Annotated in this window: 44 protein-coding genes and 2 tRNA genes (2 of these 46 only partly in view); 13 read left to right on the plus strand and 33 right to left on the minus strand. The window is 51.8% G+C overall.

Going from position 1 to position 57,671, the window contains the following annotated elements; genetic code table 11:
* From ACTUJZ_RS08245 to ACTUJZ_RS08280, 8 genes are all read right to left on the minus strand, one after another.
* Nucleotides 1-420, minus strand: partial view of an electron transport complex subunit E gene (locus ACTUJZ_RS08245; RefSeq protein ID WP_463635816.1) — the 5' portion only. 273 nt of this gene lie to the left of the window's left edge; the window shows 420 of its 693 coding nt (coding positions 1-420); the start codon lies at nucleotides 418-420; its stop codon lies beyond the left edge, outside the window.
* A gap of 8 nt (nucleotides 421-428) precedes the next feature.
* A complete protein-coding gene (rsxG, locus tag ACTUJZ_RS08250; protein ID WP_463635817.1) occupies nucleotides 429-1,070 on the minus strand; it encodes an electron transport complex subunit RsxG in 642 nt (213 codons plus the stop codon).
* The gene (gene rsxD / locus ACTUJZ_RS08255) at nucleotides 1,070-2,161 is read right to left on the minus strand and encodes an electron transport complex subunit RsxD (protein WP_463635818.1); all 1,092 of its coding nucleotides are present in this window, start codon (nucleotides 2,159-2,161) and stop codon (nucleotides 1,070-1,072) included. The genes rsxG and rsxD overlap by 1 nt, the downstream gene beginning before the upstream one ends.
* Nucleotides 2,162-4,507, minus strand: coding sequence for an electron transport complex subunit RsxC (gene rsxC / locus ACTUJZ_RS08260; protein WP_463635940.1), 2,346 nt, complete (start codon nucleotides 4,505-4,507; stop codon nucleotides 2,162-2,164).
* Nucleotides 4,507-5,079, minus strand: a complete 573-nt coding sequence (rsxB, locus tag ACTUJZ_RS08265) for an electron transport complex subunit RsxB (RefSeq protein ID WP_463635819.1) — start codon at nucleotides 5,077-5,079, stop codon at nucleotides 4,507-4,509. The genes rsxC and rsxB overlap by 1 nt, the downstream gene beginning before the upstream one ends.
* Nucleotides 5,079-5,660 (minus strand): electron transport complex subunit RsxA, encoded by a 582-nt coding sequence (gene rsxA, locus ACTUJZ_RS08270; protein ID WP_463635820.1) that lies wholly within the window; start codon nucleotides 5,658-5,660, stop codon nucleotides 5,079-5,081. Before rsxA ends, rsxB begins: the two co-directional genes overlap by 1 nt.
* Nucleotides 5,661-5,886: 226 nt before the next feature.
* Nucleotides 5,887-5,963 (minus strand) — tRNA-Asn (locus ACTUJZ_RS08275).
* 26 nt (nucleotides 5,964-5,989) lie between these two features.
* Nucleotides 5,990-6,066: transfer RNA gene (locus ACTUJZ_RS08280), tRNA-Asn, on the minus strand.
* 1,224 nt (nucleotides 6,067-7,290) lie between these two features.
* Between ACTUJZ_RS08280 and ACTUJZ_RS08285 the strand changes: the two genes are divergently transcribed.
* The 3 genes from ACTUJZ_RS08285 (at nucleotide 7,291) to ACTUJZ_RS08295 (ending at nucleotide 11,790) form a co-directional block, all read left to right on the plus strand.
* Nucleotides 7,291-8,679, plus strand: a complete 1,389-nt coding sequence (locus ACTUJZ_RS08285; protein WP_463635821.1) for an MATE family efflux transporter — start codon at nucleotides 7,291-7,293, stop codon at nucleotides 8,677-8,679.
* Nucleotides 8,676-10,691, plus strand: a complete 2,016-nt coding sequence (gene uvrB, locus ACTUJZ_RS08290; RefSeq protein WP_463635822.1) for an excinuclease ABC subunit UvrB — start codon at nucleotides 8,676-8,678, stop codon at nucleotides 10,689-10,691. The genes ACTUJZ_RS08285 and uvrB overlap by 4 nt, the downstream gene beginning before the upstream one ends.
* A 172-nt stretch (nucleotides 10,692-10,863) precedes the next feature.
* A complete protein-coding gene (locus ACTUJZ_RS08295) occupies nucleotides 10,864-11,790 on the plus strand; it encodes a LysR family transcriptional regulator (RefSeq protein WP_463635823.1) in 927 nt (308 codons plus the stop codon).
* Nucleotides 11,791-11,868: 78 nt separating this feature from the next.
* Here ACTUJZ_RS08295 and queC read toward each other — a convergent pair whose 3' ends face one another.
* Entirely contained in the window at nucleotides 11,869-12,528 is a 660-nt protein-coding gene (gene queC / locus ACTUJZ_RS08300) for a 7-cyano-7-deazaguanine synthase QueC (protein ID WP_463635824.1), read from the minus strand.
* A 93-nt stretch (nucleotides 12,529-12,621) separates the two neighbouring features.
* Between queC and queE the strand changes: the two genes are divergently transcribed.
* Together queE and ACTUJZ_RS08310 are read left to right on the plus strand one after the other, a co-directional pair.
* Nucleotides 12,622-13,296: a 7-carboxy-7-deazaguanine synthase QueE gene (gene queE, locus ACTUJZ_RS08305; protein WP_463635941.1), complete on the plus strand. Its 675-nt coding sequence runs from the start codon at nucleotides 12,622-12,624 to the stop codon at nucleotides 13,294-13,296.
* A 23-nt stretch (nucleotides 13,297-13,319) separates the two neighbouring features.
* Complete coding sequence (locus ACTUJZ_RS08310) at nucleotides 13,320-14,207, plus strand: amino acid ABC transporter substrate-binding protein (RefSeq protein ID WP_463635825.1); 888 nt, start codon at nucleotides 13,320-13,322, stop codon at nucleotides 14,205-14,207.
* Nucleotides 14,208-14,307: 100 nt separating this feature from the next.
* Here the strand turns inward: ACTUJZ_RS08310 and ACTUJZ_RS08315 are convergent, their stop codons facing one another.
* From ACTUJZ_RS08315 to ACTUJZ_RS08325, 3 genes are all read right to left on the minus strand, one after another.
* Complete coding sequence (locus ACTUJZ_RS08315) at nucleotides 14,308-16,734, minus strand: hypothetical protein (protein ID WP_463635826.1); 2,427 nt, start codon at nucleotides 16,732-16,734, stop codon at nucleotides 14,308-14,310.
* A gap of 215 nt (nucleotides 16,735-16,949) precedes the next feature.
* A complete protein-coding gene (gene asnB / locus ACTUJZ_RS08320) occupies nucleotides 16,950-18,617 on the minus strand; it encodes an asparagine synthase B (RefSeq protein ID WP_463635827.1) in 1,668 nt (555 codons plus the stop codon).
* A 303-nt stretch (nucleotides 18,618-18,920) separates the two neighbouring features.
* Nucleotides 18,921-20,588, minus strand: a complete 1,668-nt coding sequence (locus ACTUJZ_RS08325) for a M28 family metallopeptidase (RefSeq protein WP_463635828.1) — start codon at nucleotides 20,586-20,588, stop codon at nucleotides 18,921-18,923.
* Nucleotides 20,589-20,745: 157 nt separating this feature from the next.
* Here ACTUJZ_RS08325 and ACTUJZ_RS08330 point away from each other — a divergent pair, with 157 nt between their 5' ends.
* A complete protein-coding gene (locus ACTUJZ_RS08330) occupies nucleotides 20,746-21,519 on the plus strand; it encodes a DUF3025 domain-containing protein (RefSeq protein WP_463635829.1) in 774 nt (257 codons plus the stop codon).
* Here the strand turns inward: ACTUJZ_RS08330 and ACTUJZ_RS08335 are convergent.
* Complete coding sequence (locus tag ACTUJZ_RS08335; protein WP_463635830.1) at nucleotides 21,511-22,215, minus strand: Yip1 family protein; 705 nt, start codon at nucleotides 22,213-22,215, stop codon at nucleotides 21,511-21,513. The two genes, ACTUJZ_RS08330 and ACTUJZ_RS08335, sit on opposite strands and share 9 nt — an antisense overlap.
* 167 nt (nucleotides 22,216-22,382) lie before the next feature.
* On the opposite strand from ACTUJZ_RS08335, the gene ACTUJZ_RS08340 reads away from it, so the two are divergent.
* The gene (locus ACTUJZ_RS08340; RefSeq protein WP_463635831.1) at nucleotides 22,383-23,162 is read left to right on the plus strand and encodes an ABC transporter ATP-binding protein; all 780 of its coding nucleotides are present in this window, start codon (nucleotides 22,383-22,385) and stop codon (nucleotides 23,160-23,162) included.
* A 2-nt stretch (nucleotides 23,163-23,164) separates the two neighbouring features.
* Complete coding sequence (locus tag ACTUJZ_RS08345; protein ID WP_463635832.1) at nucleotides 23,165-24,358, plus strand: ABC transporter permease; 1,194 nt, start codon at nucleotides 23,165-23,167, stop codon at nucleotides 24,356-24,358.
* A 61-nt stretch (nucleotides 24,359-24,419) separates the two neighbouring features.
* On the opposite strand, the gene ACTUJZ_RS08350 is transcribed toward ACTUJZ_RS08345, so the two are convergent.
* The 15 genes from ACTUJZ_RS08350 to ACTUJZ_RS08420 all read right to left on the minus strand — a co-directional run bounded on the left by ACTUJZ_RS08350 (nucleotide 24,420) and on the right by ACTUJZ_RS08420 (nucleotide 42,262).
* A complete protein-coding gene (locus ACTUJZ_RS08350; protein ID WP_463635833.1) occupies nucleotides 24,420-26,144 on the minus strand; it encodes an SLC13 family permease in 1,725 nt (574 codons plus the stop codon).
* Between the two features lie 18 nt (nucleotides 26,145-26,162).
* Complete coding sequence (gene cysN / locus ACTUJZ_RS08355; protein WP_463635834.1) at nucleotides 26,163-27,578, minus strand: sulfate adenylyltransferase subunit CysN; 1,416 nt, start codon at nucleotides 27,576-27,578, stop codon at nucleotides 26,163-26,165.
* Between the two features lies 1 nt (nucleotide 27,579).
* Nucleotides 27,580-28,368, minus strand: a complete 789-nt coding sequence (gene cysQ / locus ACTUJZ_RS08360) for a 3'(2'),5'-bisphosphate nucleotidase CysQ (protein ID WP_463635835.1) — start codon at nucleotides 28,366-28,368, stop codon at nucleotides 27,580-27,582.
* Nucleotides 28,368-28,961 carry an adenylyl-sulfate kinase gene (cysC, locus tag ACTUJZ_RS08365; protein ID WP_463635836.1) on the minus strand — a complete coding sequence of 198 codons (594 nt, stop codon included), beginning with the start codon at nucleotides 28,959-28,961 and terminating at the stop codon, nucleotides 28,368-28,370. The genes cysQ and cysC overlap by 1 nt, the downstream gene beginning before the upstream one ends.
* A 1-nt stretch (nucleotide 28,962) precedes the next feature.
* Complete coding sequence (gene cysD / locus ACTUJZ_RS08370) at nucleotides 28,963-29,877, minus strand: sulfate adenylyltransferase subunit CysD (protein WP_463635837.1); 915 nt, start codon at nucleotides 29,875-29,877, stop codon at nucleotides 28,963-28,965.
* Nucleotides 29,878-30,194: 317 nt separating this feature from the next.
* Nucleotides 30,195-31,706 carry a sodium/proline symporter PutP gene (putP, locus tag ACTUJZ_RS08375; RefSeq protein ID WP_463635838.1) on the minus strand — a complete coding sequence of 504 codons (1,512 nt, stop codon included), beginning with the start codon at nucleotides 31,704-31,706 and terminating at the stop codon, nucleotides 30,195-30,197.
* 134 nt (nucleotides 31,707-31,840) lie between these two features.
* Entirely contained in the window at nucleotides 31,841-32,548 is a 708-nt protein-coding gene (locus tag ACTUJZ_RS08380) for a DUF3379 family protein (RefSeq protein ID WP_463635839.1), read from the minus strand.
* Nucleotides 32,541-33,053 (minus strand): sigma-70 family RNA polymerase sigma factor, encoded by a 513-nt coding sequence (locus ACTUJZ_RS08385; protein WP_463635840.1) that lies wholly within the window; start codon nucleotides 33,051-33,053, stop codon nucleotides 32,541-32,543. The genes ACTUJZ_RS08380 and ACTUJZ_RS08385 overlap by 8 nt, the downstream gene beginning before the upstream one ends.
* 210 nt (nucleotides 33,054-33,263) lie before the next feature.
* Nucleotides 33,264-35,114 (minus strand): DUF885 domain-containing protein, encoded by a 1,851-nt coding sequence (locus ACTUJZ_RS08390; RefSeq protein ID WP_463635841.1) that lies wholly within the window; start codon nucleotides 35,112-35,114, stop codon nucleotides 33,264-33,266.
* A 25-nt stretch (nucleotides 35,115-35,139) separates the two neighbouring features.
* Nucleotides 35,140-36,870: a BatD family protein gene (locus tag ACTUJZ_RS08395; RefSeq protein WP_463635842.1), complete on the minus strand. Its 1,731-nt coding sequence runs from the start codon at nucleotides 36,868-36,870 to the stop codon at nucleotides 35,140-35,142.
* Nucleotides 36,871-36,874: 4 nt separating this feature from the next.
* Nucleotides 36,875-38,842: a vWA domain-containing protein gene (locus ACTUJZ_RS08400; RefSeq protein ID WP_463635843.1), complete on the minus strand. Its 1,968-nt coding sequence runs from the start codon at nucleotides 38,840-38,842 to the stop codon at nucleotides 36,875-36,877.
* On the minus strand, nucleotides 38,839-39,849 hold the full coding sequence (locus ACTUJZ_RS08405; RefSeq protein WP_463635844.1) for a vWA domain-containing protein: 1,011 nt from the start codon (nucleotides 39,847-39,849) through the stop codon (nucleotides 38,839-38,841). The genes ACTUJZ_RS08400 and ACTUJZ_RS08405 overlap by 4 nt, the downstream gene beginning before the upstream one ends.
* Nucleotides 39,842-40,351, minus strand: coding sequence for a DUF4381 domain-containing protein (locus tag ACTUJZ_RS08410; RefSeq protein ID WP_463635845.1), 510 nt, complete (start codon nucleotides 40,349-40,351; stop codon nucleotides 39,842-39,844). The genes ACTUJZ_RS08405 and ACTUJZ_RS08410 overlap by 8 nt, the downstream gene beginning before the upstream one ends.
* Before the next feature lie 6 nt (nucleotides 40,352-40,357).
* Complete coding sequence (locus ACTUJZ_RS08415) at nucleotides 40,358-41,302, minus strand: DUF58 domain-containing protein (RefSeq protein ID WP_463635846.1); 945 nt, start codon at nucleotides 41,300-41,302, stop codon at nucleotides 40,358-40,360.
* Nucleotides 41,303-41,305: 3 nt separating this feature from the next.
* Nucleotides 41,306-42,262: an AAA family ATPase gene (locus ACTUJZ_RS08420; RefSeq protein WP_463635847.1), complete on the minus strand. Its 957-nt coding sequence runs from the start codon at nucleotides 42,260-42,262 to the stop codon at nucleotides 41,306-41,308.
* 314 nt (nucleotides 42,263-42,576) lie between these two features.
* Here ACTUJZ_RS08420 and fadI point away from each other — a divergent pair, with 314 nt between their 5' ends.
* From fadI to ACTUJZ_RS08435, 3 genes are all read left to right on the plus strand, one after another.
* On the plus strand, nucleotides 42,577-43,887 hold the full coding sequence (gene fadI, locus ACTUJZ_RS08425) for an acetyl-CoA C-acyltransferase FadI (RefSeq protein ID WP_463635848.1): 1,311 nt from the start codon (nucleotides 42,577-42,579) through the stop codon (nucleotides 43,885-43,887).
* A complete protein-coding gene (fadJ, locus tag ACTUJZ_RS08430; protein WP_463635849.1) occupies nucleotides 43,887-46,109 on the plus strand; it encodes a fatty acid oxidation complex subunit alpha FadJ in 2,223 nt (740 codons plus the stop codon). The genes fadI and fadJ overlap by 1 nt, the downstream gene beginning before the upstream one ends.
* 169 nt (nucleotides 46,110-46,278) lie before the next feature.
* Nucleotides 46,279-46,494 carry a hypothetical protein gene (locus ACTUJZ_RS08435; protein ID WP_463635850.1) on the plus strand — a complete coding sequence of 72 codons (216 nt, stop codon included), beginning with the start codon at nucleotides 46,279-46,281 and terminating at the stop codon, nucleotides 46,492-46,494.
* A gap of 51 nt (nucleotides 46,495-46,545) precedes the next feature.
* Here ACTUJZ_RS08435 and ACTUJZ_RS08440 read toward each other — a convergent pair whose 3' ends face one another.
* The 3 genes from ACTUJZ_RS08440 to ACTUJZ_RS08450 form a co-directional block, all read right to left on the minus strand.
* On the minus strand, nucleotides 46,546-46,707 hold the full coding sequence (locus tag ACTUJZ_RS08440) for a hypothetical protein (RefSeq protein WP_463635851.1): 162 nt from the start codon (nucleotides 46,705-46,707) through the stop codon (nucleotides 46,546-46,548).
* Nucleotides 46,708-47,177: 470 nt separating this feature from the next.
* Nucleotides 47,178-51,710, minus strand: a complete 4,533-nt coding sequence (locus tag ACTUJZ_RS08445) for an EAL domain-containing protein (RefSeq protein WP_463635942.1) — start codon at nucleotides 51,708-51,710, stop codon at nucleotides 47,178-47,180.
* Between the two features lie 198 nt (nucleotides 51,711-51,908).
* A complete protein-coding gene (locus tag ACTUJZ_RS08450; protein ID WP_463635852.1) occupies nucleotides 51,909-54,653 on the minus strand; it encodes an insulinase family protein in 2,745 nt (914 codons plus the stop codon).
* A gap of 173 nt (nucleotides 54,654-54,826) precedes the next feature.
* On the opposite strand from ACTUJZ_RS08450, the gene sixA reads away from it, so the two are divergent.
* Together sixA and ACTUJZ_RS08460 are read left to right on the plus strand one after the other, a co-directional pair.
* Complete coding sequence (gene sixA / locus ACTUJZ_RS08455) at nucleotides 54,827-55,339, plus strand: phosphohistidine phosphatase SixA (protein WP_463635853.1); 513 nt, start codon at nucleotides 54,827-54,829, stop codon at nucleotides 55,337-55,339.
* Between the two features lie 152 nt (nucleotides 55,340-55,491).
* Complete coding sequence (locus ACTUJZ_RS08460; protein ID WP_463635854.1) at nucleotides 55,492-55,671, plus strand: hypothetical protein; 180 nt, start codon at nucleotides 55,492-55,494, stop codon at nucleotides 55,669-55,671.
* 4 nt (nucleotides 55,672-55,675) lie between these two features.
* Here the strand turns inward: ACTUJZ_RS08460 and ACTUJZ_RS08465 are convergent, their stop codons facing one another.
* Both ACTUJZ_RS08465 and ACTUJZ_RS08470 read right to left on the minus strand, forming a co-directional pair.
* Complete coding sequence (locus tag ACTUJZ_RS08465; RefSeq protein ID WP_463635856.1) at nucleotides 55,676-56,968, minus strand: HlyC/CorC family transporter; 1,293 nt, start codon at nucleotides 56,966-56,968, stop codon at nucleotides 55,676-55,678.
* A gap of 117 nt (nucleotides 56,969-57,085) precedes the next feature.
* Nucleotides 57,086-57,671, minus strand: partial view of a cytochrome C assembly family protein gene (locus tag ACTUJZ_RS08470; RefSeq protein ID WP_463635857.1) — the 3' portion only. It continues 209 nt past the right edge of the window; 586 of the gene's 795 nt are visible here — the last part of the coding sequence; its start codon lies off the right edge, out of view; its stop codon occupies nucleotides 57,086-57,088.

The following is a 57,671-nucleotide window of genomic DNA, read 5'->3' on the forward strand; positions in this document are numbered from 1 at the left end:
CATGGTGAAGCCGGCGCCCATCATCACACCGTCAAAGGCAGCCGGGGCCAGCGCATTTTTTGAGGCAAAGGCTTCGGCCCGGCCGATGATGGCGCAATTGGTCACAATCAGTGGGATAAAGATCCCCAGTGCCAGATACAGCTCGTAGGTAAAGGCATTCATCAACAGCTGGATGATGGTCACAAAGCCGGCGATCACCATCACAAACACCGGGATACGGATTTCGTTGCGCACGATATTGCGCACCAGTGACACTGTGACATTAGAGCCGACCAGCACCGCCAGGGTGGCCAAGCCCAGGCCCAGCCCATTAATCACCGTAGCGGTTACCGCCAACAACGGGCATAACCCCAGCAACTGCACCAGCGCCGGGTTGTTTTTCCACATGCCTTCGACGGTCAGGGTTTTGTATTCACTCATGCTGACTCCTAGGTTTGCGTGCTGTCGGCATAGCAGTTGGACGGGCGGTCAAACAATTGCTTTTGATGTTGCTGCACAAAACTCAGCGTACGGCGCACAGCGCCCACTACCGCTCGTGGGGTAATAGTGGCCCCGGTAAACTGATCAAACTGGCCGCCATCTTTTTTAACCTGCCAGGCTTTGGCATTGGATGGCTGATAGGTTTTGCCGGTAAACGACAAGATCCAGTCGCTTACCGCCAGCTCGATTTTATCGCCCAGCCCGGGGGTTTCCTGATGCTCCAGCGTGCGCACGCCCAGCACGGTCATGCTGGTATCCACTCCCATGACCAATTCAATGTTGCCGCTATAGCCATTTGGCGCAGTGGTTTGTAACACCAGCGCTGTAGGCTCACCTTCGCGCCGTGCCCGATAAACCCGATGGGCTTTAGCCGGGCCCAATGCATTGGCATCAATCAAGGTGCAGTCAGCGTACAGTTCGTTGGTATAGCGATCCTGCGCCACAATCTGATTCAGCAGTGCCTGCAGGCGGGTACGCTGCTGGGTTTCGATCCGATCCCGGGTGCCCACATAGGTCAGGCTGATAAGCGCGGTAGTCACAACTGCAAACACTGCCAGCATCGCGCCATTTTTGCCGATAGTCGGTAACATTACGAGCGCTCCTGTTTTGTGTTGGCTTTCGGGCCATGGCCGTAGGTGCGCGGGCGGGTATAATAATCAATCAACGGCACTGCCATATTCATAATGATCACAGCAAAGGCTACCGCATCCGGGTAACCGCCAAAGGTGCGAATAATCACCAGCCAAAAACCGATAGCCGCGCCAAAAATCAGCCGGCCGCGATCAGTGGTAGAGCCTGATACCGGATCGGTGCAGATAAAAAATGCACCGATTAGCAAACTGCCGTTAAATAAATGGAACAACGGCGAGGCAAATTGATCCATGTCTATCAGGTGCAGGATGGTTGCAAACACCAGGGTGCTGGCAATCATTGAGCCCGGCATATGCCAGTTGATTACTTTGGCTTTGAGCAAATACAGGCCACCGGCCAGATAGGCCAGTGCGACCCAGGACCACCCCGCGGCCAGGCTGGCAGCAAAACCGCCATTAAAGATTGGCGCCTGGAGCGCTTCAGAATAGGTTTGCCCTTCAGCCAGGCCGGTTTTCACCGCATCCAATGGCGTTGCCATGGTCATTCCATCGGCCAGGCTGCGCAACTGGGTAACATCAAAGCCAGCCTGCGTATAGCCGGTGAAAATCAGCATGGCGGTATCAATAAAATCGGGGGCGCTCGGCATCAGGGTGACTGGCGGCAACCACATGGTCATGGCGACCGGGTAAGAAATCAGCAAAATCACATAGGCGACCATAGCGGGATTAAACATATTAAACCCCAGCCCGCCGTAGAGCTGCTTGGCAATGGCAATAGCGCAAAATGCCCCAATCACTGTCATCCACCAGGGCAGCGTAGGCGGAATGCTCACCGCCAATAACAATGCGGTCAATACTGCGCTGTAATCGCTTAAGGCTTTGGCTACCGGCTTTTTGCGCAGCGCCAGAAAGCCGGCTTCGGTGGCCAGTGCGGTGGCCACCGCCAGTACCGATTGAATGATCACACCCCAGCCGAACATCACCGCCTGCATTACCAGTGCAGGCAGCATGGCATAGATGACCAGGCGCATGACCTGGCTGGTGGTACGGGTGACCCGCTGATGGGGGGAGCTGGAAAGGGTTAATTTCATCTAGCTGTTATTCTCATCTTGCTGTTCACGGGCCGCTTTTTTGGCCTTGGCTTTAGCTACCGCAGCGGCAATGCGCTGCTGTTTACTGGAGGCCGCGCTATCCTCAGGCGTATCTGCTGCCTCGGTTTGCTGTTCCTCGGGCGCTTGTTCACGGGCCGCTTTTTTGGCCTTGGCTTTGGCGACTGCAGCGGCAATGCGCTGCTGTTTACTGGTGGCCGCGCTATCCTCAGGCGTGTCTGCTGCCTCGGTTGGCTGCTCCGCTGGTTCTTGTTCACGGGCCGCTTTTTTGGCTTTGGCTTTGGCGACTGCAGCGGCAATGCGCTGCTGTTTACTGGGGGCCGCGCTATCCTCAGGCGTGTCTGCTGCCTCTGTTGACTGCTCTGCTGGCTCCTGTTCGCGAGCCGCTTTCTTCGCCTTGGCTTTGGCTACCGCCGCGGCGACACGTTGTTGCTTAGCTGTTGCTGCACTGTCTGCTGGCTCTTCGGATGTTTCTGAAGTATCAGATGCCGGCGTAAACGAAGCAGTTTGTGCTGACTCCTGTTCGCGGGCGGCTTTTTTGGCTTTGGCGCGGGCCACAGCCGCGGCAGCCCGTGATTTTGCATCAGTGGCAGGCGTATTAGGCTGTGTTTCAGTACTATTTTCCGTATTGGTATCTGGAGTAGCCGGTTCGCTGGCATTGGCCTGAGCTGCTTTTTTCGCTTTGGCGCGGGCTACGGCTGCAGCCGCACGGGATTTGGCGTCAGTGGCGGGAGCCTGACTGTCAGCCGCCGTGCTCGATTCCGCCTGGGCTTTTTTGGCTTTAGCACGGGCCAGGGCAGCCGCAACTTTGTCTTTTGAGCCGCTAGAGCTGGCCGCCGGTGCGGCATTTTGCGCCCGCGCTTCTTTGGCTTTACGGTGTTTTTCTTCGCGTTCGATTTTTTCACGCTCGAGCCGGGCCTTGCGGGCTTCGAAGCGTTCTTTGGCTTTTTCGGCTTTGGCTTTTTCATCGCGCTGCTGGCGAATGCTGGATTTTGCCTGGCGATAATAATGCACCAGCGGGATCTCGCTGGGGCACACATAGGCGCAGGCCCCGCATTCTATACAATCAAACAGATTGTATTCTTCGGTCTTATCAAATTCCTGGGCTTTGGCATGCCAGTACAGCTGCTGGGGCAACAGGGTCGCCGGGCAGGCATCGGCGCAGGCACTACAACGAATACACGCGCGCTCGTTATCGCCATCGGTGAGCTCATCTTTGGCCGGCACCAACAGACAGTTAGTGATTTTTACTACCGGTACCGCGGCATCATTGAGGGTAAAGCCCATCATCGGCCCGCCCATGATAACCTGCGGGGTCGCCTGGCGGCTGCCGTCATAGCCGGCCCAGCCTAATAAATGATTGACCGGGGTGCCCAGTAGCGCCATAGCATTGCCCGGCCGGGTCACGGCCTGGCCGGTCACGGTGACTACCCGCTCAATCAGCGGTTTGCCATGAAAAATGGCATCGGCAATGGCATAGCAGGTGCCCACGTTAAACATCAAAATACCAACATCCGCGGGCAAGCCGTCACGCGGCACCTCGCGCCCGGTGACCACCTGGATCAGCTGTTTTTCGCCGCCGGCCGGGTATTTGGTTGGCACCGCCATCACCCGAATATCCGGGTTTTCCTGGCAGGCAATCTGCATCGCTTCCAGTGCCTTGGGCTTATTATCTTCAATGGCCACGATCACCATCGCTGGATTAACCAGATGGCAAAGCACATCCACGCCCTGGCGGATTTGCCAGGCATGCTCACGCATTAAGCGGTCATCAGCGGTAATATAAGGCTCACACTCGGCGCCATTGATAATGATAAATTCAATATCTTTGTTGCCGCCGGCTTTTATATGGGTAGGGAATCCGGCGCCGCCCATGCCCGAAATGCCAGCATCGCACAAGGTTTCCACCACTTTGGCCACTGGCTGGTCGCGATAATCGGCTAACGGGTGCAGGTCACCCCAACTATCATCGCCATCCGGCACCAGAGTAATGGCTTGCTCGGTCAGGCCACTGGGGTGGGCGGTGACATGCGGGCCGATGGTTTTAATCGTACCAGAGGTCGGCGCATGCACAGGAATGGCAAAGGGGTGCGCACTGGAGGTCAACGGCTGGCCTTTTTTAACCGTATCGCCCACCGCTACACATAAACGCCCTTCGGTTCCAATATGCTGACGTACCGGCAGCACCAGTTCAGGCGGCAGCGGCGGGCGGACAATCGCAGATTCGCTGGTCAGGGATTTGCGATCATCCGGGTGAACACCCCCGGGAAAGTCATATAACTGACCCGCGTCCAGTTTTTCAACAATAGATGTGTAGTCTGGGAACATCATGACGACACCATTTTAATCGGGATGTCACCCTTGGGCGATTTATCAAAATCCCAGGTCCAGGATGACGTAGTAGGCTTCACCGGCACCATATCGATGCAGTCGACCGGGCAGGGGTCTACACACAGATCGCAGCCGGTGCATTCCTCGGTGATCACGGTGTGCATTTGTTTGGCGGCGCCTAAGATCGCATCCACCGGGCACGCCTGGATGCACTTGGTGCAACCGATACATTCATCTTCACGAATGAATGCCACCTTTTTTTCATCCTCGGCGCCGTGCGCTGCATCCAACGGTTTGGCTTCCACCCCCATCAGATTTGCCAGCTTTTTGATCGTAGCTTCACCACCCGGCGGGCACTTATTGATCTCATCGCCGTTGGCAATTGCCTCGGCGTAAGGCCGGCAGCCAGGGTAGCCGCACTGACCACATTGGGTCTGCGGCAAAATTTCATCAATTTGATCCACCAGGGGATCGCCTTCCACCTTAAAGCGAATGCTGGCATAGCCCAACACCAGGCCAAAAATTAAGGCCAGAACGCCAATGGCTAATAATGCTGCTGTCATACCCATTACACTTTCACCAGCCCGCTAAATCCCATGAACGCCAGCGACATCAGCCCGGCTGTGACCATGGCGATAGATGCACCTTTAAAAGGCGTTGGTACATCGGCCGCCGCCAGGCGTTCACGCATCGCGGCAAATAAAATCAGTACCAGAGAAAAACCTAACGCCGCGCCCAGGCCATAGATCAGGCTTTGCATAAAATTGTGTTGCTCGGTCAGGTTCAATAAGGCCACCCCAAGCACCGCACAGTTGGTGGTAATGAGGGGTAAAAAGATGCCCAGCAGGCGATACAGAGTGGGGCTGGTTTTATGCACTACCATTTCGGTAAACTGGACCACCACTGCAATCACCAGAATAAAGGATAAGGTGCGCAGGTAGCCAATACCTAACGGCTGTAATATGTAGGATTCTACCAGATAGCTTGACACCGACGCTAAGGTCAGCACAAAGGTGGTGGCCATAGACATACCGATAGCGGTTTCCAGTTTGCTCGACACGCCCATAAACGGGCACAGGCCTAGAAACTTCACCAGCACAAAATTATTTACCAGCACGGTGCCAACGAGCAGTAATAAAAAATCGGTCATGTCGTTATCAATTCGCTCCGCGTCAAAAAAATTGCCATATAGAGGTATAATGCCAGGCGCATAGGAGCACCCTAAATTTGCGCGGCTATTATCCCTGTTTGTGCAGTGATTAACAACTTGATAAGGCTAAGGTTATTGTACAGTTTGCAGAGAATTATCAAAAACTGTAAGAAAAAGAGGAAGTAAAAGAAATCTAGAAGAGATTAAGAAGTAGCAAGGAACAGATTGGCTCCCCCTCCCCGACTCGAACGGGGGACCTGCGGATTAACAGTCCGTCGCTCTAACCAACTGAGCTAAGGGGGAGCAGATATCTGTTTTGTGTGAAAAGTTGGCTCCCCCTCCCCGACTCGAACGGGGGACCTGCGGATTAACAGTCCGTCGCTCTAACCAACTGAGCTAAGGGGGACCTGCTTTTCAACGGAGCGGAATGTTAAAGACCTACCGTGCGGCTGTCAACAAACTTCCTAAACTTTTTTTCTGATTGCTCAAAAAGTGGCTTTTTTGGGCTGTTTAGCTCAAATTTAAACCTAAGGCAGTGAAAAAATAACTCATAGAAGCCAATTAAATTAAGCCTATTGGCTATAAAGCATTTTTTTCAAAAGCAGACTGTCGGCTTATAGAAAATGCTTCGTTATAACTAAAGTACAGGGTCATGAACAAAAACACTCTTAAATAAGTCTTTATAACTGATAATATATACAGTATTCAATAAAAGTGTCACGTGGAAGCCGCATGTATTCGGTTAGTCTTTACTTACATACTTTGGTCTAAAACCGCCAAAACTACCCGCCAATACTGGTCTTTACGCAGTTATCCACTAAAACTGTGGATAACTATGTTGATAGTGGAATTAAAATCCCGGCTGGGCGCTGATCATCGGCACCATCCGAAGCTATGATCGCAGCGAAGCTTTCACTTAATTCATTTTAAATCAGTTGCTTATGATTTAATTCGCGATCTTTAATTTGATCCGTGCAAGATCTGTTGGACAAGAATTAGCTTGTGTGTTAATTCACCGGGCAATTGTTGAGCACAGTAAAATTCACTGTGATTTGGCTGCTTTTTTACAAAAAGCTAACAATGCTGGCTGCGAGCAGGGGGAGGTAATTCTGCCCGCAGAGGCGTCCATGACCTGCTTAACAGCGGCGATACTCGGGCCAACTCTGCATGTGCTTAAGGAAAGAGGTGATAGCTTCGTAAACAGCCTGACAAAAAAATAACATTGTGCCAGTTTTGCTGATTATTGCTAAAAAGTCGTCGGAACCACGCTTTTATATTATCTGCAGGTTATATACATACAACCAGTTGGAATTGCGACAACCCGTAAAAGATGTGCGTGAAGTTATAATGCCGCACTGCCGGATACCAAATACGCCAGATAACAAAACTGTAATCCTGTGACGGCTTGCAACTTGCCTGACCAATCCCAACATGCTGTCAGGGTCAGCATCCGATAATAGTTGACTATAAACAGCATAAAAGGTGGACCGGTGTGAGTTTCAATGCCAAACGACAAACCAACCAGGCTTCGTCCACCGGGCGAAAATATCCGCAGCCAGCCAAAAGACGGTTTTAAAAGCAGCGTGAGTACTGTGTAATAGGCCTCTTTTGCCAGTCGATAGAGAGTAATGTGAGTAAACCCGCCAAAAACCGTAATGCAAATTTGACCGGCGGCCCGGTGGGCGACACCCTGCGGCGCATGACCATCCCAATGATTGTGGGCATGGTGATGATGATGAGCTTTGGCTTAATCGATACCTTTTTTGTCAGTTTGCTGGGCACCGACCAGTTGGCTGCCATCAGCTTTACCTTTCCGGTGACTTTCACCGTGATCAGCCTGAACATCGGGCTGGGCATTGGCACCTCTGCCATTATTGGCAAGCTACAGGGCGCAGGGGCCACTCAGGATGCCAAATTGCACGCCACCGGCTCGCTCATGCTGTCGGTGATGCTGGTCGGCTGTTTGGCGTTGCTGGGTTATATACTGATCGACCCAATTTTTTATGCGTTAAATGCCAGCGAGCACTTGATGCCTTATATCCATGACTATATGGGCATCTGGTATTTATCCAGTGTCTTTTTAAGTCTGCCCATGGTGGGCAACAGTGTGCTGCGGGCCTGTGGCGATACCCGTACGCCCAGTATTATCATGGCCAGTGGTGGCGCGTTGAATGCCGCGCTGGACCCAATTTTTATTTTCGGTCTGGGACCGGTACCGGCAATGGGGATCCAGGGCGCGGCGGTGGCCACCTTTATTGCCTGGGTGTTTGGTGCCAGCTGGATCATCTGGCTATTGGCGGTGCGCCGGGGGTTAATGGTGCCACGCTGGTTAAGTTGGCCGGAGTTTGTGCACAGCGCCCGGGATGTATTACGCATTGGGCTGCCAGCCGCCGGCGCTAACATGCTGACCCCCATCGCCGGGGCGGTGATGACCGCTTTAGTGGCCACCTATGGTGCAGAAGCTGTGGCGGCCTGGGGCGTAGGCAACCGGCTGGAGTCCATTGCCAGTATTGTGGTGCTGGCGCTGTCGATGACCCTGCCGCCACTAATCAGTCAAAATGTGGGCGCCAATCTGCATACCCGGGTGGAACAGGCGTACCAGGTCACACTAAAATTTATATTGGTATGGCAGCTGGTAGTCTATTTGGTGTTGTGGGCCGTGTCAGACTGGATCGCCGCCATTTTTGCCAACGAACAGGAAGTGGCAGAACTGATCACGCTGTTCTTAGCCATCGTGCCATTGGGCTACGGCTTACAGGGCGTGATCATTTTGACCAATTCTTCCTTTAATGCGATGCATCAGCCGATGACAGCGCTGGTGCTCAGTATCATCCGTCTGTTTGTTCTGTTCGTACCAGTGTCGTACGCCGGCAGTCTGCTGTTTGGGATCCCGGGCCTGTTTTGGGGCAATGTGATTGCCAATGTCTTAATGGCCACCATTTCGTACTTTGCCTTTAAACAGGCGTTGAACAAACAGCGCGCCGCTCCAGAGCCACATGAGGAAACCAGTTCATTATGAGTCGAGGGTTCGAATTAAAATCCAACTATCAGCCAGCCGGAGATCAGCCCAAAGCCATTGAGGCGTTAATTGATGGCCTGGACAGCGGACTGGCCGGGCAAACCCTGCTTGGGGTCACCGGGTCGGGCAAAACCTTTACCATGGCCAATGTGATTGCCTCGGTACAACGTCCCACTTTGATCCTGGCGCATAACAAAACCTTGGCGGCGCAATTGTATGGCGAGATGAAAGAGTTCTTTCCCAACAACGCGGTGGAATATTTTGTTTCGTATTACGATTATTACCAGCCTGAAGCCTATGTGCCCAGCACCGACACCTTTATAGAAAAAGATTCGTCTATCAATGATCATATTGAGCAGATGCGGTTATCCGCCACCAAGGCATTGATGGAGCGTCGCGATGTAGTGATTGTGGCCAGTGTATCGGCCATTTATGGCCTGGGCGATCCTGAATCCTACATGAAAATGCTGCTGCATTTACGCCAGGGCGATACTATGGATCAGCGCGATATCTTACGCCGGCTGGCCGAGCTGCAGTATAGCCGTAATGATTTGGCCTTTGAGCGCGGCAATTTTCGGGTCCGCGGCGATGTGATTGATATTTTTCCTGCCGACTCAGAAAAGCAAGCAGTGCGGGTGGAATTGTTCGATGAAGAAATTGATAAAATCAGTCTGTTTGATCCCCTGACCGGCGCGGTGGAAAAAACCGTGGCGCGGGCAACAGTGTTCCCGAAAACCCATTATGTAACGCCGCGGGAAAAGATTTTAGAAGCCATCGAAAATATTAAGGTGGAACTCAAAGAGCGTAAAGATCAGCTGAAGTCGGTCAATAAACTGTTGGAAGAGCAGCGCATTTCCCAGCGCACCCAGTTTGATATTGAAATGATGCTGGAGCTGGGTTACTGCTCGGGGATTGAAAACTACTCACGTTATCTGTCCGGCCGGGCGCCGGGCGAGCCGCCACCAACCCTGCTGGATTACTTTCCGGCTGACGGTTTGATGTTTATCGATGAGTCCCACGTGACCGTCTCCCAGGTGGGCGCCATGTACAAAGGCGACCGCTCGCGTAAAGAAACCCTGGTGGAATACGGCTTTCGCTTGCCCTCTGCGCTGGATAACCGGCCGCTGAAATTTGAAGAATTTGAACAGATCCGCCCGCAGACCATTTATGTGTCGGCCACCCCCGGCAAATATGAAATGGAAGAATGTGGCGGTGATATTGTTGAACAGGTGGTGCGACCCACCAGCCTGCTGGATCCGGAGATTGAGATCCGGCCGGTGGCGACTCAGGTGGATGATGTATTATCTGAGATCCAGGCCCGGGTAAAAGTGGACGAGCGAGTGCTGATCACCACGCTGACTAAGCGCATGGCCGAAGATCTCAGTGAATATCTGAATGAACATGGCGTGAAAGTGCGCTATCTGCATTCGGATATCGACACTGTGGAGCGCATGGAAATCATTCGCGACCTGCGACTGGGCAAATTTGATGTGCTGGTGGGGATCAACCTGCTGCGGGAAGGCCTGGATATGCCGGAAGTGTCTCTGGTGGCGATTCTGGATGCCGATAAAGAGGGCTTTTTGCGGGCTGAGCGCTCGCTGATCCAAACCATTGGCCGGGCCGCCCGGCATATTAATGGTCGTGCCATCCTATATGGCGATACCATCACCAAGTCGATGCAAAAAGCCATTGATGAAACCAATCGCCGGCGGGAAAAACAGCAGGCATATAATGAAGAGCATGGCCTGACACCACAGCGCCTGAACAAACCCATTACCGACATCATGGATATCGGGGATGGCAGCAGTGATGGCAGTGGCAAGGTCAAAATGCGCAAGGTCAGCGAGAAGAAAAAAGCCAGCGGTCCGGCCAGTGCCACAGATATCATGGCCAAAATCACCGAGCTGGAAAAGCAAATGTTCGAATATGCCCGTGAGTTGGAGTTCGAAAAAGCCGCCTCGCTGCGCGATGATATTGAGCAATTACGTAAACAAATTGTAGCTGTCTCTTGAGCCATGGCCCGGGCTTGCGTATCGGTGAAAATACTCTTTTCACCGGCAAGCTCGAAAGTCTTTTTGCCGACAAGTTGAATAAACTTTGAAAATCCCGTTGTAATCCCTTTCGCTGTTGCCTATGATAGATTTTTGAGTATCTATAACTATACCTATAAGTGATGGTGCCTTCATGTTAAATCGTTTACAAGAGTCGGATATCAAGCTGCTGCGCGTTTTTTATGCAGTGGCCAGCTGTAACGGATTTACAGCGGCTGAACCGGTGCTTCGTATGCAGCGCCCTAATATCAGCGCGGCGATCAAAAAATTAGAAGAACGTCTCGACCTGGTGTTGTGCCATCGTGGCCGGGGCGGCTTTCAGATGACCAAAGAAGGCGAGGTGGTTTTTCAGGAAACTAAACGCATCTTTAATGCTTTTGACAATTTTGTGTTTAACCTGAAATCACTACACGATGATTACTCCGGCCATATCACGTTGGTGATGATGGCCGGGCTGCCGTTGTCTGTGCAACTGGCCATCAGTAAGGCGGTCAAAAGCACCATGAAAAAGTTTGATGATATTCATGTGAATATTCAAACCCGTCTGTATAACGAAGTGGAGCACGTAGCGCTATCCGGCGAATGCCACTTGGTGGTGTCGACCTATGACATGGTCAAGCCGGAGTCAGTGACCTTTCACCCCATCGGGGTCAAATGTAAAGGCCGCCTGTATTGCTCGCCCTCCCATCCACTGGCTAAATATCGCGATACGCCGCTGCCAGACGACGTTAAAATCGAAGATTTTCCGGCCATTGGTTTGTCGGGCTTATCATCGGGCAATTACATTGAAGATGACCGCCGGCTGGCTATCCAGACTTTTTCGGATTCGTACGATGCAGCGATGTCAGCCATCATGACCGGCGAATACATCGCCTTGTTGCCGGATTTTATTGCCAAAGAGCAGGGCGCTAGCCTGGGTCTGGTACCCATTGCCCAGGGTTCGATGTTTAACTTTGAGCATGAGCTGTTTGTGATGAACGGCAAAAATACCCGGTTAAACCCGGTGCTGCGGCATTGTATAAAAGAGCTGAGCTATTTTATCTCTGAAAGCCAGAAATAAACCTGGAGCCTGCTAACAAAAAAACGCCTGCTTGATGCAGGCGTTTTAGTATTGGGATGAAGGTAACAAGCTGCCGGCTTATTGTTCGTAGGGCAGGGGGTCGGTGGCATTGTTTTCAGCAAACGCTTGCAAGCGTTCCTGACAGGCGCCGCATTTGCCACATGCCTGTTCACGCCCGTTATAACAGGTCCAGGTTTCAGCGTAGTCCAGGCCCATGGCCAGACCATCCTGCAAGATCGCGGTTTTGCTCACATCCAGGTAGGGGGTCATGATCTCCACCGGCGTGTAATTGGCGATCTGGCACACATCATTCATCTTTTTGACAAACTCAGGGCGGCAGTCCGGGTAGATAGCATGGTCGCCAGAATGGGCACCATAATAAACCTTGGTGGCTTCTAATGACACGGCATAGCCTACCGCCAGCGACAATAAAATCATGTTGCGGTTTGGCACCACGGTGGTTTGCATGGTGGGCTCATCATAGTTGCCTTCCGGCACCTCTACATCGCTGGTCAGCGCCGAGCCGCCCACCAGGCTGTTGATAGCCGAAATATCCACGACCTTGTGCGCGATGCCTAAGCGCTGGCACACCCGCGCGGCATAATCGAGCTCTTTTTTGTGGCGTTGTCCGTAATTGAACGACAACGCATGAGGCGTCTTGCCTTCCTGCATTGCTTTATTAAGGACGGTGTAAGAGTCCATCCCACCCGAATAGATGACCACAACCTGTTCAGACATAAAAAAAACCTTGGCGCAAAATTATGACCGCAACTTTCAACGAATCTTGATAAAATTGCAAGAGATGATGAATTTAAGGGGGCGCAATTGAGCCTGACACAACTAAGCATCAATGAGATGTTCGAAACCATTCAGGGCGAAGGCTTCCATACCGGCGTCCCATCCATATTTGTTCGCCTGCAAGGTTGCCCGGTGGGCTGCCCCTGGTGTGATACCAAACACACCTGGACCCTGGACGAGGCGTTTTTAACCACCGCGGACAAGGTACTGACCAAACAGCAGGAAAGCGAAGCGTTCTTTCATTCTGACGGCCAGGATATTCTGGCGTTGTTTGCTGCGCAGGGCTACACCGCCCGGCATGTGGTGATCACCGGTGGCGAGCCGTGTATGTACGACCTGACTGCTTTCACCCGCTTGTTGCACGATAACGGCTTTTCCACCCAGATTGAAACCAGCGGCACCTATGAGGTGCGCTGCGATGCCGCCAGCTGGGTCACTGTCTCGCCCAAGGTCGATATGAAAGGCAGAATGCCAGTACTGACCAGCGCGTTACAGCGAGCCGATGAAATCAAACATCCGGTAGCCATGGAAAAACACATTGCGGAGCTGGATGATTTGCTGGCCCGGCTGCAAGGCAAGCTGCCCGCGCACATCTGTTTGCAACCTATTAGCCAGCAGCCGCGCGCCACCGAGCTTGCAATTAAAACCTGCATTGCGCGAAACTGGCGGTTATCTTTGCAAACGCATAAATACATCGGGATCGAGTAAGCCCGAACACTAGGACACCCGCTATGAGCACACGCGTTGTACCGTTATTGCGCCTCGGCGTGCTGGCCGCCAGCTTACTGATGAGTACGCCGGCGCTGTCTGCATTGTGGTCGTTAACGTACCCCCGGCCCATCACCGAGGGCGATCTGCGCGCTGAGTACCCGGTGGCGCTGCTGACTCTGGCACTTGAAAAAACCGGGGTTAAATATCAGCTGATGCCTTCAGAGCGGATCTTGTTGCAGGGAAAAGCGTTACGCCGGCTGCGCGAAAACCGTGAAGTCAACGTGGTGTGGAGTATGACCGATAAGCAGCGGGAAAAAGATTTGCTGCCCATTCGCATCCCCATTGCCAAAGGCCTGATTGGCTGGCGAGTCTTTTTAACCACTCCCAACCAGCGCAGCAAATTTGCCAATATCACGCGCCAGGAACAGCTGCAGGCGTTAACGCCGGTGCAGGGGGAAGAGTGGCCGGATACCAAAATATTGCAGGCTAACGGCTTTAATGTGTTTACGGTGCCTGACTATGAGGAAGCCTTTGGTGTGCTGCAACGCGGTCAGGCGCAATTTTTTCCGCGTTCGGTAATGGAAGTGCTCAACGAACTGCAACATGAAAATACCCCCAACGATATTGTGTTGGAGCGCCGGCTGGGTGTGCATTACCCAAGTGCGATGTATTTTTTTGTCAATCGCGGCAATCCGACGCTGGCCCGGTTAATTCAAACCGGGCTGGAGATGGCGATTGCCGATGGCTCGTTTGATGCGTTGTTTGAGTCTACCTATCAGGAAACATTTGAGGCGTTGAAACTCGACCAGCGCACTATCTTCAAACTTAAAAATCCGTCGCTACCTGAGTTTACCCCGCTGGACAATGAGGCATTATGGTATACCCCGGCTGGCCAGCAGCGCGATTAACCCTGACTACCATCTTCAAATAGCACCAGCTGGCACGTATCCGGCAGGCATAAAAAAACCAGCAACCTTGGTTGCTGGTTTTTGTTATTAAGCCAATGAATTAGCGTTTCAGGCTAAGCTTGCGGCGTAAGCCGACTAATCCCAGTGACAGCAGGCCTAGTACACCGATAGAACCGCCACCGCCAGAGTCGCCACCGCCAGAGTCGCCACCGCCGGAGCCGCCGCTAGTGCCACCGCCGGAACTGCCGCCAGTGCCACCACCTGAGCCGCCAGAACCACCGGAACCGCCGCCAGAACCACCCGAGCCGCCAGAACCATCTGAGCCACCGCCTGAGCCGCCGTCTGAACCGCCACCGCTTGTATCAGCCTGAGCTTCAACAAAGCCTAAATGCTTGTACAGTTTGGCGTCACCAAAAGTGACTTTAACAATTGCGGATTCGGCATCTGTATCGTCAAACATATCTGCCGGAGCGGATACGGTCACCGTGGTTTCACCGTTGGCAGTGCTGACACTAAAGTCAGGATCCCAGCTGCTAAATGCACTGGTTTCAGAGGTCACCGTGATATCCTGCTCGGCGATCTCGTCAGTGATGGTCACCGCGGCGGTAGCGCCTTCGCTGCCCACTTTACCCACCAGCGTACCAGCGTGGGCGCGGGGGATCGCGTTGAACATACCACGCATATCCAGACTTAGTGAGTAAGCCTCATTGGTACCTTGCACATTGATAAACATGCGTATCATTTGCGGCAGGATTTCACTGTTTTCCAGCGCTGCAATCCAGTTCAGGGCTTTGCGATAATCCGGGTCAACCGTAAACACCATCTGGCGATCATTGCCGCTACCGGTGACTTCCATCGATAAGAAATTTTTCACATCGGTGGCATCGTCATACGGCAGGTCAGTAAAGGCCGCACCGTTTAATTTAGTGAGGTATAAATCAATCTGATCGTTACTGGTATTTTCATCTTCCACATAGATATCGACGGTGGTAGTTTCGCCCGGTACGGTCGAGACATTCAGGTTATCAACATGAAAACCTACATCACCACGGTATTCCTGCATTACGCGGATTACAGGCAGCGTATTTCCATCCAGTTCTAACCAGTTGACCACGATAAAACAGGCACTTGAGTTTGGATCTATCGGGGCGCTATTGGCTGTAGCAGATAACTGCAAAGCACTATTTTGACTAAACGAATACGCCGCCAAATCAGAGCGATACAGGTTACAATTATAGTCAGAGCCAAATAATGACTGGCTGACCGCACCCGGTAATGGGGTCCAGCTTAGGGTCAAATCGCTGCCAGATTTATCCAGCATCGAATCACTCTTGTAGTTTTCACCATTCATGGACAGCGCGGCGGTTTTACGCAAAAATTCGGCATTATCGGCAGCATCGTTGCCGCCATCCACGCCGATGGTAACCCCGTCCACGGTCTCGGTAGGATCCGAGAAAAAGGCCACACGCTGTGCATCCGCATCATTGTTAGATGCCATGATGGTGGCGATATTGCCCGGGTCTAAAAATGCATAAGGCAAAGCGCCGGGCACAGTTTCATCCAGCGAACTGCGTTCGTGGTTGATGCCCAGGTTATGACCAAATGCATGGGCCAGCTTATCGTTACTGAACGGCAGATAGCGTACATGCGATTCTTTTAAGAAGCGCAGATTTTGATCGGCGTTTTCAAAATCGTCGTTGATGAACACTCGGGTGTTGGCGCGACTATCAAAGTTTTGCACAAAGTCACTTAAGTGCATGGTGCTGACAAAGTCCACCTCACCAGAACCCACCTCGGCTTTGGCCATTACATCGTTTGCCGCCCAAAAGCCACCTTCATCATCGGCAATCAGATAATAGTTCTCTACTTCTACCGGGCCGCTGTCGACGCCGGCTTCATCCAGAGCATTGTTAAAAATTGCCAGGTCCTGTTCAAGGATGGATTCTGGTGACACATCATCGCTGGTTTGGGTGGCTGCTTCTTCAGCCGCGACATAAGATGCCGCAGAGATAAAGAACGCCGCTCCGGCAGAGCTGGGTATGCTGTTAGCACTGGCCTGCACTGACTGGCTTTGTTGGGCCTCTGTGGGGCGCAGCTGATGCCAGGCTGGCGCGGCTTCCAGCGGTTTGGGCGCCGGTACGCCTGGCTCAATGCCCGGCTTATTCATTTTATACTGGGTCAGCGTGGCACCTTCAGCGCTTAATGACAGCGTTTTTTGCACGCCATTATCCACCAGTACTCCGGAAATCTTGCCGCCTTGCTGGCGCAGAATCAGACGGTTCTGGTTGCTGGATGACACATAATAATAGGTGGTGCTGAAGGGGGTTTGCTTGACCGTGTCAAAGCGGTAAGCGATATCCTGTAAAATGATGTCCGTATTGTACTGTAAGGCCTCAGTCACATCCGTGAGATTGGTTGACAGTACAGATTCACTTTTTGCTGAAAACTCAGGCTGAGCGAGAACAGTGCCGCTATGCGAACATGCCATCGCCACTGCCAGTGCGAGCGTTGCTTGTTTAAGCCTCATAATCCTTTCCTTTAATGCTAATGCATGACATTAACAGATTTTTATAGTCATGTTGCTGTTTATATCAGCACTAAATTAGAAAAGATCACACCTTGGATCACCATTTTGTATGAGTGCATACAAAAAACATTTTAGCGATAGATTGGTTAGACTTTAACGTAATAACCAGCCAGGTTGTGAGATAAAAAAAGCAGGCCGAAGCCTGCTTTTTTGTATTATGAGCCGGAATGGATACCAGCCATGGACCGGCCTGAGGGGTCAGCATTCTGTTTAAAGCTTTCGTCCCATTCCAGTGCCTCAGCAGTACTACAGGCAATGGACTTTCCACCGGGCACACACTTAGCGGCACTTTCCTGCGGAAAATAGCTTTCAAACACCGTGCGGTAAAAATAGCCTTCTTTGGTATCCGGGGTATTCACCGGGAAGCGGAACTGGGCAGTGGCCAGTTGCTGATCCGACACCGCTTCGGCCACATAGTCCCGCACCGAGTCGATCCACGAATAACCCACACCGTCGCCAAACTGTTCTTTCTGGCGCCACAACACTTCTTCTGGCAATGTTTTGCCATCGTCAAACGCCTTACGCAGGATCCACTTTTCCATGCGCCCGTCGAGACACATTTTGTCCTGCGGGTTCAAGCGCATGGCCACATCCACAAAGTTTTTGTCCAAAAAGGGCACTCGGGCTTCTACGCCCCAGGCACTGGTGGCTTTGTTGGCGCGGGCACAGTCAAACATGTGCAGGCGTTCCAGTTTGCGCACGGTTTCTTCATGAAAAGCGCGGGCATCTGGGGCTTTATGAAAATACAGATAGCCACCGAAGATCTCATCCGAACCCTCGCCCGAAAGAACCATCTTGATGCCCATGGCTTTGATTTTGCGGGTCATCAGGTACATCGGCGTGGCTGCCCGGATGGTGGTGACATCATAGGTTTCCAGCTTGTAAATCACATCGCGAATAGCATCCAGGCCTTCCTGGATGGTGAAGTTCACTTCGTGATGCACAGTGCCAATCTGTTCGGCCACCTTTCGAGCTGCCAGCAGATCAGGCGCACCTTCTAGGCCGACTGCAAAACTGTGCAGGCGCGGCCACCAGGCATCGGAGCGGTCTTCATCTTCCACCCGCTTGGCCACATACTGGGCTGCTACCGCCGACACTAACGAAGAATCCAGCCCACCGGACAACAACACTGCGTAGGGCACATCTGACATCAGGTGCGACTTCACTGCCTTTTCAAAAGCGTTTTTTAAATCATCCAGGTTTGTGGTGTTGTCCTTAACATTGTCATAGTCCATCCAGTCACGCTGATAATACCGGGTGACTTCGCCGTCTTTACTCCACAAATAGTGGCCCGGGGGGAATTCGCTGATGGTTTTACAAATCGGTGCGAGAGCTTTCATCTCTGAGGCCACAAAAAAGTTGCCGTGTTCATCATAGCCGGTGTACAGCGGGATGATGCCCATATGGTCACGGGCAATCAGGTAAGCATCCTGTTCACTGTCGTACAGCACAAAGGCAAACATGCCCTGGAGCTGGTCGATAAAACTGGCGCCATGCTGTTTAAACAGCGGTAAAATCACTTCACAGTCTGAGCGCGTTTTAAACGCATAAGGCTGCGCCAATCCGGCAGCCAGCTGTTTGTGATTATAGATTTCCCCGTTGACCGCTAGAACCTGCTTGTCGTCGCTGCTGATCAGCGGTTGGGCCCCGGTGTCCACATCTACGATGGCCAGGCGCTCATGACACAGGATGGTATTATCATTATTCCAAATCCCAGACCAGTCGGGGCCACGATGGCGAAGTAATTTGGTCAGCTCTAAAGCTTGCGTTCTGAGTGTTGCCACATCAGTTTTTACGTCCAGGATTCCGAAAATACCACACATAGTACGGGTTCTCTCTTTTACATAGGTTAAAAGGTGGGTGGTTTCTGTCGGGTACAATGCACAGAATAACGTTGCTGTTCTTAGTATTGTGTACAAACGTCTTTACAGAATGTGCCAGCCTGAGTGAAAAATGCAAGTAGAAACTCAGGCAAAAATACGTTAAGGCCCTCTGGCCGACCCGACAGCAGGCCTGTAGCACGCTGAGGCGCCCTACAAGCATAGCCAAACCAGGCGCGCTGTGCTGCGTTGCAGACATAAAAAAACCACCCGGATGGGTGGTTTTTGAAGCAATAGAACAATCTGTTAGTCGTTGTTTTGGCGCTGGAACTCGCTTTGTTCGCTCCACTGCGGCCAGTTTTCTGCATTGGCCACATTTACACCGACATCAAACAGCATCTGAGTATCCTGCGCGATGCCGGATAAATCCCAGTCATCACGGTATTCATCACACACCTGATGGTAACAACCGGTCACAATCACATTCATGCGTTTGCGGTACTTGGCCGTTTGCTCATCGGCCGGTTCGCTACCGCCTTCTGCATACAGAGCTGGCACACCCTGTTTGGCAAAGCTGAAATGATCCGAACGGTAATAGTAGCCGGCTTCCGGTTTATCTTCCTGGGTCAGGGTCCGGTTCTGGCGCTCGGCAGCCTTGGCCAGATAATCTTCCAGCTCAGATTTGCCTTTACCCACCACTGCTACATCTTTGGTTTTACCCAGTACATTCATGGCATCCATATTGATATTGGCCACGGTTTGCTCGATGGGGATCACCGGATTACTGGCGTAAAATTTTGAGCCAAGCAAGCCTTGTTCTTCGGCAGTGACAATCAAAAAGCTCACCGAACGATCCGGTCGCGGTGACAACTGGCCGAACGCTTCCGCCATCACCAGACTGGCTGCGGTGCCAGTGGCATTGTCATGGGCCCCATTGTAAATCTGGTCGCCTTCCAGGGAGGTATCCATGCCCAGATGATCCCAATGCGCGGTGTAAATCACATGCTCATCAGGGTATTTCGCCCCCGGCAAGGTCGCAATCACATTGTGGCTGGTGGATGTTTTAAAGCTATTTTTCACCGTGACTGAGGCCGCGATATCCATCGGTTGATGATGCGGGCCCTGCATGGCTTTGGCTTTTTGCTCGGCAAAATCCAATCCGGCATCGGCAAATACTTCTTTGGCCGCATCCAGAGTTAGCCAGCCTTCTACCGCGATGCGGCTGGCACCGCCATCTTTACTGACCAAACCGTATTGTGGGCCACTCCAGCTGTTAGCCACCACCGACCACGGATAGGAGGCCGGAGCAGTTTCATGCACGATGATGGCTGCGGCTGCGCCCTGGCGGCTGGCTTCTTCATATTTGTAGCTCCAGCGACCATAATAAGTCATGGTTTTGCCCTGAAACTTGTCGCCGTCCGGATTTTCAAAGCCTGGATCGTTGATTAGCATCACCACAGTTTTGCCTTCAACATCCACGCCTTCGTAATCATTCCAGCCATATTCTGGGGCATTCACGCCATAGCCGACAAATACCAGTTCGGAATTTTCCAGGCTGACTGAGTCCTGCTCGCGCTTGGACGATGCCACCATGTCGGTTTTGTAGGCAAAGGTGTTATCACCAATTTGCATCTGCATTTGCGGGTCAGCGGTGATTTCCATTAAAGCCACTTCCTGCAAAAAGCTGTCGCCATTGCCTGGCTCGAAGCCGGCGGCTTTAAACTGGCTGGTCAAAAAGTCCAGAGTTTTGCGTTCACCCTCGGTGGTAGGCAGGCGGCCTTCAAATTCATCCGACGATAAGGTTTTCAGCGGGCCCTGAAAATCTTCAGCGGTGATGTTGCTGTATACCGCATCAAAGTTTGACGGGCCATTTTCAGGTGCACTGGTGGAAGACTGCTCCGACTGCGGAGCCTCTGAGCAGGCCACGGTGCCAAGCAGCGCCGGGATTAACACGGGCAAAAGAATTTTTTTCATTGTTGGTCTCTGTTTGCTCTACAATGTGAGCCAGTATAGAGAAACTCCTTAAGCGAACCAACACTGTTTTATGATTTGTACCGCGACATCCTGGCCTCTTAACGATAATGCCGGCAGCGTCTCACCGCTGGTCACCCGTTTGCTTCACCAGCTTCACTTGTCCGCTCATCCCCAATTTCCGGCTGCTGCACAGCTCAATCATTGTGCCCATGCCTATCATGATAAGGTCTGGCCGGGCCCGCAGTTTATTGACCAACAACAGTTGGCGGCAGATGAAGCGCGCTATTATGAAACCATTATCGCTGAAGATAATAAGATCCCAACCCGGGAGCACAGCTGGCATGATTTGTTTAATGCGGCAATCTGGATCCAGTTTCCGCGCACTAAAATGTTGCTTAATCAGTTGCATGTGCACGATATTCAGCGCCATGGTGCTCATCCTCGTACCCGGCGGCGGCATCATCTGACCCACTTTGACGAGTGCGGGGTGGTGCTGGCCATCCCGACCAGCCAATTGGCCCAAGGCAATGAGGTATTGCAGGCTCTGGCCCGGCATGACTGGCAGCAGGCGTTGGTGTTACAGCGCGACAACTGGGAGAAGGTCATATTCGCCCGGCTGTTTGGCCATGCCAATTACGAAATGTTACTCAATCCCTTCATTGGCCTGACTGGCAAATGGCTGGCTGTGGAGGTACCAGATGATTTTGGAACAGCCGCGCCAGCGCAACAAAATCGCTGGCTGGATGCGGCCATGGTGCTGCGGGTTGACCAGCTGGATGGGTTGCAGGCCAGCGGTTTATTACCGCCATTACCGTTATTAGGCGTGCCGAACTGGCATGCTGGGCAAACCCCGGCATTTTATGCCAACACTGATTATTTTAGGCCGCGGCGGCCAGACCGGCCACTCACCGGCCAGTTGCCGTTAGCTTAATAGCAGGATCAACGACCAGATACCAAAAATCAGCGCATAAGGTGCAATGGCAATGACCGCGGCTTTTTTGGTGGAAAAGCTGGTCCACTGCGTGATACCTACAATGACCAGGTAGATGGTCCAAACAGTGATCAGCGATGCAGTGGAGGCGATAGTGGCCCAGGGTGAGGTGATTTCAATATTGAACCAGTAGGCCAGAGACAGCGGCTGCAGCACATTTTGCGAAATCTGATGGGTATCAGCCAGGCCAATAAAAATCAGCGCGACCACCGCAGATAACAAAGAAGGCATGGTCACCCACCAGGTAAATCCGTACCAGTCGGTATAGCTTTGCATATTTTTTTCATCTGATTTGGTGGTCAGGTGCAAATATAAGGCAATCAAAGCCTGAACCAGCGGCAGTGCGATCAAGGGGCCAATAAAAGCCATTATTTCGTATGTGCTACGAGCGTGCATCTGGCGAAACTGCTCTTGTTCAGCCGGGCTGACGTCGCCCATCGCCTGGATCTGCAAATTCACCAGCCAGTCAAAATCCACCGTGGAATAATACAGATAGGCGGGCAACATCGCGGCCAGCATGGTGAGCACAAACGGCACCCATGACCAGTTGTTGGTGTTCGCCAGGGTGTAAAACACCCGGTTGGGACGGATAAAAATGTCGTTACAAGCCTGAATAGGGTTACTGACAGGTTGCATCTTATGCTCCTTATAAATGAGATCACTGCCGTTAAACCATCAGCATACCGTGTTTGCACACAAAATAATGGGTTCAGAAACATCTTGAAGCATTTTTTTTACCTCGCTGACAAAAAAACCATTACAGTAGGCAAACGCACGCCCAATCATAACCACGGAGTAGAACGATGATTAAAATCAGCCACCTGGCAAAGAAGTTTGCGGTGGAAAACCCCAAAAAGCTGAGTGAGCAAGAGCGCCAGGATCCGCGCTTGAAGGGCAAGTATTTTCATTCGGTACAGGATGTGTCGCTGACCTGTCATCAAGGCGAGGTGCTCGGTTTGCTGGGCCCTAACGGCGCTGGCAAAACCACCACATTGCGGATGCTGTCCACGGCCTTGAAGCCTGACAGCGGGGACATTGTGATCAACAACCAAAGTGTGGTTGCCACCCCCATTGTGGCGCGCAAGTCTATCGGCTTTTTGTCGGGCGGTACCGGCCTCTACGGGCGCCTGACCGGACGTGAGAATATCGAATATTTTGGCCAGCTGCATGGCATGAAAAAAGCCGCTATCAAGCAGCGGGTAGACGAGCTGGCCGACATGCTGGACCTGCACACCTTTTTAGACCGTAAGTGCGACAACTATTCCACCGGCATGAAACAAAAAACCGCCATTGCCCGGGCTGTGGTGCACAGCCCATCGCTGGTGGTGCTGGATGAGCCGACCACCGGGCTGGACATTATGGCTGCCCAAACTGTGCTGAATTTTATCCGCGGTCTGAAAGAGCAGGGGATCCCGGTGATCTTCTCTACCCATCATCTGGACGAAGTGGCTGAATTGTGCGACCGGGTTACTGTGATCAATCATGGCCGTACTGAATTTGATGACACCACAGCGGTATTTAAAGCAAAAGCGCCGGCCTCCTTGCATCAGGCGTTTATGGCAACACTTTCCAGGGAACAATAATCATGTGGCAGGTATTTTTAAAAGAACTCAAAGAAATTGTGCGCGATAAAAAAACCATGTTTTTTATGATTGCGTTACCCCTGCTGCTGTTTCCTGTGATCATCGGCGGCGTGGTATATTTTTCCAGTAAAGCCGCGGATGATGCGCAAAGCAAAGTACTGCGCTATGCGCTGGTCAACAGCCAGGATGCGCCGGCGCTGCAGCAGGCTATTGATGAAGCCGAAGGCTTTGAGCCGGTGACCATGCCGGACGGTGTTGATATCCGTCAGTGGGTGAAAGCCGATAACGTGGACTTTGTGCTGGAGATCCCGGATGGCTTTAGTACCGATCCGCTGACTACCAGTAGCAATAGGCTGCAGCTGTATTATAACGGTGCTGGCTTTAATGCCATTCAGTCCCGGCTAAATAAGCTGGTGGCACCCATTGCCGATGCCTCCCAGCGCAGTGCGTTTGCACAGCTGTCGGTCAATCAGCAGCAACAGCAGGCACTGGTTGAGCCCATGGTGCTGGAAGAGGTTAATGTGGCTGATCAGCGCGAAAACATCGGTGAGATTGTCGGTGGCATGGTGGCCTATGTGGTGTTTATTTTGTGTTTGCAGGGAGCCATGATCCCGGCAGCGGATTTAGGCGCCGGCGAAAAAGAACGCGGCACGCTGGAAACCCTGCTGATTTCGCCCATTGAGCGTAACAAAATTGTACTGGGCAAATTTTTTACTATTGCACTGGCTGGGGTCACCACCGCACTTATCACCGTGCTAAGTATGGCAGTGTGGGGGATCCTGGCTGGTCAGGGCATGGCCATCGAAGCCATCAGTAACTTCTTAGGCGCCATATCGGTGCTTGACCTGCTGCTGGTCTTTTTGATGCTGGTCCCGGTGGTCGCCATCTTTGCCGCCTTACTATTAAGCCTGTCAATTTACGCCAAAACGTTTAAAGAAGCACAGAGCTATATGGGGCCGCTGGTGATGTTTGTGATCATCCCGGTGGTATTGGCGACTTTGCCCGGTATTGAACTGGAAGGGGTATGGGCCTGGGTGCCGCTGACCAATGTAGCACTGGCCATGAAAGAGCTTATCAAAGGCACCATGGATTATTTCCAGCTGGTGGGAATTTTTGGTTCAACCGCTATCATCGCCGGCCTGTTGCTGGGCTTCTCGGTACACTGGTTCAACAAAGAAAAAGTATTGTTCCGCTAGTCATCATCAGGCAATAAAAAAGGGCGTTCAGATGAACGCCCTTTTTGTTGGCTGTCACGCCTTAAAAGTAGTACCAGTTCAACATCAGCAACACGATGGTGGAGTAGGTGATGGAGATGGGTAAGCCAAATCTGGCAAAATGGCCAAACTTATAGTTGGTGGCGTTATAGACCAGCAGGTTTGTCTGATAGCCGTAAGGCGAGATAAAACTGGCACTGGCAGCAAAGGCCACCGCCAGCGCAAACGGCATCAGCGGCGCATCAATGATTTGTACCATGCCGTAGGCAAACGGGAACATCAGCGCTGCTGCGGCATTATTAGTCACAAACTCAGTGAGCACCAGAGTGGTCAGGTACACCACAATCAACACGGTAAACCAGTCAGCATCGGCCAGATAGGGCACCAGCTCTTTGGTACTCATGGCAATCACATCGGTGTTTTCCAGGCCGGTGGCCAGGCTCAACGCTCCCACAATTACCACAATCAGGTTTAGCGGCAGATTGCGCTTAACCTCGGTATTGGAGGTGACGCTGGCGCCAATCAGCACGGCAGCAAAAAACAATAGGCCAATGGCCAGCGACAGCACTTCTGCTGCTGACAAGGCCACCACCAGCAAGAAGCCACCCACGGTTATCCATTCCTGCAGATTGCTTAAGGGGCGGGCAATTTTTTGCTCGGATAAGACAAAAAAGTTCTTCGACAAATTTTGCCGTGACTGAAAGTCAGGTCCCGCGGCGAGTAATAAAAAGTCACCAGCCTGCAGTTTGATTTCACCCAGCTTACCGGACAGCTGTTCGCCGTCGCGACGGATGGCCACCACCGCGGCATCGAACAGCGCGCGAAAGCCCAGCGCCTTTAAGCTCTGGCCTATGATCTGAGCACGATTGGCCACAATCACTTCAGTGAGATTTTCGCGCAAGATGCCATCGGCTTCGGCAAAGGTGTTAAGGCCTTTAATGTGGCTAAGGTTCTCCAGCTTTTGCACATTGCCGGAAAAAATCAGTTTGTCATTTTCCAGGATCATTAAATCCGGGGTCACCGGGGTGATGAGCTGGCCATCCCGCACAATTTCGATCAAAAACAGTTCAGGTAAATTGCGCAGATGATTTTGCTCTACGGTTTTTCCAATCAGCTCAGAACCGGCTTCTACATCGGCTTCTACAATATAAGCTCGATAATTATTTTGCTTATTGGCAATGGTGGGCAAAAATCCGGAGGTGATATACATCAACAGGCCGCAACTTAAGCCTGCCACCAGCCCGAACAGAGTAAAGTCCCAGAAAGCAAAACCCGGATGACCTTGTTCCTGTAAAAAGCTATCCACAATCAGGTTGGTGGAAGTACCGATGAGGGTCACTGTGCCGCCAAGAATTGCTGCGTACGACAATGGAATAAGCAATTTAGAAGAAGGGTGATACTGATTTTGTTTTACCGGGCCGATGAGGCTGGCCACAATTGCGGTATTGTTGAGCAGCGCCGAGGAGAAAAAGGTCAGGCCGAACAAGCGCCAGTAGGAGGCACTGAAGTTGGCGGTGACCAGTTTTCGGCCTAAGCGTTTGATCAGGGCTGTTTTATCAATGGCAGCACTGACCATCAGTAACAAGACCAGGGTGACCAAACCGCGATTGGTCATATTTTGCAGGATCTCGTTAAATGTAATTTGTTGGGTGACCAACAGCCCCAGCATAGCCAGGGCAAAAATGGTCGCAGGGCGCTGATTGGTAAAAATCAGCGCAAAAATAGTGCCGAAGAACGCCCCCAGCACTATAAGTTGATTTACGTCCATATTGTGTTGAACCTGATCTTATAATTTACTGATATCCGTCGCATTCCAGTGAGGGAAATGCTTGCGAACCAGTTCATTAAACTCAAGCTCAAATTCTGAGAACTGCGGTGAAGCATGTTGCTCGCCAGCGGCCAGTTCATCAATGATCATCCCGGCACCCACAGTGCCATTGGTCATGCGGTCAATTACGATAAACGCGCCGGTGCCCGGGTTTTTATCGTAGCTGTCGCAGGCAACCTGCTGAGTAAACTTCAGATCCACTACACCAATTTCATTCAGATTCAGGTGCGCGGCGCCTTTGTGTTCCAGCGTGTTCACATCAATCTGATACTCTACCTCGGCCACTGAACCGGAGGTTGTCTTGGTGGCAAACTTAAAGCTGTACTGCTTATTGGGCATCATTGGCTCTTCGGCCATCCACACCAGGTGCGCTTTAAACTGGGTGTTCAGCATCGGGATATTGTCAGATTTGACAATCATATCGCCGCGGGAAATATCAATCTCGTCTTCCAGCGTCAGCGTCACCGCTTGTGGTGGATACGCTTTGTCCTGCTCACCTTCAAAGGTCACAATGGATTTGACCTTGGAAGTTTTCATGGAAGGCAAGGCGGTGACCGCGTCACCCGGCTGAACCTGACCAGAGACTACCGTGCCGGCAAAGCCACGAAAATCCAGGTTTGGGCGGTTAACATACTGCACCGGGAAGCGGAAATCGTCAGCATTGACGTATTTGCCCACTTCGATATTTTCCAGCAGCTCCATCAATGGGGTGCCGGTATACCAAGGGGTGTTTTCGCTCTTGTTGACGATGTTGTCGCCATCCAGGGCTGAAATCGGGATAAAGCGGATATCCGGAAAATCCAGGTTTTCAGCAAATTTGAGGTAGTCTTCGCGGATAGCGTTGTATTTTTCTTCGCTGAAATCCACCAGGTCCATCTTGTTGATGGCCACAATCACGTGCTTAATGCCCAACAGGTTGGCCAAAAAAGAATGACGCTTGGTCTGGGTTTTCACGCCGGCACGGGCATCGACCATCAGGATGGCCAGGTCACAGGTTGAGGCACCAGTCACCATGTTGCGGGTGTACTGTTCATGCCCTGGGGTGTCAGCAATGATGAACTTACGCTTGTCAGTAGAAAAGTAGCGATAGGCCACATCGATGGTGATCCCTTGTTCACGCTCCGACTGTAAGCCGTCAACCAGCAACGCCAGGTCGACTTTTTCACCGGTGGTGCCCATTTTTTTGCTGTCTTTGGTCACCGCCGCCAGCTGATCTTCATAAATCATTTTTGAATCATGCAGCAGACGACCAATCAGGGTACTTTTGCCGTCATCTACTGAGCCGCAGGTTAAAAACCGCAGCAAATCTTTCTTTTCATGTTGTTCCAGATAAGCCAGAACGTCTTCTTTTAATAAACTGTTTTCGCTGTTCATACTATGCGCTCACAAGAAAATAGGGGTTCAACACAGACTCTTCCTGATTATATGAAAGGTCTTTTGCTTCAGAATTTAGTGGGTCGGCCGGATCCAGCACGGTCACGCGGGCACCGGCCGCAACGGCCACTGCGTGCGCGGCGCCGGTATCCCACTCAGAGGTGGGGCCTAAGCGTGGGTACAGGTGGGCTTGCCCGGTGGCCACCAGGCACAACTTCAGTGAACTGCCCATGGCCACCAGCTCGGTGTCCCCGTCTAATTGGGCCAGCAGCGCTTTGATTTCCGGGCTTTGGTGAGAGCGGCTACCCACCACCTTCCAGGTTTCACCGGCACTATGGGGGCGAGCCTGAATCGACGTAAACTCGCCATCTTTTTGCTGCCAGGCGCCCTGGCCAACGATACCGACGTACGCGGTTTGCTTGGCCGGAGCCACTACCACGCCCATCTTGGGCTTGCCGTTGTCAATCAGGGCAATATTGACCGTGAACTCACCATTTTTTTTGATAAATTCTTTGGTCCCGTCAAGTGGGTCCACCAGCCAGTATTGCTGCCAGGTTTTGCGCTCTTCCCAGCTGATATCCGCAGACTCTTCAGACAAAATCGGCAGGTCTGAAATCGCTTCCAATTCGGTGACAATCACATTATGCGCGGCCAAATCAGCTTCGGTCAGCGGGCTGGTATCCTGCTTTTCGTATACATCAAAATCCTGGTCGTAAATGGCCATGATTTTGTCGCCGGCCTGCTTGGCGATGCGCAAAATTTGCTCTGCCAGAGGATCAGGTAATGCCATTAAATCAATCCTTTTTCGGTCAGCAGTTGATACAGGCGCTCGGCAGTGTCTTCAGCTGCTTCGTCCTGATAACTCAGATGGACTTCCGGATTTACCGGTGCTTCGTAGGTCGAATCGATGCCGGTAAAATCTTTGATCTCACCATTGCGGGCTTTTTTGTACAGGCCTTTTGGATCGCGCTGTTCGCACACATCCAGTGGCACATCCACAAATACCTCAATAAATTCGCCATCATCCACCAGTTTGCGGCAAAAGTCGCGGTCGGTCTGGAAGGGGGAGATAAATGCGGTTAACACCACAGTGCCGGCGTCGACAAACAATCTGGCCACTTCGCTGATGCGCCGGATATTTTCCACCCGTTCTTTGTCAGTAAAGCCCAAATCACCACACAGGCCATGGCGGATATTGTCGCCATCCAGCAGATAGGTATGGGTGCCCTGGTCATGCAGCTTTTTTTCCAGCAGATTGGCCAGCGTCGATTTGCCTGAGCCGCTTAAACCGGTCAGCCAGATTACGCGGGGCTTTTGCTTCAACTGCTGGGCACGGGTCTTTTTATTGACCTCATGTTGATGCCAAACAATGTTGGTGGCCATGCTAGAAATATCCTTCCATTTTTTTCTTCTCCATCGACCCGGCACTGTCGTGATCGATGACCCGGCCCTGACGCTCAGATGTCTTGGTCAGCAGCATTTCCTGGATAACTTCAGGCAGGGTGTTGGCTTCAGATTCTACTGCGCCAGTTAACGGGTAGCAGCCCAGCGTTCTAAAACGCACCGACTTCATCTGCGGCTGTTCGCCTTCTTTGAGCGGCATTCTGTCATCATCCACCATGATCAGCACGCCATCGCGCTCTACGACCGGACGTGGCTTGGCCAGGTACAGCGAAGGAATGTCGATGTTCTCCAGGTAGATATATTGCCAGATATCCAGTTCAGTCCAGTTGGACATTGGGAAGACCCGGATGCTTTCGCCTTTGTTAACCTGAGAATTATAAATGTTCCACAATTCCGGACGCTGGTTTTTCGGATCCCAGCGGTGGTTGCTGTCGCGGAACGAATACACCCGCTCTTTAGCCCGCGATTTTTCTTCATCGCGGCGTGCGCCACCAAAGGCTGCATCAAACTTGTATTTATTTAGCGCCTGCTTCAGCGACTGGGTTTTCATGATGTCGGTGTGCTTGGCACTGCCGTGAGTAAACGGGCCCACGCCTTCTTTAACCCCTTCTTCATTGATGTGCACCAGCAGGTCAAAGCCGTATTTTTCGGCCTGACGATCGCGAAACTCGATCATCTCCTGAAATTTCCAGGTGGTATCAACATGCAGCAACGGGAACGGGATTTTGCCTGGCGCAAACGCTTTTCGCGCCAGATGCAGTAATACTGACGAGTCCTTTCCTACTGAGTAAAGCATGACGGGATTATCAAATTCAGCGGCTACTTCACGAAAGATATGAATGCTCTCGGCTTCAAGCTGCTTTAGATGTGTAATAGACGGAATTTCTGCTGTCATTATAAAGTCCGGTTGTAGTGATATATGAAACGATTATATGTATAGAACCCTAACATATTTAGATCAGAATGTTGTATGCTAATTCGCTATACGAAATAGTACTTTTATACCTTTTGATTGAAGCATGCCCTTGAGTATTACTATAAAAGTATGGGTATGGATTGCTCGTCATCCCAATTCTTCAAAAGAGTGCGGTAGGGCGATACCGGCGTGTACTGATTAAGTGCATATGCAACTCTTTAGCCAGTTAATTATGGGCCAAAAATAAAAAACCACCGCGCCAGGCGGTGGTTTTTTTGTAGCAAGGCAGTGACGCGCTAAGCGTGTTCTTTCATTTGCTTTTTAAATGCATCAAAGTTTTCTTCCACCCCTTCGCGCGGGTTGCCAAACTTAGACAGGATGATGATAGTCAGACACGACAGTACAAAGCCGGGGATAATTTCATACATCCATTCGGCCAGGGGTTTGCCATCGATGGTGAACGGTGAATAAATCCAAAACAGGACGGTAACTGCACCGACCACCATGCCACCGAGCGCAGCCCGGCGGGTCATATCACGCTTAAACAGGCTGAATAATACCAGTGGGCCGAACGCCGCACCAAAGCCCGCCCAGGCATTACTGACCAGGGTTAAAATGGTACTGTCGCGATCGTACGCCAGATAGATGGCGACGGCGGCAACCACCACTACAGACAACCGACCCGCAACAACCAGTTCGGTATCAGACGCATTGCGGCGTAAAAAGGCTTGATAAAAATCACTGGTCAGCGAGCTGGAGGTCACCAGCAGTTGCGAGGAAATGGTACTCATGATCGCCGCCAGAATGGCGGCTAACAGAAAGCCTCCAACCAGTGGATGGAATAAAATCTGCGACAGATAAATAAAGACCGTTTCCGGGTCAATCTCTACACCCTGTTGAGCGGTAACATAGGCCAGGCCAAATAAACCCGTGACTAAGGCGCCAATGATAGACACTGTCATCCAGGTCATGCCGATATTGCGCGCGGTGGGCACCGCAGCCACACTGCGAATAGCCATAAAACGCACGATGATGTGCGGTTGGCCAAAGTAGCCTAAGCCCCAGGCCAGTAACGAGATGATCCCCACAATGGTCAGATCTTTACGGGTGGAGGCATCGGCGAACGGGTCTAGCAGGTCAGGGTCGATACTGCGTATGGCTTCAATGGACTCGCTCCAGCCGCCCAGCTCCATTACCGTGACGATGGGCACCATCACCAGTGAGATAAACATGATACAGCCTTGCACAAAATCGGTCATGCTTACAGCCATAAAGCCGCCAATCAGGGTGTAGGCCACTACCACAGCGGTAGTCACATACAGACCGGTTTCGTAACTAAGGTTGAAGGAGGATTCAAATAATTTACCGCCGGCCACCACGCCTGACGAGGTGTACAGGGTAAAGAAGATAACGATGACCACCGAGGCAAATACGCGTAAAACCCGGCTATCATCATTGAAGCGATTTTCAAAATAATCGGGCAGCGTAATAGAGTTGTTGGCCAGTTCGGTGTAAACCCGCAGACGCGGGGCAACCAGCAGATAATTGGCCAGGGCACCGAGCACCAAACCAATGGCAATCCAGCCGGCAGACAACCCGGACACATACATGGCGCCGGGCAGGCCCATCAGCATCCAGCCACTCATATCAGACGCCCCAGCTGACAGTGCTGTGACCGCCGGGCCCATCTGACGGCCACCCAGCATATAGCCTTCGACATTAGTGTCGGTCTGACGGTAAGCAAAAATGCCAATCCCCAGCATCGCCACAAAATACAAACCAAGAGAAATTATCGTACCTGTTGCCATATCTTGTTCCTGTTTTTTTAACAGCATGCTAACAGGAACTTACGCGCGCCGCCAAGATAGGGGGCAAAATAGCCGATAACTTTTTATCAAATTCAAAGTATTAAATAAGCACGTGAGGATGCAGCGAGCCTGACTCAGGCTGAAAAACGAATACTCTGGCGTACTTTACCGGCCAGCTCGTCCAGATTGGTGCCCTTGGCACCCACCACCATTACACTGGCCTGCTGTAAGCCAAAGCTGGTGCCATCGTACTGCTGGTTACCAAACCGGGCCGGTATCTCGGCGGCCTTGTCCGGCGGCACAATAAATACCGACATCTTGCCCTGAGGCGTATCTAAAATCAGATGTAAGCTTCGGGTGGCTTGCAAATGGCAAAAATTAACCACTTTAATATTGCCAATGGCCGCGGTGAGCTGGCCACCAAAACTGGCGAGCTTAGCGTTGACCTGATTTAGGTTGACCGGTTGTGCTGAATGGGGCAGTTCTTTGGGGACATGAGTGACATGGGCCAGGGCATGATATTCCAGTTGCGATGGCGTGGCGGTGAACCACAGGGTGCCTAAAATACCCATGGTCAGGGCTACTGAGGCGGCCACTCCTATGTACCAGCGCTGCTTACGCTGACGGCGGGAAAAATCTTCAGCGGTTTGCTGCCAAATCAGTTTATGCGCCAAATCATCGGGCACAGACACCCGGGCGGCCTGTTTAAGACCATGATTCATCTGCCGCATCTGCTCAATAAATTTGCGTTTTTCAGGATCGAGTTCAGCGGCACGAACCACATCAGGATCAATGGTGTCGGGGTCGGCGTACACACGGCGCCGAAACTCTAACTCATCCATTATTGATTCCTCGTACTTCATGCTGTTTGCTCAATGTCTCTTTTAACTGATTGCGGGCACGGAATAAACGCGTCATCACGGTGTTTTTATTCAGCTCTAATTGATTAGCAATTTCCTCGCCGGTGTAGCCAAACAACAATTGCAGTATGAGCGGTTCCCGGTATTCGATGGCCAACCCTTTCAGCAGCCGTTCAAATTCACTGTCCTGCACAAAGCGTTCCGCACTGCCGTTTTCATCGGCAATGCTGTGCTCATCATAATCAACAATGTCCAGTTGTTTGCGTTCAAAGCGCCGGGCATTTTCGCGCCGCACAATCGTAATCAGCCACGACTTAGCGGCTTTTTGATCCTGCAGCGAGTCCAACGAGCGCCAGGCACGCAAAAAGGTTTCCTGCACAATATCTTCGGCTACCGAGGGATCGTTCACCAGATAATACGCATAGCGATAAATATCAGCGTGAAATGCATGCACCAGGGCTTCGTAGCGTTGTTGTTTTGCTTTCATGCCAGATAAGACCTGCCCGGGCACAGGATTCTTTCGCGACCACAACATTTTTTTGCACAGGTGGAGGGAATGATACGGTTAACTATAACGTATTGTCAGCGCCGGCGGGTGGGAATTGCGGCAATACCCATGGGAAATTGCGCCGGATGGCCGGCGCTGCGTAAGCCTATCAGTAAGCCGGGCAGGAGATACCCGGCCGACTCATCACGGTTAGTTGGCCTTGGTAGCTTCAATCCAGCGATTGATTTTTTGCTCCAGCACAGACAGTGGAACCGGGCCGTCTTTAAGGATCTCATCATGAAACCCGGGATAGCTGAACTTATCGCCCAGCTCGGTCATGGCTTTTTCGCGCAATTCCATGATTTTCAGTTTTCCAATCATGTAGGCGGTGGCCTGGCCCGGCAGCGCAATATAGCGCTCGATGGCTTTCACCGAGTCATTTTTCGGGTTGGGCGTATTGCTTACCAGATAGTCAATCGCTTCTTCACGGCTCCATTTTTGGCTGTGAATGCCGGTATCGACTACCAATCGGCAAGCACGCCAAAGCTCCATCGCCAGTCGGCCGAAGTCTGAATACGGGTCTTTATAAAAGCCCATGTCTTTGGCCAGTTCTTCACTGTATAAGCCCCAGCCTTCGGTGTAGGCGGTGGCACTTAGGAATTTTTGGAACATCGGCACACCCTCCAGTTCCTGAGCGATGGCGCGCTGCATATGGTGGCCGGGGATCCCTTCGTGATACGCCAGCGCTTCCATCTGGTAAATGGGCATATCCATCATGTCATACAGATTGGCATAATAGATCCCCGGACGGCTGCCATCCTGCGCCGGGCTTTGGTAAAACGCTTTACCGGCCGACTGTTCGCGGAAAGGTTCAACTCGCTTAACAATCATCTTGGCCTCTGGGGTCAGGCCAAAATACTCGGGCAGGGCATCCCGCATGTTGTCGATATGCACTTTTGCTTCTTTAAGATAGCGCTGGCGGCCTTCCTCAGTGCTGGGATAGTAAAACTGCTCATCGTTACGCATGAATGCAAAAAATTCCTGCAAGGTGCCGTCAAACTCAACTTCCTGCATGATGGCTTTCATCTGCTCATGAATACGCGCCACATTGTCCAGGCCGATTTGGTGAATTTCATCGGCGCTTAAGTCGGTAGTGGTGTAGTGTGCCAGGCGGTTTTTATACCATTTGTCGCCATCGGGCAGGCGCCACACCCCGTCACCTTCGGGGGTATTTTCACGCTGAGCTTTAAATTCAGCAATCAGCGACTGGTATGCCGGCTCCACTGAGGTCAGCAAGGCGGCCTTGGCCTCGCCCAGCATGCGTTGTTTTTCACTGTCATCAATGTCCAGCTCACTGATTTTTTTATTGATATCTTCCCAGATGGTGGACATGGTGTCGGTATTATCAAACGGCGCGCCGGTGATCACATTTTCGGCAGCCTGAATCATTTGATCATAGGACCAGGCCGGCGGATATACACCGGCTTCAGCCCGCAGTTTCATCTGATCGATGACCTGGCCAAAATACTTTTCTACCTTGTCCAGGCGGCTGATATACGCCTGGGCATCCGATGGCTCAGACACCCGGTGGATATTGATCAAAAAGCTGGGGATCATGGTGTGCGGGCCACGGAACTGATTGACCACGTAAGTATGATGCCGGTACTCATCATTTTTCAGATTCAGGTTCAACTGATAGCGATACAACTCAATGCTCAGTTTTTCCTGCTCAGACAATTTTTCCGGGTCAAAGCCATCCAGCTCTTCCAAACGGTTTTTGTAGCGGGCCATCTCATCGTCCCGAGCTTCTTCCGAGATATCGTCCCACTTGTCGTAATCCCATTTGTAGCCCAGGTAGCTTTGGGAGGTTGGCGAGCGTTTCAGATCTTCTTCAAAGGTACGCTCAAAAAATGCTTCTAAGCGCTGCGATTCGTTTTGAGTTTGGGCCTGGCTTTGCTCGGTCTCGGCCGGGCTGGTTTCGTTAGTTTGTTGGGCCGGTGAGCAGGCCAGTAGGGTAGAGACAGCCAGCGCCAGCGCGCCCAACTTAAATGGTGATTGCATATGGTTCCCTTTGTTATCTTTGTTGTTATGACCGGCTTAGCACTGGCGAGTACAAGCCAGGCAGGGCCGATTTTGAATGTTGTTGTTGCCATTGCTGCCGAGCCTGACGCACAGCATCACGCAGTGCAGCACGGTGCCATTCAGTATGCCCATGGCCATAGACCGATGCCAACATCTGATCGACGAATGGCTGGATCGGCGCAGTTAATAACCAGTTGGCCGGCCGGCTCACCGCTGCGGCGGGCGCGCCAATACTGTGCAGCCAGGCCGCCAGCGCAGCTTGCACCTGCCCCGGGGACCCTTGCATGATAGCCTGCTCCAGTGCCTTAAAGCGCGCCGCCTCATTGGACGAAGCGGCCGGTTTTTTTGCTGCTGCCCCTGGCTTGCGGCGCTGCAAAGTCAGCACGGCGATCAAGCCAATCAGGGTCACCAACCAGGCTGCTGCCAACGCCCACACCCACCACCAGGGCGCTCCTGCGCTGGCCGCGCCGATTGCCGGTGCAGAGACGGGCGGTGTTACCGGGTTGGCAGCTGGCGGATTTGCCACCAGCGGCGCGGTGTTGTTAGCGGACGTCGAGCCGGAAGCGGCCCCAGAATTTGGGGCGGGTTCTACGGTGATGGAGCGCGGCGGTATCCGCGCCAGTTCGGTCTGCCCGGTAGTAACGTTGTACCAGGGGACGGTCACTTCCGGCAAAATGGTTTTGCCGGCCTGGGTGGGGATCACCGCCACCGATTCGACCCGCTGCGCGATAAGCGCATCGCCCTGATCTACGGTTGCGGTGCGGGTCTGGTCCGGATAAGTTTTAAAATGCGGCGGGTAGGATTGGGCCAGTTCGGGCAACATTTCTTCAACCACACCGCTGGCGGTCAGGGTCAGGGTGCGGGTCACCGGTTCTCCCACTACAAAGCGGGTTTGTTCCGGCCATTCCTCGTGTAGCTCCACCTTTTCGCTGGGCAGCCAGGTGTAATCCACATCATCTGGTTTGGGTTTTACATTGATAACAATATCCGGGCCCAGCCGGTTGATGGTCTGGGTACGGTTGAAAAAGCCAAATCGGGTGTTGGTGTTGGGGGCCTGAACTTCTCCGGTGAACACCGGGCCTCGGATAGTAAATTCGCCCGAACGCTGAGGCACAATGGCAAACTTGCGGGTAATCACCTGGTAGCGGCGCCCCTGCACAATGGTCATCTCGCGTACGTCTTCACCTAGCTGACGCACCTGGGCATTTTTCATCTCCGGCGGCTGTAGATTGCCACGCTCAATATCGGTGGACAGATACAACTTCAATGTATAGTGCAGCTGCTGATTGAGATATACCTCGTCGTTATTGACCTCGGTGGTCAGGTAATAGTCCCTGGCGGGCTGGGTGTCAGCATTGGCATCGGGCACTGCCAGCGCTTCAATAGTAATCGGCTGGGTTTGTTGGCCTTCAATATCCAGCGCCGGAATGGTGAAAGTGCCTTCGCTGCGCGGAAATAAAATGGTGGTCCAGGTGGTGCTCTGGCTGCGGGTGCCATTGACGATGCTGGTGCGGTTGCTGGTGGACGTACGTCCCACCACAAAATCTTCTAGCAACACAGTGCTGTCAAAAGCATCCCGCGCGGGGTCGCCATAGGCGGTCACCGACAACTCAATCGCTTCATCGACCATAATAGTGGTTTTATTCACCGAAGCCTCTACCCGGCTGACCTGTGCCTGAGCCAGCGCGCTTAAGCACCACATCAGCAAGATGCTCACCACACGTTTCATTATCATGTTCCTACCATTCTCGCCGGTCGGCAGGCGGGCGGCGTTGTTGCCGGCGCTGCGCTTCCAGTTGCATTTTGCGTTTAAGTAAAAAGGCCGGATCATCGGGGACCCGCCGCTTTAAATTTTCCATCCGTTGCAGATTTTCCTGCTCAGCGTCACTAAGGCTGTTGCTGGCAGAGGTGGCCGCTGTCTCAGGTGCCGACTCTTGCTGCTCAGCCTGGCCGTCACGTTCTTGTTCGGCCGCTTGCGTCTGGGCTTTATCAGCCGGCGGCTCATCGCCTGGTTGCTGCGCTGACTGTTCATCGCGCTGGTTATCGGCAGGATCAGGCTGCTGGGGTGGTGTCTGCTGGCCACCTGACTGCGCCGGTTCGGTGCTGTTGTCCTGCGCACCATCCTGGCCTGATGCTTGTGACGGATCAGATTCGCCACCACTGTTTTGCTGGTTATCAGCTGACGACTCATTGCCCGCCTGCTGTTGCTCTTCCTGGTCACCCGACGAGGAATCTTGCTGATTTTGCTCAGACTGTTGTTCCTGTTGCTGCTGTTGTTGCTCAAGTAATTTTTCAACCAGCTGTTTATTGTGTCGGGCGTCCGGATAGTCTGCCTGGCGGGCCAATGCTTCATCATAGGCAGCAATGGCATCGGCAAACTGGCCTTGCTGAGCCAGTGCATTGGCGCGATTGTAATGCGCTTCCGCAGTGTCCTGCTGGCTGTAGATGGCCTGGGCGGCGGCATAATCGCCGGCCTGGTACAGCGCCGCAGCGCTTAAGGTTGGATCGGTGTAAGTATCGGCGGCCTGAGAATAGGCTCCTTGTTCATATAACAGATCACCCTGCTGGTTCGCATTGTTAAATGCCCGTTGCCACCATGACAATTGCACATCCGCTGCGGCCGGCGTATCGGCGGTAGCTGGGGATTGAGCCAGTGCGGGGGAAGGCGTAACAGGTAAACAGGCCACCGCAACCAGTGCCAGCACCAGCCCGCGCCGAAACAGCCACGCCATCAGGGGCAGCAGCATCAGCACCAGGTAAGGCCCCATTTCCTGCCACTGATCGCCTTGCCGGGTGGGGCCATCTTCGGCCTGAGCAGCCGGCAAGGCATTGTTATCTATGGCGCGGGTCAGCGCCCGGATATCCTGGTCATTGGCTTGAATTGAGGTGTAGGTGCCACCGGTCAGCCCGGCCAGTTGCTCCAGGCGGTGCGCGATAAGTTTTGGCACTACAATCTGACCGCGATCATCTTTCACCAGTTCCCCGTTTTGTTGGGCAATGGGCGCGCCCTGCGCGGTGCCTACGCCTAACACGTGCACGGTATATTTGGCATCGGCTAATAATTCCTGCAGTTCAGCCATCTGATCGGCACCGACCCCATCAGTGATCCACACAATATTACCTTGCTGATAGCCGGCATTGGCCAGCAGTTCGTCGGCCAGCGTCAGGCCCGCGTAGGGATCGCTGCCGGCTTCCGGCATAATTTCCGGGCTCAGGCTGGGGATCAGCGCTTCTAAATTGCGGTAGTCTGCGGTCAGCGGGCTAATGATAAAGGCATCCCCGGCATACACCACCAGTCCTGTTTCGCCTTCGCTCAGCGCTTTAACCAGATCAATGGCTTTGTAACGAGCCCGGGTCAGGCGGTCCGGTGACACATCGGTGGCGCGCATGGACAACGACATATCCATTACCACCACCTGGCCGGCCTTTATCTGATACACGGGTTGCGGCAAGCGCTCCCAGGTGGGCCCGGCCATGGCAAGGATGGCGAATAGCCCGCAGGCGGCCAGCAAATTGGCAACCAAAAATGAGGGTTTTTGCGGTTTACCTAACACCATTTGCTGATACAAGTGCGACGCGATAACACCCTGCCAGCCGGACTGACGGCGTTGCGCCCGCCGATATAGCGCAACCAGTACCACCAGGGGTAGCAACGCCCATAACCATTCCGGCCGCAAAAAATGAAAATTCTGCCAGACCATACTCATTCTGTTACCTCATTGTGGCGGGCACGGGCCAGAAAACGACGGCAACCGGCGATCACCAACAGTATGGCTGCCAGCCCCAGCGCAGCCCCCAGTGGGTAGTAATACAGTGCACTGAGGGGGCGCAACTTCTGGCTGTCACCTTCGATGGGTTCAAGTTCATCCAGCCGCGCGTAAATCTGGGCTAATTCCTGGGTATCGCGGGCGCGAAAATACTGGCCGCCGGTGGCCTGGGCAATGCGGGTCAGCATCGCTTCATCCAACTCTTGAGACGGGTTAACCTGGCGGCTGCCAAAGACACTGTCAATGAGCATGCGATCGGCGCCCACCCCGATGGTGTACACGGTCACTCCGGATGAGACTGCCAGCTCCTGGGCTTGCTGCGGGGTGATATTCCCGGCGGTGTTCTGGCCGTCGGTGAGCAGGATCAAGACCTTGTTGCCTTCTTCACGGGCATCTAAGCGTTTGACGGCCAGGCCGATGGCATCGCCAATAGCGGTGCGTTCACCCACCAGCCCAATCACTGCTTCATTTAACAGCTGACCGACGGTGGCCCGGTCAAAGGTCAGCGGTGCCTGCAAATAAGCTGTATCGGCAAATAAAATCAGGCCGAGACGGTCAGAAACCCGTCGCGCGATAAAGTCATCTAACACAGACTTTATCATGGTCAATCGGTTGACCTGCTGGCCGCTGACCTGCATATCAGCAATTTTCATACTGCCGGATAAGTCCACCGCCAGCATCATCTCGCGCCCTTCACTGGGAATACTGACCGGTTCGCCCAGCCATTGCGGACGGGCGGCCGCGGTCACGCACAGGATCCAGATAAGCACCAGGGTCACCGCCAGCGCTTTCGGCTGGCTATTGACGGTGGGCAGCGCGCGCTGGCCGGGCAATAACTGGGGCACTTTAAGCGCAGCTTCTGCCTGGCGTGGCCGGGCTGGCAGCAATCGAATCAATAAGGGTAAGGGCAGGGCAGCAAACGCCCACCACCAGGCAAACTCAAACATGGCTGGCTCCAGCGGGCGTGCTGAATGTGCCCAAACGGGCTTTTTTGAGCCACAGCAAGGCGGCTTTACGGCAGCGCTCAAACTGATCCGGATCAGGGTGGGCTGGTTGATACAGCATTTCCTGCAGGCACTGCAGATCTGCTTCTAAGTGCTGCTGCTGGCGGCGCTTAAGTTGCGCCAGCATAAACTGGGTCCAGCGCTGGCCGTATAACCCGGACATACTGTGGCGCGGAAAATACGCCAGAGCGGTACGTTTTAATATTTGATTGATTTGGCTGGGCCAGTCATTGTAGCTGTCCGACACAGTGTTAATGGCGTTTATGGCCTGGCGGCGGGCGGCAGTGTGCCGGCGATGGCGTCGCCAGGCAATCAGCGCTGCGGTTATCAGGCCTGCTGCCAGTACCGCCACCAGCCACCAGCCCCAACCCGGGGGCCAGCTATCAGGGCTGGCTTTATGGATGTCTTTTAATTGCGCCAATAAGGCTTGTTGTTGTTCGTTCATGAATCGTTATCGAGCCCCGGCCAGTTGTTGTTCCAGCGGCAGGCCGGCACTGATATGTTGCAACGGAATAGCAGCTTGCTGCAACAGTCCGCCGATGGTCTGCATGTGCGCCTGGCGTTGCTGTTCATACTGCTGATGTTGCCGGGCATTGCCCAGCTGCCAGGTTTGCCGGTTGATGCCATCGGTCACATCCACGCTGCGCTGGCCGGCTGGCCGTGGCAGGGTGTTTTCCAGCGGATCGGAAATCATCACAGCTTTGGTTTCGCAATGGCGGGCAATGTGCGCAAGATGCTGATTAGCATTGGCGTCCAGTTGCTCAAAATCCGACAATATATACACCAGGCTGCCAGGGCGGGATAACCGGCGTAAACGAGCGCAGGCATCCACAAACCCCGTGCCTGAAGCGTTGCTGGCGTGCAAGGCTTCCTGCTGTAAGCGGATCATGGTCTGGCAAATTGCCAGCACTGCTTTGGCCCGGGCCATAGGCTTGCGTTCATGATGGCCATCAGCGGTAAACAGTAAGGCACCAACCTTGTCGCCACGCTGGGCGGCTGCCCAGCCGATCAATGCGGTAAGGTGTGCAGCCTGCACACTTTTAAGCAGCAGTTGGGTGCCAAATTGCATTGATGGTGACAAATCGCATAACACAAAAACCGGCCGTTCGCGCTCTTCACGATAGATTTTGGTGTGGGTTTTACCGGTCCGGGCGGTGACTCGCCAGTCAATGGCACGGATATCATCACCGGCCTGATAATGGCGCGCTTCATCAAATTCCATCCCGCGGCCTTTATGCTTGCTCAGGTACGCACCGGCCACTGCCGCATGGCGCTGGCGCGACGGCGTTAAATTAATCAGCCGGTGCAACTGGCGATAGCGCAGTAACTCGTCGGTGGTGAGGGTCAGCCCGTCACTGTGCAGCGTGCGCAGCCAGGCGGCAGAATCAACTAACATAGGCTAGGGCACAGCAACCAGTTGTAAAATCTTATCCAGCACCTGATTGGTGGTGATGCCCTGGGCCTCGGCCTGATAGGACAAGATGATCCGGTGGCGCAGCACATTGTGGGCCACCGCCTGAATATCATCCGGGCCGACAAAGTCGCGCCCGGCCAGCCAGGCGTGGGCACGGGCACAACGGTCCAGGGCGATGGTGGCACGGGGGCTTACCCCAAATTCAATCCACTGAGCCAGTTCATCATCCAGGCTGGCCGGTTGGCGGGTAGCGATAATCAGCTGCACCAGATACTGTTCCAGTTCTGGCGCCATATGTAACGCCAGCGCTTCTTTGCGAGCGGCGAAGATATCCTGCTGGCTCATTTTGGCCGGTGCGCCGCTACCAGCCTGCAATGCTTCATCGCGGGTCAGGCGCAAAATGTCCAATTCGGTATTTGCGCCCGGGTAATCAATTTCTACGTGCATCAAAAAGCGGTCTAACTGGGCTTCCGGCAACGGGTAGGTGCCTTCCTGCTCCAGCGGGTTTTGGGTGGCCATGACTAAAAACAGCGGGGGCAGGGCATAGGTTTTACTGCCCACGGTAATCTGGCGTTCGGCCATGGCTTCGAGCAGCGCAGACTGTACCTTAGCCGGTGCACGGTTGATCTCATCAGCCAGCATCAGGTTATGAAACAGCGGCCCTTGCTGGAACACAAACTTGCCGGTTTCGGGGCGATAAATATCGGTACCGGTTAAATCTGCCGGTAACAGATCCGGGGTGAACTGAACGCGATGAAAATCAGCATCCAGGCCATTGGCCAGCGCATTGATGGCGCGGGTTTTAGCCAGCCCCGGCGGGCCTTCTACCAGCAAATGCCCGTCAGCCAACAATGCAATCATTAAACTGGTTGTCAGGGGGGCCTGACCAATAATCTGCGAATTCAGATAGGTTTGAAGTTGCTGAAACTGCGCTGCTGCCATAATGTTGTTATTCCGTGATTTTTATGTGGCGATAAAGGTTGTGTGACGACGGTAAGCACACCGTGCTTTTACAGACCATTCTCTCCATATATGGTTCATGTCGGCTTCTTCAAGTCGGTATCGGTTATCATCGCATGCTGCCGGTCAGGTGCAATGATTTATTTGCAAATCGCCAGCACGATCAGGCGGTTGCACAAATGTTTGCGGTGGTTTACACAGCCACATGCAACGTATTTGCTATTTCGATGATTGTCTGTAAAATCGGAATACTTACAGGTCAGACCACTTAAAGTGGCAATAGATTCGGGTTAATTATGGCGACTAAACAACATGTAACAACACGCTCAGGCGATCGGATTGCGATTGTGTCTGGACTGCGTACGCCGTTTGCAAAAATGGCAACCTATTTTCACGGGGTTCCGGCGGTGGACCTGGGCAAGATGGTGGTTAATGAACTGCTTATCAAAAACGGGGTAGATCCGAAGCTGGTGGATCAGGTGGTTTACGGCCAGGTAGTGCAGATGCCAGAAGCCCCCAATATTGCCCGGGAAATTGTACTGGGCACCGGCATGAATGTGCATACTGATGCCTACAGCGTATCTCGCGCCTGTGCCACCAGTTTCCAGTCGACCGTTAACATTGCCGAGAGCATGCTGGCCGGTAACATCGAAGTAGGGATTGCAGGCGGGGCCGACTCTGCCTCTGTATCGCCCATCGGTGTTTCTAAAAATCTGGCCCGCGCACTGGTCGATTTACAAAAAGCTAAAACCATGGGCCAGAAGCTCAATATCTTTAAGCGTTTAAGCTTTAAAGATCTGCTGCCGGTACCTCCGGCGGTGGCTGAGTATTCTACCGGCTTGTCGATGGGCCAAACCGCTGAGCAAATGGCGAAAACCCATAACATCAGCCGTGAAGAGCAGGATAAGCTGGCGCATCGCTCGCATTCTCTGGCCGCGCAAAGCTGGGAAGCCGGCAAACTCGCCGATGAAGTGATGACCGCCTACGCCGAGCCGTACAAAGGCGCGCTGGGCCAGGACAACAATGTACGCTTCGACTCAACCCTGGAAGGCTATGCTAAGTTGCGCCCGGTGTTTGATAAAAAATACGGTTCAGTGACCGCAGCCAACGCGACGCCGTTAACTGACGGTGCGTCGGCGGTATTGATGATGACCGAAAGCCGCGCCAAAGAGCTGGGCTACACGCCGCTCGGTTATATCAAGAGCTATGCATTCTCGGCCATTGATGTGTGGGAAGATATGCTGATGGGTCCATCATACGCGTCACCCATAGCGCTGGACCGGGCAGGAATGACATTAAACGATCTAACCCTGATTGAAATGCATGAAGCCTTTGCGGCCCAAACGTTGGCTAACGTGAAAATGTTTGCCAGCGACAAGTTTGCCCGTGAAAAACTGGGCCGGGACAAAGCCACCGGTGAAATCGATATGGATAAATTCAACGTGATGGGCAGCTCCATTGCCTATGGCCATCCGTTTGCAGCCACCGGCACACGTATGATCACGCAAATGCTGAATGAACTGCAACGACGCGGCGGCGGCACCGGCTTGTTGACCGCGTGTGCAGCAGGCGGTCTGGGTGCGGCAATGATTGTGGAGACAGAATAATGACTGAACAAAACACCAAAAACGAAAGCAAAGCCCAGGACCAGACTCAGGCACAGTCCCAGGATCAAACCAAGGATCAAACACAAGAGCAATCAACAGCCCAGCCAGCTTCAGCATTCACGCTGGAGAAAAAAGACAATGGTGTGGCGATCCTGACCATGGACGTGCCCGGCGAATCCATGAACACGCTTAAGGCGGAGTTCGGTGAGCAAATCAACGCCATGCTGGATGACATTGATGCCGATAAAAGCATCAAAGGGGTAGTGCTGGCCAGTGGTAAGGCAAAGTCGTTTGTAGCCGGCGCGGATATTTCCATGCTGGCTGCCTGCCAGACCGCTGCTGATGCACAAAAGCTGGCCAGCGATGGCCAGGCGGTGTTCGACCGTATCGAAAAAATGCGCGCCACTTTTGTGGCCGCCATTCACGGCCCGGCGCTGGGCGGCGGTTTAGAGCTGGCGCTGGCGTGTCATTACCGGGTTTGTACCGATGCCAATGCCACTCAGGTGGGCTTGCCAGAAGTGCAGTTGGGCCTGCTCCCAGGCAGTGGCGGTACCCAGCGTCTGCCGCGCCTGATTGGTATTCAGCAAGCTATGAAGATGATGCTGACCGGTTCGCCGGCCCGTGCCAAGCAAGCCAAAAAATACGGCATAGTGGATGAGGTAGTGCCACACAGTGTGCTGATGGATGTGGCAGAACAATTTGCTCTGAAGCGCAAACCGCACCGCGAAGCACCGCAGCGCGGCATGATGAATAAACTGCTGGAACAAAACAGCATGGGCCGTGGCGTGGTGTTTAAAAAAGCCCGCGAACAGACGATGAGCAAAACTAAAGGTAATTATCCGGCACCAGGTAAAATCATCGATGTCATTGAAACTGGTATGAGCGAAGGCATGGCTGCCGGCCTGCGCGCCGAAGCCAAGGCCTTTGGTGAGCTGGTGATGACGCCAGAGTCCTATCAGCTGCGTCAGATCTTTTTTGCCACCACTGAAATGAAAAAAGAACACGGTGTAGAAGGCGTAGAGCCACGCGCTGTGCACAAAGCTGGTGTGCTGGGCGGTGGTCTGATGGGCGGCGGTATTGCCTATGTCACCGCGGTCAAAGCTGGCGTACCTGCGCGTATCAAAGATATTCGCCCTGAAGGCATCGCACATGCCATGAAGTACAGCTATGACCTCTTGAATCAAAAGGTCAAAAAGCGCTTTATGCGTAAAACCGAGATGCAAAAGCAGATGGCTCTGCTGACCGGCAGCCTGGATTATCGTGGTTTTCAGGATGCAGATATGGTCGTGGAAGCGGTCTTTGAAGATCTTGAGTTAAAGCAAAAGATGGTGGCGGATGTTGAAGCGCATTGTCATGATCAAACCATTTTTGCCTCGAACACGTCATCAATTCCTATTGGTCAGATTGCTGCCAAGGCAACGCGCCCGGAAAATGTGATTGGTTTACATTACTTCTCACCGGTGGACAAAATGCCACTGGCTGAAGTCATTGCCCATGAAAAAACGTCTGACGAAACCATTTCGACCACCGTGGCCTTTGCGCGTAAGCAAGGCAAAACCCCGGTAGTGGTAAAAGACGGTGCCGGTTTTTATGTCAACCGGATCTTGGCCCCTTATATGAACGAAGCGGCTAATCTGATGCTGGCGGGTGAGCCTATCGAGCATATAGATAAAGCGTTGGTGAAGTTTGGCTTCCCGGTGGGCCCGGTGAAGTTGCTGGATGAAGTAGGCATCGATGTAGGTACTAAAATTATCCCCATCCTGGTTGATGCATTTGGCGAGCGGTTTACCGCACCGGATGCCTTTGACAAGGTGCTGGCCGACGACCGTAAAGGTAAGAAAAATGGCAAAGGCTTTTATCTGTATGAAGGTAAAAAGCCAGGTAAGGAAGTGGATGAAAGTATCTACGCCTTGCTGGGTGTACAGCCTTCTTCCAGCCGCAGTGAGCAGGAAGTGGCCGAGCGCTGTGTACTGATGATGCTGAACGAAGCAGCCCGCTGCCTGGATGAAAAGGTGATCCGCAATGCCCGTGACGGTGATATTGGCGCCATCTTTGGTATCGGCTTCCCGCCGTTCCTGGGCGGCCCGTTCCGCTACATGGATAGCCTGGGTATCGACACAGTGGTTAGCAAGCTAAATCATTATGCTGACAAAGTCTCAGATAAGTTTGCACCCTGTGACCTTCTGGTAAGCATGCAAAAAGAACAGCAAACCTTTTATTAAACAGTCTGTGTAAGGCTGTACCCTACAATAGAAAACCCCACCTGGCGCTGCCACGGTGGGGTTTCTTTTTTTGTAACATAAGCAGATCACGGGTGGTCATTTTTGCTGCAATGGGTATAATTTGCGCACAATTTTTGCCGGTACTTTGTTTTAGCAATAGGAGTTGTGTGTGGTTGTTGCGTTGTGGCCTGTGTGGCTGACACTATTGTCGCTGGGTTCTGGCGGCTATTTTTTTGTCGAAGCGACAAAAGCAGGCATGAAAAGAAAAAACTGGGCGCTAGGAGGTTTGGTCATGGGGCCGATGCTGGTGCCGTTATTCACCATCCATCGATTTATTCATATCCAGAAAGCTTCTGGCAGACAGGCTGTTTATTTTAACGCCTGATAGCAAAGAGCAGAAGAGGCAGCTCGGAATGCCTCTTCTGGCTATAATTTCTTAGTTAATCCAACCACAAAGGCAGTTTCTCGGGCGAAGCTTTTTAACTTCAGTGGTGGTCTCTGTTTTGTTTTCCAGAGGGCGCACATTCTGCTGTTCTTCGGCAGTAGTCGTAGGGGCGCTGCTGGTCAGTACAAGTGCAACTGCGTATGCTTTCAACATAAAATTTCTTCCTTTAATAATTATTTTTGAACAAACAAACCGCGAAGCAGCGGTACGAAATAATTATTGCCAGTTACGTGCCAACCTTTTTATTTAGAAGGAAAAAATTAAATCATTATAAATCAATAATTTAAGAGGTTTTTTTGCGTGTCAAAAAAATGACGCAGAAAAGTAACATGATGGTTAATTCGCTGTATTGCTTCATAAAATTGCCATGTGTTAAACACGCCCGCTTCAATACTCAGGTTGCGGGTACCTAATAAATTGTGAAAAACGTAGAGTGGCGCTATCGTCCAGACCGTAGGATTGCCGCGTGCCAAAGGCTCTTTGCTCTCGACGAGCAGGGGTATAAAGCACAAGATGAAGCAGACAAACAATGAGCAGAGTATAGCAACGGTGTGCACAGAGAATGTGGTTGTCAGCTATCCAGCAAGAACAGGCTCACAGGGCGGGCCGGGCGGCCCGCCTGTTTAACGCTGACGGCTAATTAACTCGTGCAGTTGCTGGTTTTCGTTCAACAGATGTTCAAAACGATCAGCCGGTAATGGCTTACTGTACAAATAGCCCTGTAACATTTCGCACTCATAGCGGCGCAGGATGCTTAGCTGGTTTTCATGCTCCACGCCTTCGGCCACCACTTTCAGGCCCAGGTTGTGGGCGATATTGATGATGGAGGCGGCCATATGGCGATCAACATTACTGTTGGCGATATCATCGATAAAGGCTTTATCGATTTTCAGGGTATTAAGCGGAAAACGCTTGAGGTAGGCCAGTGACGAATAGCCGGTACCAAAATCGTCTAGCGCCAGATGAATACCCCGTTCGCGCAGCCGCTCCATCATACGTAGGCCTTGCTCCGGATTTTCCATCAAAGTGCCTTCGGTCAGCTCACATTCCAGATGCAACGGAGACAAACCTACCTCGTTTAAGATGCGGATAATCCGGTCATCCAAATCAGGCAGTTCAAATTGCTTGGCAGAGATATTCACCGCCACCCGGCCACTGAAAATACCTTCACTGACCCAGCGCTTAGTGTCGGTCAGGGCTTTGCGCAATACCTGTTCACCAATTTCAATGATTTGCCCGGTTTGTTCAGCCAACGGAATAAACTGCCCTGGGCTGACAATCCCCTTACTGGGATGCTCAAAACGTACCAGCGCTTCCATGCTCACTAACCGACCGGTGCTGATATCGACCTTAGGCTGGTAATACACGGTAAACAAATCGTCTTTGATGCCCTGGCGGATCAGGTTTTCAATTTGCAGCTGACGCACTGCATTCTGGTTCATTTCGCCACTAAAGAACTTGTAGCTGTTCCCGCCATTATTTTTGGCAAAATACATGGCGGTATCAGCATTTTTGAGCATTTCCTGAGACGACGCACCGTCTTCCGGGTAAAACGCGATACCAATACTGGCGCCCAGCACAAACTCTTGCTTATTGATGATAAAGGGCCGCGACAGGGTATCGAGCAGGCCCTGTGCAAAATGCGTGATGGTGTGAATGTCAGACCGATCTTCAAGCAAGATGCTAAATTCATCGCCGCCCAATCGGTAACAGGTAGCAGCGGTGCCGCTCATGCGCTGTATACGTTTGGCAATTTGCTTAATCAGCACATCGCCGGTCTGGTGGCCTAGTGAGTCATTAATCTTTTTAAAATTGTCCATATCCAGGCAGAGCAGGGCATGAGTCTCTGCCCGTCTGACCAGATTTTGATGGCTGGCCTGGAAAAAAGAGCGGTTTGGCAAGTCGGTAAGCGGATCCGCATTGGCCAGCTTCAGCAGCTCTTTTTCGGTGTTCTTGCGCGACGTGATATCGGAAAATACGCCAACAAAATGGCTTATCTTGCCGTCTTCATCGTGCACCGCATCAATATTCAGCTCGATCTCAAACTTTTCACCATTAACCCGGGCCGTCTCCACTTCGCCAAACCAGTTACCTTTTACCTTCAGCGTTTTTTTAATTTCTTCGGTAAAAGGTTCTGGATACTGGTGGAAATATAAATAGCTGGCCAAAGCCTGGTCGCGGGTTTCGCCGGTATAGGTACAATATGCATTATTCACCGAGATAAACTTAAAGTTGGTGCTGGTAATAAATACGCCTTCAGAGATGTTCTCGATGGACCGTTTAAAAAGGTTCAGCTGCTCTTCAGCTTCTTTTAAGTGATGGATGTTTTTCAGTGTACCGGTCATACGCACCGGCTGTGCATTGTGATCTCGGGCGACCACTTTGCCGCGATCCAGGATCCATATCCACTGATTATTAAAAGTTTTCGCCCGGTAAGCCAGCTCATAGTACTCGCTATGCCCTTCCAGGTGTGCTTTCAACGTTTCCTGCACGCGCAGGATATCATTGGGATGGATATTGGCGTCATAGGCACTGGTGGTGCGGATGTTATCCTGTGGAAAATCCAAGGTACCCCAGGTGTTCGAGCGATACACCTGGCCGCGGTATACGTCCCAGTCCCACAGTTCGTCGCCACTACTCCACAGAGTCAGTTTCAAACGTTCTTCAGACTCTTTAATGGCCTGCTGATTTTGTTTTCGAATTTGATACTGGCGTAAAATAAATAATAGAAATGCACTGATTACCACTGCGTAGAACACTAACGCAGCAGTATGTAGCCAGGGTGGCCTGCCTACTACAATCTGCTGGGTGGCCGAAGCTGACCATTGTTCATTGCGCTCTTTGGCCTGCACTTCAAAGGTATACTGACCAAAAGGAATATTATTAAACTGGGCAAAGCGTAAGCCTTCTGCATCGATCCAATCTTCATCATAACCTGATAAGCGATAACGATAATTGACTAGTTCAGCATTCGAGGGATTGACCAGCTCATATCCTATGCTAAATCTGGATTCATCGCTGTTAAGAGCAATAATAGACTGCTGTTTGTAAAGAAGATTTGTCGGCTCCCCCGAATTTTTTTCTGTGCCAAAAATTCTTATATTAATAATGTGTGGAGAAGGGGACGCGCGGTCGGGATCTAACCTCGCGGCAACTTTTTCTGGTTCAATAATATTAAAGCCTTTTGCTCCTCCGAAAACGATATTGCCACTTGAAAGCTTTAGGACTGACTCTTCGTAAAAATCGTTATAATTTAGCTCGCTTATATGAACTTCATCAATGATTTTCAGACGTAATAAATCAATTTTCATTATTGATTTATCTCCACTTACCCAAAACTCATTTCCAACATTTATGGCAGAAATAGCGACAGCTATTTCGTCATTCATTTTTGCCTGTCGTTTAAGCTCTAGACTCTTCTTATTGTATTGCATGATAGTGCCATTAAGGCTCAGTAACCAATAAGCATTTCGCCATTCATGGATGTGTGATATTTTTGAAGATAAATCCGCTTCATTAGAAAGTGTCTTTACTATTTCTTGCTTAATCGGATCGTATAAACCAAGGTAGCCAAAACTATTTAGCCAAATTCTTCCTTCGTCGTCTGCATATGTCGCTGTTAAATTTGGTTTCTTTATATCGAGCTCATGTAGTTCAATGAATTGGGATTTATTTTGGATACTATAATCTTCTAACAACAGCTTTGTATTAATAGCTATCAGTGAAAATTTCTCTCCCCTGATAAAAACCCATAGCTTCGCTTTGTCGACTACGAAGCTATCAATAAAATTGTTCTCTAACACAACTTTTACCAAGGTTTGCTTGCCATTTTCGTCGATATCGTACACGTATACACCCGATGAAGTGGCTATCCAGAAAAAGCCTTTATCATCGATAAACATATCCCACATTGTGACTTCTAAATCTTCAAGAAAGTACTTGATCGAACCTGTGCTAGGATTAAATCTCCCAATGCCTTCGCTTTGCGTCACAAACCAGATATTTCCTTCGTGGTCCTCGCGAAGGCCCCAGATTGCATTACCGTCTGTCTTTTCCTGAAAAGCTTTTTCATTTGATAAAAAGCGTACAAAAGCGGTTTTTGAATTGTAAAAATATAGTCCGTCATAAGTCCCCAGCCATATCTTGCCAGTTGAATCTTTAAAATACGAAAGAATATAACGTTGTTCTAAGCCTGTAAGCTCTGCACTCTCGGGACCAATAGATTCAAATTCACCAGCCTCTGGATTATAAATTGATAAATTGTTGTCAGTGCCTAGCCAAATCTGATCGCCCACACTAAAAATGTTGAAAACTACATCAGTACCAAGCTTGGGGAATTTTTCAGCATTAATGATGTTTTTTTGCTTACCATTGGCACCAACCTGAAACGCCCCCTCGTTGGTACCGAACCAATAATCACCATCAATCACAGCAATATCATGCACTGTTTGCGCCTCGACAAAAATCGACCATGGATTAACATTTTTTGCCGAATATAGCTTCTGCTCAGATTTGTCCCAGATAAAAAGACCGTCATTTGCTGTTCCAACAAACATCTTTGATGCTTCGTCATGAATGGTGCGGATCTCTGAATCGAAGATTAATGAGGAGTGGTAGGAGATAGGTTTGCTGGAGGATTCATCCAGCGCGTACAGCCTGGTACCGGCTGCAAAAATCATTTTGTTATCAACAGTATGATTAATCGACGAAATATTATGATCTTTTAGCGCCGAGTTCGACTGTGAAAATGAGACAAAATTATCCTGTTGGGGTTGGTAGCGAGCGATGCCTTCTGTAGTGCCTACCCACAACTCGCCATTAGCATCGATATGGAGTTCTCTTACAAAAGAAGATGGAAGCGAATGTGGGTCGTCATCCGATGCGGCATAGTGCTTAAATTCATAGCCGGAATAGCGATGTAAGCCACCTAATGTGGCAATCCAGATATAACCGTCTTTATCTTCGGCGATATCCAGAATGGTGACATCAGCCAAGCCGTCCCGAAGAGTCAGCTCTTCAAAATAGATGTCTTTGACAGAAATGCTGTAGCAGGCTGAAGAAAATCCAATTCCGCAGATCAGCAACAAACTTATCAATAAGCGAGCAGTGGTTGAGCGCACCAAAATACCTTTGCGTGGCTTTAATAGCCTTATCATTATTAGTTGAGCGGGCACAGTGATCCCTGTTGCCCTGCTGTGATACCAATATGCCCAAATCAGTATCGCTCTACAACAGTTTTTTGACACTTATCAGTAAGGTGGCTCAATTAATAAACAATTTAATGCAGGCAAAGAATTTGTCTGCAATGGTGCTTTGAGCGCAGGGGCCCTGCGCTGGCTTTTAATGCCGACTGGTCAGCCAGTCATCAATGCTTTAAATGCACTGATATCATCCTGCTGCACACCGCCAGACAAGACCTCATGTTCAAACTTACCCTGAGCATACAACACCAGTTCGCCAAAAATCTGCTGCGCAGCCACTTTGGTTGCATAGCTTTTTACCTTGTCAAACTGCATGCCCTGCACGCACTGGGCGAGCCGCTGATTGCGATTGAACTGATAGTCCGCTGTGCCCAGGCTGATCCACAGGCGTTGGGATTTCATCGACAATGATAAATCCCGCTCTTCAAGCTGCTTTAGCAAGTTGTGCTGAATGTTCTGCCAGTAGGGAGCAAACAGTTCAATTTGCTTGAGCTGGTCAGCCAAAAATCGCCGGATTTCGCTGTACAATCTGGCCGGCGCATAGCGCGGGCTTTGTATATATAGCGCAATGCCAGGATGCTGGTTATGCGGAACATAACCGGTGCCCACCACATAGCCCAGCTGTTTCTGGGTGCGCAGGATGGTAAAAAACGGGCCAGACAACAACTGCTCTAACACCATGCACAGTACGGTATCTTCTATCGAAGCGCTGGGAGCTTGCAGATATACAATGACCGCCGCATCGTCCTGCTCACTGGGAACCTGATGAAAATAGGTTTCACCGGTGGGCAGGCGAGAGACCGAGCGGGGTAGGGGCTCGCCATTGGCCTGTCCAAAGCGCTCGCGCAATGTTTGGCTGAACTGGTGCGCCTGGTCACTGCTCCAATTACCGTGCATAAAGGACTCCAGATAAAAATGGTCCAATGCCTGCGCGGCAGTGTGTTGCATATCCTCAAATCGGCACTGCGTGACCGCTTTTAACAGGTCGATGGGCGCCTGTGTATTGCGCTGAATAAGTACACTTAAGCGTGAAAATAAGCGGTTGGTGGGTTTGTTCAGCAGCGAGTTCTGCAGATTTTGAATCTGCATAGCCTGGCGCAAAGCAAACTGTTCGCGTTCAGGCTGGATCCGGGTGAGCGCGTCAACCAGCTCCTGTACCAGATAATCCTGCTGATGCGTAAAGCCGCGAGTGTGCAGACTGAACCCGGCCTGATGGCCGTACAAGCGGTAATGCAGGCCGGCAATTTCTGCCCGGTAATATTTTGACTGCAATTCATCATTTAAGCAGGCTAACCAAATGCGTTTGGCGGCGATGGCGTTGACATCGGCACAAAATGCCGGGGTGTCAAATGACAGGTAAATATCCCCTTTAGGACTGTCGAACTGGGTATCCTGGCCAAACCAGCAACGTAAGCCACGCTCCTGCAATATCATCTGAGGCTTGCTAAATTCCTGCTCAATCGGGGCGAGTGTGTACTCACTACCCAAATAGGGATTGGGCGGCGGCAAGGCCAGAGCTGGATGCGAAGCCGGTGCACGCAGCCGTTGTAACAAGGCTTCATCGAGCGGCTCCACAGCATAGTGAGCATCATAATAAGCACAGGTCTGGTTGGTAGACACACCAGGGGCTATTAACTTGATCCGAATTGCGTCGGCGGCAAAATAGTCGAGCACCTCGTGCAGCCGGTCTTTATTGTAGTCTTCCACCGGCTCGCGCAAGTGGGGGATTTCATCAAAATCAAAAATAAACAAGTGCTGGGCATAGTCGCTGGCCAGAGGCATCAGCTTTGGCGCATCATCGTACTGGCAGGCCAGCGCATGAAGCTGCATTTTTTCTGCATAGCGCCAGGGGTCGTCCAGCCCGTCGCGAATCAACGCCAGGTAAGCAAATAAAGCCTCAAGAATATCGGCCTGATGGGCAAGGCCAGTTTCGGTGAGCTGAAAGCTGACATTAAAATCTTTAAAATCATCGCTTTCAATGCCGCTGCCGGCAATCAGATTGGTACACCAGTTTTGCTGTTTTAAGTACGCCAGCAGCGACCCTTCGCCTTCATCCCCCAACAGATGGCTGATAAAGTTTAATGGTTTTACTTTGTAATCATTGTGCAGCGCCGGCAGTGGGAAGGTCACAATCATCCGCCGGGCGGTCTGTAGTGGCTGGATATTAATTTGTACGCCAAGTTGCTCGGGCAGATATAACGCAGGCCAGTCATCAGGTGCACGTTCGCCGGCCGGCAGGGCTGAAAAGATATTTCTTACGTGGGCTTCCAGTTCATCCAGCGGTTGGCTGCTAACAATGCACAAGGCCATGTTACTGGCGCAATAGTAACGTGCATGATGGGCCAGCAGGGCGGCTTGTAATTCATCAATGGAACAGGCATTAAAGATTTCGGCATTGCCCACCGAAAACTGACTAAACGGGTGGGCAGGGTTACAGGTTTCTTTATGGATCTGATACAGCCGGCGTAAGTCGTCTTTGCGCTTGAACTGAAACTCGGCATCAATGGCTTCAATTTCTTTGGTCAGTGCGCAGGGCGATAGCAGCGGCTGGCTGAGCATATCAGCAAAGGCCGGCAGGAGTTGCGGCAGCGTATCATCCTGGCAATGAAAATGGTAGTTGGCGTACTCGGTGCCGGTCCAGGCATTGATCGCCCCGCCGCAACGCTCCACGATATCGTTGATTGCATTGGCTTCGGGTAATCGCTGGCTGCCTAAAAACAAGCCATGCTCAAGCAAGTGTGCCAGGCCTGGAAACGGCTTGGGATCATAAAAATGACCGGCCTTGACCGCTATGGAAACAAACCCGCTCTGTTCGTGACCCGGCGGCGGGCACAGCATGACTGTCAGCCCATTGTCCAGGGTCAGGCAGCGAGATTGCGAAAAATTAAATGTTGTCAAAATGCCCTCATTTGAGTCGAATTCGTTGCATTTTTATAAGGGAACGACACATTTGCCCGTTTTTGCGTGCCTGTTGTGGCTTGCATAAATGAATATTTCGAAGATTATCGCTAGGCTATAAAACCCGGTTCTGATATCGTTTGGCAGCAATAATTCATAGTATTAGTAATGTTATGCCACGTCAAAGCAATGACTCCGTCTTACTTTTTATCATGCGCCACGGCGAAGCAGAGGCTGCCCGCCGCGATGATAAATCGCGCAAACTGACAGAGTTCGGCCGCTCCCAGTCATTAGCTACGTCGCACTGGCTACAAAAGTACAGCCAGGCACAGGCGATCGATCTTGCTTTGGTCTCTCCTTACCTACGCACCCGTCAAACCCTTGATGTGGTGTGCCAGCATCAGCCTGTACCGGTCATCGAAATCAGTAATGACATTGTGCCTGATGGCGACATTCATCAGGCGCACGATTATATCGATGCCTTGTTAAGTCAGTCTGCCCACCGGACGCAGCCGTTGCGCAGCATTCTGCTGGTTAGCCATATGCCACTGGTCAGTTATCTGGTGGATGAACTGTGCCACACTCACAGCATGCCGCTGTTCGCCACCGGCTCGGTAGCGGTGATCGAATATTCGCCGGCTCGGCAGCGCGGTACCTTGCTGGAGCATTTTCAGGGGCGCTCGTAGCAAAATACGCGGCAAGAAAAAAAAAGCCCACTAGCGTCAAATATTTGTCGCTTTTTACCTTAAGTTCCTGGTGGTATGTCCGATAACCTGATCAGAAAGGGACACAAGGTCAGCCAAATGGGTGGTTGGCATAGCACAAGGCAACCACAGGCATGTCAACAAAATCGATACCCGAGCTGTTGCAGCGTTCGCTGGAGCGACACCTGGCGGAGTCAGATTTGCGTGAGGATGAAGAAACTCGCGAACTGATTGGCAAGCTGGGCTTGCTGTCAGCCAAGGTGGCCGCCGCCAAGGCGCAGGTATTGGCGCGGCGCACCCAGGTAAAAAAATAACCGCCTAGTCAGCCGACGGTTCGTTTTGTGCGGTGTAGTATTCAGGCATGATACGAACCGTTTTAATCATGTTCTCACTGATATCTACAATTTCGATAGGGTAACCGGCCAGACGCACGCTGACCTTATTTTCCGGGATCTCTTCTAGGTACTCCAGTAACAACCCGTTGAGGGTTTTTGGCCCTTCGGTCGGCAGTTTCCAGTCCATTTCTTTGTTCAGATCACGAATGTTAGCACTGCCATCCACCAGCACACTGCCATCTTGCTGTAAATGCACTTCTTTGCTGTGATCCGGCACCATGCTGGTAGTAAAGTCGCCGATGATCTCTTCTAAGATATCTTCTAAGGTTACCAACCCCATAATATCGCCGTATTCATCCACCACCAGGGCTATGCGTTCTTTTTCGGCTTGGAATTTATACATCAGGGTGTGCAGGGGGGTAGATTCCGGCGTGTAATAAATTTCGCGCACCGCCCGCAGCAGACTGGATTTGGTGAACTGGTCTTTAGATAACAGTCGCAGTGCGTCGCGTACATGAACAAAGCCCACCGCATCATCAATCTTATCCCGATATAACAGCACCCGGGTATGTTGAGAGCTGGTCAGCTGCTTCTGAATTTTTTTCCAGTCATCATTGATATCAATGGCAAAAATTTCTGCCCGCGGCACCATGATGTCCTCAGCAGTGACACTTTCTAAATCCAGAATACTGACCAGCATGTCCTGGTGCTTTTTTGGGATCATAGCCCCGGCTTCATACACCACTGTTCGCAGCTCCTCCCGGCTAAGTGAGTCATCACTACCGCTGGTAGGGTTAATGCGCAACAAGTACAAAATACTGTTGGTAATGCTATTGATCAGCGCCACAAACGGGTACATCACAGTCAGCAAAGGCAGCAGGATCAGCGAGCTGGGAAAGGCAATTTTTTCTGGATACAAGGCCGCCAGCGTTTTCGGCGTCACCTCGGCAAAAATCAGCAAAATTAGGGTCAGGCCAAAGGTGGTGGCAAAAAAGCCCCAGTAATCCCCAAACAGCCGGGTACAGATGATGGTCGCGATGGACGAGGCGGCAATATTGACCAGATTATTGCCGATGAGGATCAGGCCAATCAGCCGATCAGGGCGCTCCAGCAGACGCTGCACGCGCATTGCAGATTGATTACCTTCATTTTGCAGATGCTTTAACCGGTAGCGGTTAATCGACATCATGCCGGTTTCAGAACTGGAAAAATATGCCGAGAGTAAAATGAGCACGCCCAATACAATAAATAGGGTGCTGGTTGCTATGTCGTCCAACGAGTTTGGTTCCTGTACCTTTAAAAAGAGGTTCTTGCCGCGCTATCGAGCAGGCGGCTAAGCAAATGATGCATCTGGGTGTCACATGCCAGCGCTATGGTAAATCATCTGTGCAGGTTACAACAGCACTTCGCGGACAAGGCGGCTACCAAAATACCCCAGGGTGAGCAGCAAGACTCCGATGACATTCAAAATAATGACCTGCCGGGCGCGCCAGCCGTGTACTTTCTGGCCTACCAGCACGACCACATAAACCAGCAGTGCCAGCAGTGACAACACTGTTTTATGGGCGTACAACGCCGAAAACATATTGTCTAAAAATACAAAGCCGCTAAGCAGAGAAATCACCAGCAAACCGGTGCCGACCTGCAAAAGCTTAAACATCATGCCTTCCACCATCATCAATGGCGGAAGCGTAGAATGCAGCAGCCCGGAGCCTTTTTGCTTAAGCTTATAAGTAATATAGGACATTTGCAGTGCGTATAAAAACGCGATCACTAACACTCCATAAGCAAACAATGACAGGGTCACATGTACCACCAGGCCTTGCTGCAGCTGAATATGCATAATGTGTTCAACTGGAATGATCAGCGACACCAGCACAGTAATGGCGGCAAAGGCCACCACTACGGGCAGCAAAATTAAGTTGGGCAATACCCGGTAAAACAGCAGCATAGAGCCCGTGATCAGCCAGGCCACCAGG

This window comes from Alteromonas sp. WD8-37 (assembly GCF_055326825.1).

What these genes read in the sequence shown, in the direction of transcription:
- cysD (WP_463635837.1), bottom strand. Translation starts at nt 29,877, where the DNA reads ATGACAGCAGAAATTCCGTCTATTACACATCTAAAGCAGCTTGAAGCC.
- ACTUJZ_RS08390 (WP_463635841.1), bottom strand. Translation starts at nt 35,114, where the DNA reads ATGCAATCACCATTTAAGTTGGGCGCGCTGGCGCTGGCTGTCTCTACC.
- ACTUJZ_RS08405 (WP_463635844.1), bottom strand. Translation starts at nt 39,849, where the DNA reads ATGTTTGAGTTTGCCTGGTGGTGGGCGTTTGCTGCCCTGCCCTTACCC.
- ACTUJZ_RS08325 (WP_463635828.1), bottom strand. Translation starts at nt 20,588, where the DNA reads ATGAAAAAAATTCTTTTGCCCGTGTTAATCCCGGCGCTGCTTGGCACC.
- rsxD (WP_463635818.1), bottom strand. Translation starts at nt 2,161, where the DNA reads ATGAAATTAACCCTTTCCAGCTCCCCCCATCAGCGGGTCACCCGTACC.
- cysQ (WP_463635835.1), bottom strand. Translation starts at nt 28,368, where the DNA reads ATGGCATTACCTGATCCTCTGGCAGAGCAAATTTTGCGCATCGCCAAG.
- asnB (WP_463635827.1), bottom strand. Translation starts at nt 18,617, where the DNA reads ATGTGTGGTATTTTCGGAATCCTGGACGTAAAAACTGATGTGGCAACA.
- fadI (WP_463635848.1), top strand. Translation starts at nt 42,577, where the DNA reads ATGGCGACTAAACAACATGTAACAACACGCTCAGGCGATCGGATTGCG.
- ACTUJZ_RS08350 (WP_463635833.1), bottom strand. Translation starts at nt 26,144, where the DNA reads ATGGACGTAAATCAACTTATAGTGCTGGGGGCGTTCTTCGGCACTATT.
- ACTUJZ_RS08460 (WP_463635854.1), top strand. Translation starts at nt 55,492, where the DNA reads ATGTCAACAAAATCGATACCCGAGCTGTTGCAGCGTTCGCTGGAGCGA.
- ACTUJZ_RS08315 (WP_463635826.1), bottom strand. Translation starts at nt 16,734, where the DNA reads ATGAGGCTTAAACAAGCAACGCTCGCACTGGCAGTGGCGATGGCATGT.
- sixA (WP_463635853.1), top strand. Translation starts at nt 54,827, where the DNA reads ATGCCACGTCAAAGCAATGACTCCGTCTTACTTTTTATCATGCGCCAC.
- ACTUJZ_RS08380 (WP_463635839.1), bottom strand. Translation starts at nt 32,548, where the DNA reads ATGGATGAGTTAGAGTTTCGGCGCCGTGTGTACGCCGACCCCGACACC.
- ACTUJZ_RS08385 (WP_463635840.1), bottom strand. Translation starts at nt 33,053, where the DNA reads ATGAAAGCAAAACAACAACGCTACGAAGCCCTGGTGCATGCATTTCAC.
- rsxC (WP_463635940.1), bottom strand. Translation starts at nt 4,507, where the DNA reads ATGTTCCCAGACTACACATCTATTGTTGAAAAACTGGACGCGGGTCAG.
- fadJ (WP_463635849.1), top strand. Translation starts at nt 43,887, where the DNA reads ATGACTGAACAAAACACCAAAAACGAAAGCAAAGCCCAGGACCAGACT.
- ACTUJZ_RS08445 (WP_463635942.1), bottom strand. Translation starts at nt 51,710, where the DNA reads ATGATAAGGCTATTAAAGCCACGCAAAGGTATTTTGGTGCGCTCAACC.
- ACTUJZ_RS08410 (WP_463635845.1), bottom strand. Translation starts at nt 40,351, where the DNA reads ATGAACGAACAACAACAAGCCTTATTGGCGCAATTAAAAGACATCCAT.
- ACTUJZ_RS08400 (WP_463635843.1), bottom strand. Translation starts at nt 38,842, where the DNA reads ATGAGTATGGTCTGGCAGAATTTTCATTTTTTGCGGCCGGAATGGTTA.
- ACTUJZ_RS08440 (WP_463635851.1), bottom strand. Translation starts at nt 46,707, where the DNA reads ATGTTGAAAGCATACGCAGTTGCACTTGTACTGACCAGCAGCGCCCCT.
- uvrB (WP_463635822.1), top strand. Translation starts at nt 8,676, where the DNA reads ATGAGTCGAGGGTTCGAATTAAAATCCAACTATCAGCCAGCCGGAGAT.
- cysN (WP_463635834.1), bottom strand. Translation starts at nt 27,578, where the DNA reads ATGAACAGCGAAAACAGTTTATTAAAAGAAGACGTTCTGGCTTATCTG.
- cysC (WP_463635836.1), bottom strand. Translation starts at nt 28,961, where the DNA reads ATGGCCACCAACATTGTTTGGCATCAACATGAGGTCAATAAAAAGACC.
- ACTUJZ_RS08420 (WP_463635847.1), bottom strand. Translation starts at nt 42,262, where the DNA reads ATGGCAGCAGCGCAGTTTCAGCAACTTCAAACCTATCTGAATTCGCAG.
- ACTUJZ_RS08340 (WP_463635831.1), top strand. Translation starts at nt 22,383, where the DNA reads ATGATTAAAATCAGCCACCTGGCAAAGAAGTTTGCGGTGGAAAACCCC.
- ACTUJZ_RS08415 (WP_463635846.1), bottom strand. Translation starts at nt 41,302, where the DNA reads ATGTTAGTTGATTCTGCCGCCTGGCTGCGCACGCTGCACAGTGACGGG.
- rsxB (WP_463635819.1), bottom strand. Translation starts at nt 5,079, where the DNA reads ATGGGTATGACAGCAGCATTATTAGCCATTGGCGTTCTGGCCTTAATT.
- ACTUJZ_RS08395 (WP_463635842.1), bottom strand. Translation starts at nt 36,870, where the DNA reads ATGATAATGAAACGTGTGGTGAGCATCTTGCTGATGTGGTGCTTAAGC.
- ACTUJZ_RS08335 (WP_463635830.1), bottom strand. Translation starts at nt 22,215, where the DNA reads ATGCAACCTGTCAGTAACCCTATTCAGGCTTGTAACGACATTTTTATC.
- rsxG (WP_463635817.1), bottom strand. Translation starts at nt 1,070, where the DNA reads ATGTTACCGACTATCGGCAAAAATGGCGCGATGCTGGCAGTGTTTGCA.
- ACTUJZ_RS08310 (WP_463635825.1), top strand. Translation starts at nt 13,320, where the DNA reads ATGAGCACACGCGTTGTACCGTTATTGCGCCTCGGCGTGCTGGCCGCC.
- ACTUJZ_RS08345 (WP_463635832.1), top strand. Translation starts at nt 23,165, where the DNA reads ATGTGGCAGGTATTTTTAAAAGAACTCAAAGAAATTGTGCGCGATAAA.
- putP (WP_463635838.1), bottom strand. Translation starts at nt 31,706, where the DNA reads ATGGCAACAGGTACGATAATTTCTCTTGGTTTGTATTTTGTGGCGATG.
- ACTUJZ_RS08295 (WP_463635823.1), top strand. Translation starts at nt 10,864, where the DNA reads ATGTTAAATCGTTTACAAGAGTCGGATATCAAGCTGCTGCGCGTTTTT.
- queC (WP_463635824.1), bottom strand. Translation starts at nt 12,528, where the DNA reads ATGTCTGAACAGGTTGTGGTCATCTATTCGGGTGGGATGGACTCTTAC.
- rsxA (WP_463635820.1), bottom strand. Translation starts at nt 5,660, where the DNA reads ATGACCGATTTTTTATTACTGCTCGTTGGCACCGTGCTGGTAAATAAT.